48 protein-coding genes are annotated in these 47,902 nt (G+C 59.7%); 27 read left to right on the forward strand and 21 right to left on the reverse strand.

Annotation, left to right across the window (positions count from 1 at the left end; genetic code table 11):
- Positions 1 to 58 precede the first annotated feature (58 nt).
- Positions 59 to 496 carry a hypothetical protein gene (locus RTS12_RS06050; RefSeq protein ID WP_312526476.1) on the reverse strand — a complete coding sequence of 146 codons (438 nt, stop codon included), beginning with the start codon at positions 494 to 496 and terminating at the stop codon, positions 59 to 61.
- A 67-nt stretch (positions 497 to 563) separates the two neighbouring features.
- Positions 564 to 2,066 (reverse strand): alkaline phosphatase, encoded by a 1,503-nt coding sequence (locus RTS12_RS06055; protein WP_312526478.1) that lies wholly within the window; start codon positions 2,064 to 2,066, stop codon positions 564 to 566.
- Between the two features lie 534 nt (positions 2,067 to 2,600).
- On the opposite strand from RTS12_RS06055, the gene RTS12_RS06060 reads away from it, so the two are divergent.
- On the forward strand, positions 2,601 to 3,206 hold the full coding sequence (locus RTS12_RS06060) for a TerC family protein (RefSeq protein ID WP_312526480.1): 606 nt from the start codon (positions 2,601 to 2,603) through the stop codon (positions 3,204 to 3,206).
- A 29-nt stretch (positions 3,207 to 3,235) separates the two neighbouring features.
- Here the strand turns inward: RTS12_RS06060 and RTS12_RS06065 are convergent, their stop codons facing one another.
- Complete coding sequence (locus RTS12_RS06065) at positions 3,236 to 4,315, reverse strand: lysine-2,3-aminomutase-like protein (RefSeq protein WP_312526482.1); 1,080 nt, start codon at positions 4,313 to 4,315, stop codon at positions 3,236 to 3,238.
- 670 nt (positions 4,316 to 4,985) lie between these two features.
- Here RTS12_RS06065 and RTS12_RS06070 point away from each other — a divergent pair.
- The 9 genes from RTS12_RS06070 (at position 4,986) to RTS12_RS06110 (ending at position 12,538) form a co-directional block, all read left to right on the forward strand.
- Complete coding sequence (locus RTS12_RS06070) at positions 4,986 to 6,308, forward strand: serine hydrolase (RefSeq protein ID WP_312526484.1); 1,323 nt, start codon at positions 4,986 to 4,988, stop codon at positions 6,306 to 6,308.
- A gap of 96 nt (positions 6,309 to 6,404) precedes the next feature.
- Positions 6,405 to 7,199: a GntR family transcriptional regulator gene (locus RTS12_RS06075; protein WP_312526486.1), complete on the forward strand. Its 795-nt coding sequence runs from the start codon at positions 6,405 to 6,407 to the stop codon at positions 7,197 to 7,199.
- Position 7,200: 1 nt separating this feature from the next.
- Positions 7,201 to 8,043 (forward strand): 5-dehydro-4-deoxy-D-glucuronate isomerase, encoded by an 843-nt coding sequence (kduI, locus tag RTS12_RS06080; protein ID WP_312526488.1) that lies wholly within the window; start codon positions 7,201 to 7,203, stop codon positions 8,041 to 8,043.
- Positions 8,040 to 8,801, forward strand: coding sequence for a 2-dehydro-3-deoxy-D-gluconate 5-dehydrogenase KduD (kduD, locus tag RTS12_RS06085; RefSeq protein ID WP_312526490.1), 762 nt, complete (start codon positions 8,040 to 8,042; stop codon positions 8,799 to 8,801). Before kduI ends, kduD begins: the two co-directional genes overlap by 4 nt.
- A 36-nt stretch (positions 8,802 to 8,837) precedes the next feature.
- Entirely contained in the window at positions 8,838 to 9,518 is a 681-nt protein-coding gene (locus tag RTS12_RS06090) for an amino acid ABC transporter permease (RefSeq protein WP_312526492.1), read from the forward strand.
- Positions 9,519 to 10,169 (forward strand): amino acid ABC transporter permease, encoded by a 651-nt coding sequence (locus RTS12_RS06095; RefSeq protein WP_312526494.1) that lies wholly within the window; start codon positions 9,519 to 9,521, stop codon positions 10,167 to 10,169. It abuts the gene before it with no gap.
- Positions 10,153 to 10,881, forward strand: a complete 729-nt coding sequence (locus tag RTS12_RS06100) for an amino acid ABC transporter ATP-binding protein (protein WP_312526496.1) — start codon at positions 10,153 to 10,155, stop codon at positions 10,879 to 10,881. The genes RTS12_RS06095 and RTS12_RS06100 overlap by 17 nt, the downstream gene beginning before the upstream one ends.
- Positions 10,882 to 10,957: 76 nt before the next feature.
- A complete protein-coding gene (locus RTS12_RS06105; protein WP_312526498.1) occupies positions 10,958 to 11,752 on the forward strand; it encodes a transporter substrate-binding domain-containing protein in 795 nt (264 codons plus the stop codon).
- Positions 11,753 to 11,932: 180 nt separating this feature from the next.
- Entirely contained in the window at positions 11,933 to 12,538 is a 606-nt protein-coding gene (locus RTS12_RS06110; protein ID WP_312526499.1) for a hypothetical protein, read from the forward strand.
- A gap of 159 nt (positions 12,539 to 12,697) precedes the next feature.
- Here RTS12_RS06110 and RTS12_RS06115 read toward each other — a convergent pair whose 3' ends face one another.
- The 9 genes from RTS12_RS06115 to RTS12_RS06155 all read right to left on the reverse strand — a co-directional run bounded on the left by RTS12_RS06115 (position 12,698) and on the right by RTS12_RS06155 (position 21,502).
- Positions 12,698 to 13,537 carry a transporter substrate-binding domain-containing protein gene (locus tag RTS12_RS06115; RefSeq protein ID WP_312526500.1) on the reverse strand — a complete coding sequence of 280 codons (840 nt, stop codon included), beginning with the start codon at positions 13,535 to 13,537 and terminating at the stop codon, positions 12,698 to 12,700.
- A gap of 68 nt (positions 13,538 to 13,605) precedes the next feature.
- Positions 13,606 to 15,369 (reverse strand): pyrroloquinoline quinone-dependent dehydrogenase, encoded by a 1,764-nt coding sequence (locus tag RTS12_RS06120; RefSeq protein ID WP_312526502.1) that lies wholly within the window; start codon positions 15,367 to 15,369, stop codon positions 13,606 to 13,608.
- 56 nt (positions 15,370 to 15,425) lie between these two features.
- Positions 15,426 to 15,947 (reverse strand): c-type cytochrome, encoded by a 522-nt coding sequence (locus RTS12_RS06125; protein ID WP_312526505.1) that lies wholly within the window; start codon positions 15,945 to 15,947, stop codon positions 15,426 to 15,428.
- A gap of 306 nt (positions 15,948 to 16,253) precedes the next feature.
- Positions 16,254 to 17,012 (reverse strand): hypothetical protein, encoded by a 759-nt coding sequence (locus tag RTS12_RS06130; RefSeq protein WP_312526507.1) that lies wholly within the window; start codon positions 17,010 to 17,012, stop codon positions 16,254 to 16,256.
- The gene (locus tag RTS12_RS06135; protein ID WP_312526509.1) at positions 17,009 to 17,818 is read right to left on the reverse strand and encodes an ABC transporter permease; all 810 of its coding nucleotides are present in this window, start codon (positions 17,816 to 17,818) and stop codon (positions 17,009 to 17,011) included. The genes RTS12_RS06130 and RTS12_RS06135 overlap by 4 nt, the downstream gene beginning before the upstream one ends.
- A gap of 34 nt (positions 17,819 to 17,852) precedes the next feature.
- Positions 17,853 to 18,584 (reverse strand): ABC transporter ATP-binding protein, encoded by a 732-nt coding sequence (locus RTS12_RS06140; protein WP_312526511.1) that lies wholly within the window; start codon positions 18,582 to 18,584, stop codon positions 17,853 to 17,855.
- 69 nt (positions 18,585 to 18,653) lie between these two features.
- On the reverse strand, positions 18,654 to 19,685 hold the full coding sequence (locus RTS12_RS06145; RefSeq protein ID WP_312526513.1) for an ABC transporter substrate-binding protein: 1,032 nt from the start codon (positions 19,683 to 19,685) through the stop codon (positions 18,654 to 18,656).
- 30 nt (positions 19,686 to 19,715) lie between these two features.
- Complete coding sequence (locus RTS12_RS06150) at positions 19,716 to 20,462, reverse strand: ABC transporter permease (RefSeq protein ID WP_312526515.1); 747 nt, start codon at positions 20,460 to 20,462, stop codon at positions 19,716 to 19,718.
- Positions 20,459 to 21,502, reverse strand: a complete 1,044-nt coding sequence (locus tag RTS12_RS06155) for an ABC transporter ATP-binding protein (RefSeq protein WP_312526517.1) — start codon at positions 21,500 to 21,502, stop codon at positions 20,459 to 20,461. The genes RTS12_RS06150 and RTS12_RS06155 overlap by 4 nt, the downstream gene beginning before the upstream one ends.
- 207 nt (positions 21,503 to 21,709) lie before the next feature.
- On the opposite strand from RTS12_RS06155, the gene RTS12_RS06160 reads away from it, so the two are divergent.
- From RTS12_RS06160 to RTS12_RS06180, 5 genes are all read left to right on the forward strand, one after another.
- Positions 21,710 to 22,039 (forward strand): DUF1330 domain-containing protein, encoded by a 330-nt coding sequence (locus tag RTS12_RS06160; protein WP_312526519.1) that lies wholly within the window; start codon positions 21,710 to 21,712, stop codon positions 22,037 to 22,039.
- 213 nt (positions 22,040 to 22,252) lie between these two features.
- A complete protein-coding gene (locus RTS12_RS06165) occupies positions 22,253 to 23,026 on the forward strand; it encodes a DUF4123 domain-containing protein (RefSeq protein WP_312526521.1) in 774 nt (257 codons plus the stop codon).
- A complete protein-coding gene (locus tag RTS12_RS06170) occupies positions 23,023 to 23,814 on the forward strand; it encodes a hypothetical protein (protein ID WP_312526523.1) in 792 nt (263 codons plus the stop codon). The genes RTS12_RS06165 and RTS12_RS06170 overlap by 4 nt, the downstream gene beginning before the upstream one ends.
- Positions 23,807 to 25,459: a hypothetical protein gene (locus RTS12_RS06175; protein ID WP_312526525.1), complete on the forward strand. Its 1,653-nt coding sequence runs from the start codon at positions 23,807 to 23,809 to the stop codon at positions 25,457 to 25,459. The genes RTS12_RS06170 and RTS12_RS06175 overlap by 8 nt, the downstream gene beginning before the upstream one ends.
- Before the next feature lie 32 nt (positions 25,460 to 25,491).
- Positions 25,492 to 26,355: a hypothetical protein gene (locus RTS12_RS06180; RefSeq protein WP_312526527.1), complete on the forward strand. Its 864-nt coding sequence runs from the start codon at positions 25,492 to 25,494 to the stop codon at positions 26,353 to 26,355.
- Between the two features lie 38 nt (positions 26,356 to 26,393).
- On the opposite strand, the gene RTS12_RS06185 is transcribed toward RTS12_RS06180, so the two are convergent.
- Positions 26,394 to 26,717 (reverse strand): GNAT family N-acetyltransferase, encoded by a 324-nt coding sequence (locus tag RTS12_RS06185; protein ID WP_312526529.1) that lies wholly within the window; start codon positions 26,715 to 26,717, stop codon positions 26,394 to 26,396.
- Positions 26,718 to 27,060: 343 nt separating this feature from the next.
- On the opposite strand from RTS12_RS06185, the gene RTS12_RS06190 reads away from it, so the two are divergent.
- The 4 genes from RTS12_RS06190 (at position 27,061) to RTS12_RS06205 (ending at position 34,525) form a co-directional block, all read left to right on the forward strand.
- Positions 27,061 to 31,422 (forward strand): PAS domain S-box protein, encoded by a 4,362-nt coding sequence (locus tag RTS12_RS06190; protein ID WP_312526531.1) that lies wholly within the window; start codon positions 27,061 to 27,063, stop codon positions 31,420 to 31,422.
- Positions 31,423 to 32,277: 855 nt separating this feature from the next.
- On the forward strand, positions 32,278 to 33,270 hold the full coding sequence (locus RTS12_RS06195; RefSeq protein WP_312526533.1) for a tripartite tricarboxylate transporter substrate-binding protein: 993 nt from the start codon (positions 32,278 to 32,280) through the stop codon (positions 33,268 to 33,270).
- 141 nt (positions 33,271 to 33,411) lie between these two features.
- Positions 33,412 to 33,993, forward strand: coding sequence for a chromate transporter (locus RTS12_RS06200; RefSeq protein ID WP_312526535.1), 582 nt, complete (start codon positions 33,412 to 33,414; stop codon positions 33,991 to 33,993).
- Positions 33,983 to 34,525 carry a chromate transporter gene (locus RTS12_RS06205; protein ID WP_312526537.1) on the forward strand — a complete coding sequence of 181 codons (543 nt, stop codon included), beginning with the start codon at positions 33,983 to 33,985 and terminating at the stop codon, positions 34,523 to 34,525. Before RTS12_RS06200 ends, RTS12_RS06205 begins: the two co-directional genes overlap by 11 nt.
- A gap of 48 nt (positions 34,526 to 34,573) precedes the next feature.
- Here the strand turns inward: RTS12_RS06205 and RTS12_RS06210 are convergent, their stop codons facing one another.
- The 7 genes from RTS12_RS06210 to RTS12_RS06240 all read right to left on the reverse strand — a co-directional run bounded on the left by RTS12_RS06210 (position 34,574) and on the right by RTS12_RS06240 (position 40,898).
- Entirely contained in the window at positions 34,574 to 35,575 is a 1,002-nt protein-coding gene (locus RTS12_RS06210; RefSeq protein WP_312526539.1) for a tripartite tricarboxylate transporter substrate-binding protein, read from the reverse strand.
- A gap of 149 nt (positions 35,576 to 35,724) precedes the next feature.
- Positions 35,725 to 36,723 (reverse strand): Bug family tripartite tricarboxylate transporter substrate binding protein, encoded by a 999-nt coding sequence (locus RTS12_RS06215; RefSeq protein WP_312526541.1) that lies wholly within the window; start codon positions 36,721 to 36,723, stop codon positions 35,725 to 35,727.
- Between the two features lie 66 nt (positions 36,724 to 36,789).
- Positions 36,790 to 37,353 (reverse strand): tripartite tricarboxylate transporter TctB family protein, encoded by a 564-nt coding sequence (locus RTS12_RS06220; protein ID WP_312526543.1) that lies wholly within the window; start codon positions 37,351 to 37,353, stop codon positions 36,790 to 36,792.
- Between the two features lie 3 nt (positions 37,354 to 37,356).
- Complete coding sequence (locus RTS12_RS06225; RefSeq protein WP_312526568.1) at positions 37,357 to 38,397, reverse strand: tripartite tricarboxylate transporter permease; 1,041 nt, start codon at positions 38,395 to 38,397, stop codon at positions 37,357 to 37,359.
- Positions 38,279 to 38,800, reverse strand: a complete 522-nt coding sequence (locus tag RTS12_RS06230) for a tripartite tricarboxylate transporter permease (RefSeq protein ID WP_312526545.1) — start codon at positions 38,798 to 38,800, stop codon at positions 38,279 to 38,281. The genes RTS12_RS06225 and RTS12_RS06230 overlap by 119 nt, the downstream gene beginning before the upstream one ends.
- Before the next feature lie 253 nt (positions 38,801 to 39,053).
- Positions 39,054 to 39,593, reverse strand: coding sequence for a hypothetical protein (locus RTS12_RS06235; protein ID WP_312526547.1), 540 nt, complete (start codon positions 39,591 to 39,593; stop codon positions 39,054 to 39,056).
- A gap of 18 nt (positions 39,594 to 39,611) precedes the next feature.
- Positions 39,612 to 40,898 (reverse strand): Rieske 2Fe-2S domain-containing protein, encoded by a 1,287-nt coding sequence (locus RTS12_RS06240; RefSeq protein ID WP_312526549.1) that lies wholly within the window; start codon positions 40,896 to 40,898, stop codon positions 39,612 to 39,614.
- 142 nt (positions 40,899 to 41,040) lie between these two features.
- Here RTS12_RS06240 and RTS12_RS06245 point away from each other — a divergent pair, with 142 nt between their 5' ends.
- From RTS12_RS06245 to RTS12_RS06260, 4 genes are all read left to right on the forward strand, one after another.
- A complete protein-coding gene (locus RTS12_RS06245) occupies positions 41,041 to 41,355 on the forward strand; it encodes a non-heme iron oxygenase ferredoxin subunit (protein ID WP_312526551.1) in 315 nt (104 codons plus the stop codon).
- Positions 41,356 to 41,521: 166 nt separating this feature from the next.
- The gene (locus tag RTS12_RS06250; RefSeq protein WP_312526553.1) at positions 41,522 to 42,286 is read left to right on the forward strand and encodes an IclR family transcriptional regulator; all 765 of its coding nucleotides are present in this window, start codon (positions 41,522 to 41,524) and stop codon (positions 42,284 to 42,286) included.
- Positions 42,287 to 42,293: 7 nt separating this feature from the next.
- On the forward strand, positions 42,294 to 43,292 hold the full coding sequence (locus RTS12_RS06255) for a 2Fe-2S iron-sulfur cluster-binding protein (protein WP_312526555.1): 999 nt from the start codon (positions 42,294 to 42,296) through the stop codon (positions 43,290 to 43,292).
- A 105-nt stretch (positions 43,293 to 43,397) separates the two neighbouring features.
- The gene (locus RTS12_RS06260; RefSeq protein ID WP_312526556.1) at positions 43,398 to 44,258 is read left to right on the forward strand and encodes an alpha/beta hydrolase; all 861 of its coding nucleotides are present in this window, start codon (positions 43,398 to 43,400) and stop codon (positions 44,256 to 44,258) included.
- Here the strand turns inward: RTS12_RS06260 and RTS12_RS06265 are convergent, their stop codons facing one another.
- A complete protein-coding gene (locus RTS12_RS06265) occupies positions 44,259 to 44,537 on the reverse strand; it encodes a hypothetical protein (protein ID WP_312526558.1) in 279 nt (92 codons plus the stop codon).
- A gap of 116 nt (positions 44,538 to 44,653) precedes the next feature.
- Here RTS12_RS06265 and RTS12_RS06270 point away from each other — a divergent pair, with 116 nt between their 5' ends.
- The 4 genes from RTS12_RS06270 to RTS12_RS06285 form a co-directional block, all read left to right on the forward strand.
- A complete protein-coding gene (locus RTS12_RS06270; protein ID WP_312526560.1) occupies positions 44,654 to 45,763 on the forward strand; it encodes a zinc-dependent alcohol dehydrogenase in 1,110 nt (369 codons plus the stop codon).
- 3 nt (positions 45,764 to 45,766) lie between these two features.
- On the forward strand, positions 45,767 to 46,795 hold the full coding sequence (locus RTS12_RS06275; protein WP_312526562.1) for a GTP-binding protein: 1,029 nt from the start codon (positions 45,767 to 45,769) through the stop codon (positions 46,793 to 46,795).
- Between the two features lies 1 nt (position 46,796).
- Positions 46,797 to 47,504: a 4-carboxy-4-hydroxy-2-oxoadipate aldolase/oxaloacetate decarboxylase gene (locus RTS12_RS06280; RefSeq protein WP_312526564.1), complete on the forward strand. Its 708-nt coding sequence runs from the start codon at positions 46,797 to 46,799 to the stop codon at positions 47,502 to 47,504.
- A partial coding sequence (locus RTS12_RS06285) for an amidohydrolase family protein (protein WP_312526566.1) occupies positions 47,501 to 47,902 on the forward strand: 402 nt, incomplete at its 3' end. The genes RTS12_RS06280 and RTS12_RS06285, both read left to right, overlap by 4 nt.

Consider the following 47,902-nt stretch of genomic DNA (forward strand, 5'->3'; position numbering starts at 1 on the left):
ACCTGCGCCCCTGCGTCAAAACCGTGCCGAAGTTGGCGCACTTGCAGCCCTGCCATCATCACAGCTTCCGATAGCTTGTGTCGCGCAGGCGGATATAGCTGAGAAACCCCGTGTCAGGATCTGTCTGAAAGCCGGTCTCGAAGCGCCCGGTGGCGCGGATCAGATCGGTGAAACGCACGGGCGCCACCGCCGTTTCGGTCAGCGCCAATACGATATCATCGGGCCATTGTGCCTCGCTTTCGCAAAAGGGACAGGTCGACATCGGCAGCTTGGTCAAAACGAAAAATGAGATCTCGGGCTTGAGCGGAGGGGCCATATAGCCCGTCATCGTCACGATCTGGCCGTTCAAAGCCTGCGCCTGTGGGGTCAACTCGCGGCCACGCCGATAAAGATCGCGAAACTTCAATGTCACCGGCGCAGCCAGCACAGGGCGCGCCGTCAGCGGCAAAGCCAGGGCCATGGCTATCAGGCTGCGACGACGAAGAAGCAGGCTCATCTTGGTTCCCTTTCGTGTCGACAGGTCCGCCAGCACAGGCTGGCGGACCCAGTCAGGTCTGGGGCAATTACTTCGCCGCCAGCGCCGCGCGGTTGGCCAGATCGGTCGCGTGCTCCATGACATGGAACACAAGGTTCTGCTCGACCACACCATGGAAAAGATGCGCCCATGGCCCCTGAGCAAAGATCACGACATCATCGCCCGCATGGGTTTCGCTTTCACCCAACGGCACAAGCGCCTGCTGAAGATAATCGATGTCGGTTGTATCGACATCGCTCAGATCGGCGCGCGGCTCGTCCAGTTTGGCACCGGGGCCGTTTTGATAGCCCAAGGTGGTATAGGGCTTTTTGTCATCCCCCATCCCGGCAACTCCAAGAATGGGATTATTGCGCTTGGGATAGCCCGCGATCGAAAAGACATGGCTGTGATCGGCTGTCAGAATGATCAGCGTCTCATTCGGGTCAACCTTGTCATAGACTGCCTTGACGGCATCTGCGACGGCAACAGTATCGGTCAGCGCGCGCGCGGCATTGCCCGCATGATGGGCGTGATCGACGCGTCCGCCTTCAATCATCAGCACATAGCCGTCCTGATTTTGCGACAAGATGTCGAGGGCCTTTACCGACATTTCCGCCAACGATGGCTCGCCGCCTGCGTCTTTCTCGCGGTCGGCCTCGTATTGCATATGGCTGCGGTTAAACAGGCCAAGCACATGTCCGGCCTTGCTGGCATCGATGGCGTCAAAGCCTTCCTTGTTCCAGACATAGGCGCCGTCATTGTATTTCTGCTGCCATTCGGCAACCAGATCGCGCCCATCTTTGCGCGCGCCGCTTTTGCCCTCATCCTCGGGGTCGGGCTGGCTTTCCAGCATGAAATTGCCGCGACCGCCGCCAAAGACAACCTCGAAACCATTGCCGGCGGGCCAGTCGATCAGCTGGGCTGCGATGTCTTTGCACCCGTTCTTGACAGCTTCCTCGGGCAGATCCTTGTCCGCCTCCCAGTCGCGACCCGCGACTTTGGCATAGGTCGCGGCGGGCGTGGCATGGGTGATACGCGCGGTCGAGACGATGCCCGTCGACAGGCCTGCCACCTCGGCCAATTCGAACAAGGTCGTGACCTCGGCGCCTTTTTGGCTGGCGCATTCATCCGCGCGCACGGCCTGAGTGACACCGATCGTGCCATTCAGCGACTTGACCCCCGATACGATTGCCGTCGCCGTAGGGGCTGAATCCGCGACCTGAGCGTCATGGGTATAGGTCTTGGACAGCGCGGTATAGGGAAGCAATTCCTCAAAGGACAGCACGTTGGATTCGCCATCCACACCGCGCTTTTGCCCCTCATAGATCCGCGATGCGGTGATCGTCGGCACCGACAGGCCATCAACGACGAACAGGACCACATTCTTGGCACGGCCGACATTTTGCTGGCTCGCGATCTTCTTGGCCAAATCCGCCTGCGCGGCGGTATAATAGGAATCCTTGGACTGGCTTACATTTTCCTGTGCCATGGCCGCAGTGCTCAAGCCCAAAAGCGATACGCCCAGCGTCAAGGAGCGGATAAAGTCGGTCATGATAACCCTCTGATTTCGGTCACGACCATTTCTGGCCCGATACCTTGCCCTAAAGCCGCGAGGTGACGCGGAAATGACAGCTTTGCGACAGTTTCATGGCAAGACCGCAAACCCAAAACGCCACCATGCTCGGGCCAAGTCCCAACCGATCGTCTGGCCAAGCTCTGGGCCAACCTTACTGACAGGCACCCAGCCAATCTGCCCCCCGCCTGCCCCCCGTCTGCCACCGTCTGCCGCCGCTCAAGGCCCGATCTGCGTCCAGCCTTGGCCAACGGTTGACCGCCAAAAGCCTCGTCTTTTCCAGCACGGATCAGCCATGAGCCTTGCTCATACGAGCTGTGCATGCCGTGGGGTTGGTACGGGCAAGTGCTTGACCCTGCCCGATTCAAGGCGCAAATCTGGCCGCGTAACGCCCGTGTTGGCGTTGTCGGCAAGCACCCCTTCCCTGCCCGCCCGAATGCCGCGACATTCGGGAAGATTGTTACCGAAGGTCGCGGCACGCCGGAATAACATGGACTGACGCGGAGCTTTGGGATGGAAATCTTTACCGCCAGCGGCATGGCCGCCCTGCTGGAAGTTATTGGCATCGACCTTGCACTGGCAGGCGATAATGCGGTCGTGATCGGCCTGGCTGCGGCGGGACTGGCACCCGAATTGCGCAGCCGCGCGATCTTGATCGGCATCCTGGCGGCCACGGTGCTGCGCATCTTGCTGGCGCTGGTTGCCAGCTGGGTGCTTGGGTTCCCGGGGGTTTTGCTGATTGGTGGGCTGCTTTTAAGCTGGGTGTGCTGGAACATGTGGCGAGAGCTGCGCCACAACCCCAGCCAAGACGACAATGTCGCGGCCCCGGCCAAGCCCAAGACCTTTGGGCAGGCAGCGCTTCAGATCATTCTGGCGGATGTCTCGATGTCGCTTGATAACGTGCTGGCTGTGGCTGGTGCCGCGCGCGAGCATCCCAGTGTTCTGGTCATCGGGCTGGTGTTTTCGATCGCGCTGATGGGGCTGGCTGCGAATTTCATCGCGGGGCTTCTCAACCGCCACCGCTGGATCGCCTATCTGGGACTGGCGATCATTGTCTATGTCGCAGCCGATATGATCTGGCGCGGCGGGCAGGACCTGATGGTCCTGCTTAACCCCTAGCCGGCAGATTTAGGCATCCGCCAAAACCATCAATCCATATCCTGTGGGTCTTGATAGGAATGGATCTGGCCCTGCCAATCGCGGATCAGATAGCGCCCTTCGCCCTCACCAGACTGCACATAATCCGGGCCCAAGGGCACCTTGCCAAAGCCCCCCGGCAAATCCAGCACGTAGCTGGGCAGACATGCCCCCGATAGCCTGCCGCGCAGCTCGGCCATGATCGCCTGCCCCTGTGCAATCGTCGTGCGGAAATGGCTGGTGCCGCGCGCCAGATCGCAATGATGCAGGTAATAGGGTTTGACACGGTTGCGCATCAGCGCGCGAAAAAGCGTGGCAAGGGTCTTGGCATCATCATTGATCCCCCGCAACAGCACGCTTTGAGACAACAGCGGAATGCCCCCATCGGCCAATCGTGCCAAGGCAGCACAGGCATCTGGGGTCAGCTCTTGCGCGTGATTGGTGTGAAGGACGACCCAGACGGCAACGCGGGTCTGGCGCAAAGCCGCCACCATCTGGGGGGTGATCCGCTGCGGCGCGACGACAGGAACCCGGGTGTGAAAGCGCACCACATCAACATGGTCAATCGCATCAAGTCGCGCCAGCACAAGGGCAAGCCGCCGCGGTGACAATATCATCGGGTCCCCGCCTGTCAGGATCACCTCATGAATGGCGGGCGTGCGCGCGATGTAATCAAGTGCGGCGGTCAGCTGATCCTCGGGCAGGCTGCCATCCTCGCCCACGACCTCGCGGCGAAAGCAGAAGCGGCAATAGACCTCGCAGCTATGGGTGATGTGCAAAATCACCCGGTCGGGATAGCGATGGGTCAGCCCCGGCACCGGGCTATGTGCCTGATCGCCAATGGGATCATGCAACTCCTCGGGGCGAATGAACAGCTCGCGGGCATCGGGCACGAATTGGGCGGCCACCGGATCAAGGGCCTGCGGGCGGCCATCCGCCTCGCGAAGCATCGCGCCTTGCATGGCCGGGGTCATGCGGATGCGGAACTGGTCGGCCACGCGCGCAAGATCGCCGCTTGCATCTTGCGGGGCAAGGCCTGCCTCGACCAGCGCATCGACGGTGCTAAGCGGTCGGTCGGAAGGAAAGGACAAGGCGAACTCGCTTGATCTAAGAAAGGTTGGACTTATCCGCGCATCGCCCGGAAATGACAAGTCCCGCAAGAATGGCCAAGATCAGGACGGGCATGGGCCAAAGATCAGCCCTGCCGCAAGGACGCAAGGTCGCAAGGTCGCAAGGTCGCAAGGTCGCAAGGTCGCAAGGATTGGCCCGTCCACGCCGGGCAAAAGGCCAGATCGGGCTTACCCCTGCCCCAACGCCAGAGGGGTACCCAAATTGCACCGCCCGGCACCCTGCTTTGCATGCCAAAACACGCCTGCCCCAAAGATGTGGTCCCGGTTCACCGCGCCGCCGGAGATGCCCTGCTATCCTTAGCGATCGCATCAGGCTGCTTAACCCAGCAAGGGCCTCCAGCTTAGCGGGAAAGGGTGCTGGCCTGCCCCGCAGCCCGCAGGTCCCGCCCCACAGCCCGCCTCACGCCCTGCCCCGTCACGCCACAACGCAGGCACGCCACGACGCAGGCCGCGGGGCTGCCGCGATGCGAGTGCTCACCCGATCCTGCCTTGACACCCCCGCCATGCAGGCATTCCATAGAAAGTTGTGGCGGCTGCTGGTCGCTCAACGTCTAGGGATCTGCCCATCTGCACCCTGCTCGATCCAAGACGCATCGGGACGAGGTGCCCATAGCCTCTGAAAGGCGCCAAAATGTCGAAACGTCCCTCGCCTATGTGCAGCGCATTGATCGGCGCCAGCCTTGCTTTGTCGCAACTGCCGGCCGCACAGGCCGAGGTGCTGACTGCCGCGCAATCCGACCCGGTCAAGATGGGATGGATGCAGGGCTTTCCGCCCCCGCCAGATCGCCTTATCGGCCAGCCTGACAGCAATTATTTCAGCTTTCCCAAAATGCGCTGGACCGTGTGCCACTTCCGCGAACTGCTGCCGACCGTCGAGGTCAGCCGCGGCTTGGGTGCCCCGGTCGCGTTCGAGCAGGCACTTGACCCGGGCATCGACGCCATTCGCTTTACCCCGCTTGGCGCCAGCGAGGACATGAGCTGGGCCGATTCCCTGGCGGCCAATTACACCGATGGCCTCGTGATCTTGCATCATGGCAAGATCATCTATGAAACCTATTCCGGTTGCCTTGATGTGGCGGGCAAACATGGCGCGATGTCAGTTACCAAATCGCTGACCGGGCTTTTGGCCGAAATCTTGGTCGCCGAGGGCAAGCTGGATGACAATCAGATCGTGGCCGAAATTCTGCCCGAGCTGAAAGACAGCGCCTTTGGCAATGCGACGGTGCGCCAGGTCATGAACATGACCACGGGCCTTGCCTTCAGCGAAGATTACGCCGACCCCAAAGCCGAAATCTGGACCTATAATGCGGCGGCAAACCCTTTGCCAAAGCCCGCAGATTACACCGGCCCGCGCAGCTATTACGAGTTTCTGGCAACGATCAAACCCCAGGGACAGCATGGCGAGGCCTTTGGCTATAAGACCGTCAACAGCGACGCGCTTGGCTGGATCATTGCCCGAACCGCGCAAAAGTCAGTCCCTCAGCTTCTGTCCGAGCGGATCTGGCAAAAAATGGGCACCGAGCAGGATGCATATTACACCGTCGACGGGACCGGAACAGCCTTTGCGGGCGGAGGGTTCAGCGGCGGGCTGCGCGATTTGGCCCGACTGGGTCAGCTGGTTTTGAACGAGGGCGAGATCAACGGTCAGCGCCTGTTCCCGGCTCAGGCCGTGCAAAGCATCCGTCAGGGCGGCGACAAAGAGGCTTTTGCCAAGGCCGGATATACCACCCTGCCCGGAGGCAGCTATGCCGGCATGTGGTGGGTCTTGCACAATGCCGATGGGGCCTTTGCCGCGCGTGGCGTTCACGGCCAGACCATCTATATCGACCCCAAGGCCGATATGGTGATTGCGCGCTTCGCCTCGCATCCTGTGGCGGCGAATGGGACCAATGACCCCACCTCATTGCCTGCCTATCAGGCGGTCGCGGACTATCTGATCGCAAAAGACCACTGAAACCTCAGCCAAAAGCCTGATGCCGGGCTGACTAAAAAAGTTTTGCCGATTACTGAAATACTAGTACTTTAATATTCGAATCGTGAAGGCAAACTTATGTCAGGACTTTTTCATCCCGGTATCTGCTATCTTCCCAGCAGCGAAAGCGGTGCGGGGATGCGGCGGTTGCGCAGCGTCGAGGGCATGTCTGACTTGTCGCGTCAGCGCGCCAAGGCGCCGCGCACTGCCAATCTGATCCACAAGGAACTGCACGATGATATCGTCACCATGCGGCTGCGCCCTAATGACCGGCTGTCCGAAAAAGAGCTGATCGCCCGCTTTGGCGTTTCGCGCACCCCGGTCCGCGAGGCGATCCTGCGGCTGGCGGACGAAGGGCTTCTGGTGATTTTTCCGCAGGCCGGCACCTTTGTTGCGCGCATTCCGGTCCGGGTTTTATGCGAATCCATCATCATCCGCCGCGCGCTTGAGGCCGTCTTGGTGCAAACCGCCTGCCAGACCCGCACCAAAGCCGACATTGCCGCGCTGGATCACAACCTTGCCCAGATGGAGGCCCTTTGCACGCAAGATGCCGTCGAGGATTTCCACCGCAATGATCTGGAATTTCATGCGCTGATCGGCCAGATCGCCGATCTGCCGACGGTCGCTGCGACCTCGGATCACACCCGCACCCAGATTGACCGCTACCGCGTGATGACGCTGCCCCAAGAGGGGCGCTTGATCCGCGTTCTGGGCGAGCATCGCGCCGTTCGTGACGCGATCGTCGCACAAGACGGTGCTGCCGCCACCGCAGCCATGGGCCACCATCTGGGACAGATGCTCGATGAGATCGCAGCATTGGACCAGATGGACCGCGAATATTTCTATGACGACCGCGAGAGGAGCGCGTCCTAACATGAGCATGACCACCGACATCCGCCATTCCGTTCACCCCGAAATGGCGCGCCAGATGGATACGGCCGAACTACGCCGCCATTTTCTGATCGAAAACCTGTTCACCCCCGGCGAAATCCGCCTGACCTATAGCCACACCGACCGTCTGATCGTCGGAGGCATCACGCCGACTTCGAGCCCGCTCGAACTTTTGGCGCCCAAAGCCGTCGGTCAAAAACGCTTCTTTGATGCGCGCGAGGGGGGCGTGATCAATATCGGCGGGCCGGGTCGGATCACGCTGGATGGCGTGGCTCATGACCTGCATGGCGAGGCTGCGCTTTACATCGGACGCTCGACCGGGCTTGCCAGCTTTGCCAGCCTTGATCCGGCCAATCCGGCGCGGTTTTATCTGCTTTCGGCACCGGCTCATGCCGACCTGCCCAGCACATTGATCGACGCCAGCCGCGCCAACCGCCTTGAGTTGGGCGATGTCGCCACCGCCAATCGCCGCACGATCTTTCAATTCCTGCATCCTGATGTGGTTGAGACCTGCCAATTGACCATGGGCATGACCCGGCTTGATACCGGAAGCATCTGGAACACCATGCCCGCCCATACCCATGACCGCCGCTGCGAGGCCTATCTATATTTCGGCCTGCCTGCGGATCAGCGCGTCTTTCACCTGATGGGCGAGCCTCAGGAAACCCGCCATATCGTCACGGCCAATGAACAGGCGATTTTGTCTCCGAGCTGGTCGATCCACTCTGGCGCGGGCACATCGGCCTATTCCTTCATCTGGGCGATGGCGGGCGACAACAAGGACTTCACCGACATGGATCACCTGACCATGGGAGAGTTGAAGTGACGCAGGCCAGTCCTTTTGATCTGCGCGGGCGCACCGCGATTGTGACGGGTGCCAATACCGGCATCGGGCAAGGCATTGCGATTGCACTGGCACAGGCGGGCGCGAATATCGCGGGCGTCGGCCGCTCGGACATGAGCGAAACAGCCGCCGCCGTTACCCAGGCCGGGGCGCGCTTTCACGCCATTTCTGCAGATCTGTCCACGATCGAGCCAGTGGCCCGTATCCTTGATGAAACCCTGGCAGCCTTCGGCCGGCTTGATATTTTGGTCAATAACGCCGGGATCATCCGCCGCGCCGACAGCGTGGATTTCACCGAGGCCGATTGGGATGCGGTCATCGATACCAACCTGAAAACGGTGTTTTTTCTGTCTCAGGCGGCGGGGCGTCACATGATCGCTCAGGGCGGGGGCAAGATCGTGAATATCGCCTCGCTTCTGTCATTTCAGGGCGGCATCCGCATCCCGTCCTATACCGCATCAAAAAGCGGACTGGCGGGGCTGACGCGGCTGCTGGCCTGCGAATGGGCGGCCAAAGGGGTCAATGTCAACGCCATCGCCCCGGGCTATTTCGTGACCAATAACACCACGGCTTTGCGTGATGACCCGCAGCGTAGCGCCGATATTCTGGCGCGCATTCCCGCCGGTCGCTGGGGCAATCCCAGCGATATCGGGGGCGCTGCGGTCTTTCTTGCTTCGGATGCCGCCGCCTATGTTCACGGCACGGTCGTGCCCGTCGATGGTGGATGGCTGGCACGATAACTTCCCTGCCGAATACGGGAGGGGAGGCCCGTGGCAATGCGATATGAGTTCAATTTCTCGGCCTTGGCGCCCTATTGGGAGGAATTCCTTTCGGGCGCCTGGGTAACCATTCAGCTGACAGTGGCTTCGGTGATCTTTGGCATGATCATCGGCGTTCTATGTGCCATCGCCCGTCGGTCGCGCTATGCGCTGCTGCGCAATGTGACGGGCGCCTATATCGAGACCGTGCGCAATACGCCGTTCATCGTTCAGATCTTCTTCATCTTCTTTGGCCTGTCCTCGGTGGGCTTGCGCCTGCCCATTTTGGCCGCGGCGGTTTTCGCGCTGGTGATCAATATCGGCGCCTATACCGCCGAGATCGTGCGCGCCGGGATGGAGGCCGTACCCCCCGGCCAGATCGAGGCAGCAGAGGCGCTGGGGCTGTCGCGCTTTCAGATCTACCGCGACATCATCTTGATGCCCGCGATTGAAAAGGTCTATCCGGCGCTGACCAGCCAGTTCATCTTGATGATGCTGACGACCTCGATCACATCGCAGATCTCGGCCGAAGAGCTGACGGGCGTGGCCAACAACATCCAGTCAAACACCTTCCGCTCGCTCGAGACCTATATCGTGATCGGCCTTCTATATCTGGCCATCACCTTCCTGATGCGTGGTGCGTTCTGGGCAATCGGCCAATGGGCCTTTCCCCGCCGCCGCAAGCTGGGGGGGATCTAGATGTCTGGCTTCACCTGGGCGCAATTTCTTTATCTACTAAACGGTTTGGGCTGGACGCTGATCCTTTCGGCATGTGCCTTGGTGCTGGGGGCGATCGGTGGCTTTGCCATCATGCTGGGGCGGATTTCACCGCGGGCATGGGTGCGAAACCTGTCGCTGGTCTATGTCCAGATCATTCAGGGCACGCCGCTTTTGGTGCAAATGTTCCTGATCTATTTCGGGCTGGGGGTTCTGGGCGTCGAAGTGCCCGCTTTGGTCGCGGCCTCACTGGCGATGATGCTGTATTCGGCCGCTTTTCTGGGCGAGATCTGGCGCGGTTGCGTCATCTCGATTGCGAAAACCCAATTCGAGGCCGCCGAGGCAATGGGGCTGACGCGCTGGCAAGCGCTGATTGATGTGATCTTGCCTCAGGCCATGCGCATCGCCACCCCGCCGACCGTGGGTTTTCTGGTGCAGCTGATCAAGAATACCTCGCTGGCTTCGGTCGTGGGCTTTCTCGAGCTGACCCGCGCGGCACAGGTCATCAACAACTCGCTTTTTCAGCCCTTCCTCGTCTTTGGCATCGCTGCCTGCCTTTATTTCGCGGTCTGCTATCCGCTGTCGCTATGGAGCCGCTCACTGGAAAGGAAACTAAATGCCGGCCGCCGTTAAACTTGACCATGTGATCAAACGCTTCGGCGCGCTCGAAGTTCTTAAAGGCATCAGCTTTGACATTGCCCCCGGAGAGGTCGTGGCCCTGATCGGTGCCTCGGGCTCGGGGAAATCCACGGCACTTCGCTGCATCAATCGCCTTGAGCAAATTCAGGGCGGCCGCATCGAGGTCTGTGGCCGCGAGGTCAGTGCAGCCGATGTCGATCTGCGCGCCTTGCGTCAGGATGTCGGGATGGTCTTTCAATCCTACAACCTGTTCCCGCATATGACCGTGGCCGAAAACGTCATTCTGGCGCTGAAGCGCGTCAAGCGCATGCCACGCCAGGACGCTGCGGAAATTGCGCGCCGCGTGCTGGCCCAGGTCGGCCTATCCGAGAAATACGACGCCTATCCCGAACAGCTTTCGGGTGGTCAGCAACAGCGCGTGGCGATTGCGCGTTCGCTTGCGATGCAGCCCAAGGTCATGCTGTTTGACGAGGTCACATCGGCCCTTGATCCCAAGCTGACCGGCGAGGTTTTGCGCGTGATGGAGGATCTGGCCAAGGGGGGCATGACCATGGTCGTCGTCACCCATGAGATGGGCTTTGCCCGCCGCGCAGCAGATCGCGTCATCTTTATGCATCAAGGAAATATTCACGAAACCGGCGGCCCCGAGATCCTAAGCGATCCCGCAACCCCCGAGCTGCGCGATTTCCTTGAACACGATCTTTGAGCCCCTCACCGGCTCAGGGCCAAAACCGGGCAGATGCCCGGCTCAGAAACGAACGACCCAATAGGAGGAAAGACCCATGACACTGACCAAGACCCTGACCCGCCTTGCTGCCAGCGCAGCGCTGGCCCTTTGTGCCGCAGCCGCGCCCGCTTTGGCCGATTTGCAGCAGATCAAGGATGCCGGAAAAATCCGCATCGCCGTGGCGATGGGCATTCCGCAATATTCCTTTGTCGATGGCCAGATGCAGCCGACCGGCTCGGATGTGGAAACCGCCAAGATGCTGGCCGAAGATCTGGGCGTCAAATTGGAGCTGATCGAGATCACCAATGCCGCCCGCGTCCCCACGATCCAGACCGGCAAGGCCGATCTGGTGGTCTCGGCGCTTGGCATCACCGATGAGCGCAAACAGGCGATCGACTTTTCGGTGCCCTATGCCACCTTATCGATCATTGTCGCAGCACCTGCCTCGGAAGCGATCAGCAGCTATGCCGATCTGACCGGCAAGCGCATCGGCGTGACCCGCGCCACCACCAATGATCAGGACATCACTGCACAAACCAATGGCGCAGAAATCCTGCGCTTCGAGGATGATGCCACGTTGATCACGGCTGCCGTTTCCGGCCAGCTGGACATCATCTCAAGCCAATCTGCGGTTCTGGGCGGTATCAATGAAAAACGCGCCTCCAACCCGCTGGAAACGAAATTCGTGCAAAAGGAAACCAACCTTGGCATTGGCATTCCCAAGGGCAATCCCGAATTGGTGGCCTGGACGGATGAATGGGTAAAGACCAATTTCGAGAACGGGAAATTGCGCGAGGTCTTTACCAAGTTCCACAATCGCGATCTGCCCGATGATCTGACCTCGCGCTAAGGTCAGGCTTCTATCCTTGGCTCTGGCCGCATCCCGACAGGGGCGCGGCCTTTTATCTTCGCGCGGCAAGGTCTTGGCGCAAAGCAGCCATGCCCCACCCAAAACCATGCCTGCTAAAGGTGGACATGACCCGCCGATCACGGCAAACGGGGGGCGCTGCTGCCACCGGGACCGCGCGAGATGGTATTTCTATATAATCTGACCATGCCAGAAATCTTGCTGCGTATTCTCGCAGTTCTGATCTATGCCGGGTTGCAGGGCGGACTTTTGGCCGCAATTTTGACGGCTCTGGGGGATCGGCGGCCACGCGATGAAGATCGTCTAAGCTTCAACCCCTTTCGTCATGTCCTGCTGTCGGGGATCTTTCTGGGCATTGCCTTTCGCATGAGCTGGATCGAGCCGATGCCTGTCGGCCCCGCGCACAGCTGGGGCCAAAGGCTGCGCCCTGCCGTGGCAGTCTTGCTTAGCTTTGCGGTCTTGTTGGCGCTTGTGCCGGTACTGGACCTGACCCGCGCCCCGTTACATCAGGTTTTGCCGCGCACGGCCGGCTATATGACGCTGGCCAGCATCGACACATTGCAAAATGTCTTGGTCGGCTCGGTTGCACTGGGGCTTTTGCCGCTGCCGGGGCTGATGATGGGAACGGCAGTCCCGCCCATCTTTCCGCGCCTTGCCAAAAAGTACCGCAAGCTGGCGGGCATCGGAATGGCCGTGGCGGCCATTCTTGTCATCCTGGGCTGGTTTCCCGATGTCACCCCATGGGTCAAGGCATTGCGGCTGGTTTAAGGTCCGGGCGATCCCAACCGGGCCATACGATTTGGCCACACGCGATCAGGAAACAGACGGTCCGGGCATTAGGGTTAAGCGCGGGCAATCTGGCGAAAGACAGGCGGCCGGGGACGCCAGCTTGACGCCCCGGCCTGTCAAAACCCGATCACAATGGGCCTATTGCGCGTCTTTGGCGTCGCCTGCCGTACCTTCATAACCGTATTCGGCCATCAGGGCCGCAATCGTGCCATCCGCGATCAGCGCGTCGATTGCAGTATCGACTTGCGTACGCAGATAGCTGTCGCGCTGCTTCATCAAGATCCCGACACGTGTGACCGTATTGGGGACCGGTTTCAGCGAAATCACATGCAGCCCAGCCGCATCGGGATTGCCCGCGCGTTGCAGCGCGGCAAAGACCGGCTGCCAGATCACCATTCCCGCGATCGAGCCATCAGCCACGCGTTTGCTCATCAGATCCATATCGGCATAGGGCAGTCGGATAAAGCGCTGCTCTTTGGGCAATTGCTGGTTCCAGGTGATGAACACCCGCTCTCCCATGGATGAAAGCGCTGTGCCCAGCTTACGGCTGCGCTCGATATCCATCAACGATTTGTAATCATCCTTGACCACCAGCACATAGGGCAGGCTGACATAGGGTCGGCTGATCACCGACCAATCGGGATAGGGCGAGTTCTCTTGCACCGTCATGCCGACCATGATGTCGCATGTATTGGTCATGGCGATCTGCAGCTCATCAAGAAAGCCTTCGCCACTGGTCGGATAGCCACCAAATCCCTCGTGGAACTCGGGCTTGAGAAACAAAGCCTCGGCGATGGCCTGACCAACGGCCCGATCAAAATCATGCAGCTTGCCGGTGACATCGACACAGATCTGCAACTTGTCGCCGTCCATGCGGCGGGTATTGTTCAAAAGCTCGGAAGGTACGCCATAGCTTTGTGCAACGCATGAGGTTGCCGCCGCAAAGCCAAACACCCCCGCCATCAGCCATTTCATCATCTCTGAACCTTTCCTTAGCTAGCAAAAAGGGGGCCGAGGCCCCCTTTTCAAGTCATGCCGTTACGGTCTTACTTCGCGTCTTTTTTCAGTTTGTACACGAAGATCGAGTTGCCGTTGCCGTTCGGCAGCGGGGTCTCGAGGAAGGCCGACGAGATGGTCGAAGCCGAGTTCGAATAGCCGGTCGGAACGACCAGATACTGCTCGCCGTCGATCTCATAGGTCACAGGCGAACCACCGATCGGTGCGTTCAGGCGCTGTTGCCACAGCACATCACCGGTCTTGTCGTCAAAGGCTTTGATGTAACGCGCAGCGTCGCCACCAAAGACCAGACCACCAGCGGTTGCTAGAACCGACGAGGTCGGAGCTTCGCGCTGACGGTGCTGCCACAGGTGATCACCCTGGGTCGGGTTGATCGACAGTGCTTCGAACAGACCGGCTTTGTCCTGACCTTCGGGCAGAACGCGCGGACCGAACTTGACCGAGCCAACTGCGTTACCGGCAGTGAATTCGGACTGGGTCGGGGTCACGTCGTTGCACGCTTCGGTCAGCGGGACGTAGTAGGTCTGGGTCAGCGGGCTATAGGAACCAACCTGCCACAGTTTGCCACCCGAAACCGAGGTACAAACATGCACGGCCTGACCAACCGAAGTCGGGATCAGATCTTGGTTGATATGGACGGTGCCGTCTTCGTCGATCTTGGTCACGACGTTCTGGAACACGGTCTCTTTCGACCACAGGTATTTGCCGGTCTCGCGGTCAAGTGCGAAAGCGATACCGTTTTTGCCCGGAACCGAAACCAGCATCTTGTGGGTTTTGCCGTCGACTTCCTGGTCAACCAGGATACGCTCGAACGGGCTGTCCAGATCCCAGTTGTCCTGCGGCAGGTGCTGGAAGTACCACTTCAGCTTGCCGGTGTTGACGTCCAGTGCCAGCGTCGAGTTGGTGTAAAGCACATCGCCATCACCCGAACCACGGATCAGCTCTGCATAAGGGCCGGGCATGCCGACGCCCCAATAGGTGATGCCCAGTTCCGGGTCATAGGAACCGGTGGTCCACGGCGTGCCGCCCCAACGGTTTTCCGCCGGAACTTCGCCCCAGCTTTCTTGCTGCTTGGGGTTTTCCGGATCGTCGATCGTGTTGAAGCGCCACAGCTCTTCACCCGTGTTCAGGTCATGCGCCATGATATAGCAGCCGCCTGCGGTACCGGCGATCGAGCAGCCCGAGATTGCCGAGATGATCTTGTCACCCGCAATCAGAGCACCGATCGTATAGGAATAGCCCTTTTCCCAGTCGAGAACTTGCTTTTCCCATGCGATTTTGCCGGTTTTCGCGTCCAGCGCGACCAGTTTCGCATCCGGCGTGGTCAGGATGACTTTGTCACCAGCCAGCGAGATCGAGTTTTTCTGGCGGCGTGCCTGGTTGGCCTGATACGACCACGAGCTGGGCATTTCCGGCAGAACGTGGCGATAGGTCCACAGCAGGTCGCCCGATTTTGCATCAAGCGCTTCGACGATACCGTTCGAAGTCTGCAGGAACATAACGCCGTCATGGATCAGCGGAACGGTTTCCTGGATGCCGACATCAGCCATCGGCCATGCCCATGCCAGTTCCAGATCCTTGACCGTCTCTTTGTTGATCTGGTCCAGACCCGAGAAGCCGGTGTTGGCATAGTCACCGCGCCACTGCAGCCAGTCGCCTTTCGGCGGGTTGGCCAGCATTTCCGAGGTAACGGGGGTGTATTTGTCCAGAACGCTTTGTGCGAAAGCGCCCGGAACCAGCGTGATTAGTGCCGTCGAGGCGATCAGAAGCTGTTTGCGAATGTTGAGTTTCATTCTCTGTCTCTCCTGGAGGCAGTTAACCGGTCAGCCCGGCACCGCCAAAACCCGAATTAGTTTTTGAACTGCGGAAGTTCTTTGCCCCAAGTGAAAGCTTGAGGAACATTCGTATCACCGGCCTCGATGGTCGTTTCCTGGTTGGCCAGTGCCAGTTTGGCAGCGCCATCCTTGGTCTCGGCGACCAGGCTGACATTCGCCATATCAGCGGTGGTCAGGGCTTTGTCGCCAGCCTCTGCGCCGTTTTGCTGCATGATATATGCGATGATGTTCAGATAGGTTTCTTCACCAAGCTGTCCCGGCGCTGCCGGGGGCATCGCGACCGAGATGAACTCGTAAAAACCACCTGCAGTATCCCAGTTGCCCATGATGTCCTGGCCAAAAAGACCCGGAGCTTCGGGACCTTCTAGGCGGACGCCGTGGCATTGCGAGCACTGCGACATATATGCGGTCTGACCCGCCGTCGCCTGCTCGGCCGTGAAGCCTGCTGCGACGATTGTCGAAGTTGACGCGAATGTCATGGCTACGGCAGAAGTGATTGCAAGGACAGTGGAGCGTCCGAAAATTTTGGCTGGCACCTGAGCCTCCATGCTGTTTCGTCCGGCACGAGTCTCTGCTCGTTCCAGATCGGTCTGACTTACGGTTTGCACCGCGGAAAGCTGCGCAAACGCCCAAAGGACGCAATCGCGGCCCGTCTCCCGGATGGGAACGAACGTGGCAACGACTGGGTGGAAATTCGCGCATTCCGTTAACGACTTATCACGACGAAAAGTTTCGCCGTTAATAAGCCTTAACGAGGGATGCGCCCGTTTGAGGGGAAGTTCAAGAGGTGGCCGTATCCCTCGGCATACAAAATATTCGGTTTTTTTTGAAAAGACGTAGAGTTAATTAGCAGGCGCAACGATTTGTTCGCGCTGCATTTCCCGCTCTAACGCCTGACGCACCGCACGGGTCAGCGTCACGTCGCCACGCCACAACCCAAAGGCTAGTGCCGTGTTTTCACCCGCTTGCGGCGGCAGCTCGTGAATGGGTGTATCGGGCGGCAAAGGTGTCAAACTTGAGGCGATCGCCGTGCCCCCCTGCCCCAGCCAAGCCGTCAAATCCGAGGGTGCGGCAAGTGGTCGCGCCTTCCAGCCAGCCGCGCGCATCCAACTGGAAAGCCGCACACGGTCCAACCCGGCCGAGCCCATAAAGACACCCACCGTCGCGCCAGCGGGCAAATCCTTGGCACCGCCCGCCCGGATAAGACCGATTCGTCCGCCATTGGGCAAAAGCGTCAAAAACCCGCGATTGGTCTCGCTATCAGCCAGACCACCCCCCAGAATATCGCATTGACCACGCCCGATCTGCCAGTCGCGCGGATTAAACGAGCGGCCCATATTCGCGATCTCGACAACCCGAAGCTGGACCTTCAGCTGTTGGGCCACGCCCTGCATCTGGGCCAGTTCGGGGCCGGGATGGCCCGGCTCATTGGCGCGGATCAGCGCGCTGTCGCGATCTGGCACGCAAAACCGCACGAAACCCTGTTTTTGTCGGTCCGCCAGCGAGGTATCGGGCGGCAAATAGCTGAGGGCGCCCAGAAACAGTGCAATCACCGTCAGATCGATCAACGGTTTGCGCCAGCGGCGCCAGCCGCCCGTCACTTGCCAAAACTCCGCAAGGCCCACAGGAAAAAGCCAATGATGCCGGCCCCAACCAAGGCAAAGCCGATCATGGGGTCGAATTGGTTAAAGCCGATCAAGATGCCGCGCAAAGCATCGACCGCATAGGTGATGGGATTGGCGCGGATCAGCATGATCAGCCATTCGGGATAGCTTGCCACCAATTGCGTGCGCGTCAGCGAAGGGTCCAGCGGAAAGACCGAGGATGAGGCAAAATAAAGCGGCAGGATCACGGTATTTGAAAAGACGCCAAACCCTTCGAAACTGCGCACTTTGCTGGCCAGCACCACGCCAAAGCAGGTCAGTGCAAAGGACAGCGCGAACATATAGCCGATGGCCTGCAAAACCTGTGGCAAGGTCAGCGTGACATCGGCAAAGCGCGCCAGGATCAGCACCAGCGTTCCGTGCCCGGTCGCAGCCGTCGCCCCGCCCAGAACCTTGCCCAGCAAGACCGCCCATCGCGGCATGGGCGAGACAAGCACCTCGCGCAGAAAGCCGAATTCGCGATCCCAAATCACCGATACCGCGAATTGGATCGAGGTATACATGATGTTCAGCACGATCACGGCCGGGAACAGGAATTGCAGGTAGCTATAAGGCAAAACCAGCCGCACCTCGCCGAACACTTCACCACGAAAATAGGGGTTCAGACCGACGCCAAGGATCAAAAGCCAGATCAGCGGACGGCTGACGCCCCCCAGAAGCTGACCCTTGTCACGGGTGGCACGCATGATCTCGCGCAGCCAGACACCGTGTATACCGCGCAAAATGGGAAGGATCGAAGTCATCTGCCGTCCTGGGGGCTGACCGCGGCTGCTTGGGCTAGCCGCGACCGTAAAAATCGGATTGAGGATCGTTCAGGACCATTTGCCTGAGTTCTCCCCATAGGCGCTCGCGCAAGGAATTGAAATCCGCATGACTGCGCGGATCGCCGCTTTGGCGCGCAAAAGGAACGTCAATCAGTTCAGCGATGCGACCCGGCCGGGGCGACATCAGCAAGATCCGGTCCCCCAGAAGCAGCGCCTCATCCACGCTATGGGTGACAAAAACAACCGTCCGGCTTGCACCATCGCGGCCGCTACGCGACAGTTTCAGAACCTCGCCCTGCATCAATTCGCGCGATTGAGCATCCAGGCTGGCAAAGGGTTCATCCATCAGCAGGATCTGCGGCTCGGCACAAAGCGCACGCGCCAAGGCCACCCGCTGCTGCATGCCCCCCGAAAGCGAACGCGGATAGCTGGCGGCAAAACGGCTAAGCCCGACAAGGTGCAAATAGTGCTCGATGCGCGCGGCGCGCTTGGTGGCGGGCAGATCGGGCAGCACAAAGGCCAAGTTTTCCGCCACGGTTTTCCACGGCAGCAGTCGAAAGTTCTGAAAGACCGTGGCGCTGACGGCCCCCGGCCGGGGCGGGTGGCCCTGAACCAAAACCTGGCCCTTGCTGGGCGTCACCAACCCGGCAATCAGACGCAAAAGCGTGGTCTTGCCGCAGCCCGAAGGCCCCAGCACGACCAGCACCTCGCCCTTGGGGATCTGTAGCGTCAGATCCTTGATCACGGCGGCCCCCTCTGGCTGAAACGCCAGAGAGACATCGTCAAAAAGGATTTGTGCCGATTGCGCCATGACTTAGCGCGAGACCGGATCTACATCGCCATCCGCTGCGCCGATCTTGGCCAGAACCTTGTCGGCCGGGCCGAAATCGACCCAATCCTGCAACGTGACCTTGGGCAGCGTCTTGAAGTCCTCGGATTGGTAAAGCCAGTCTTGCGAATAGGTCAGCTCGTCCTTTTGCAGCCCGCCATTGACCGACCAGCTGGTCAGAAAGGCCTGACCCAAAGTATCAAGCGTCGCGGCATCCACATCGGGGCGCAGCTTGGCCATCGCTGCGGGCCATGCCGATTTATCCTTGGCCATATCGCGCGCGGCCAAGGTCAAAGCCTCGATCACGGCCTCGACCTCGGGGCCACGATTTTCCAATGTCGCCGATTTGACGGCATTGACCTTGGATACGACCGGTGCGGATTTGTAATAATCCTCGACGGTCACAAGAACGGGCAGTTTTTCATGCCCCGGCAAGGCCAGATAGCTGCCGATCGACATGGTCGTGGCGCCGACCTGACCCGCGGCCAATGCCTGCGCGCGGATATTGGGCTGACCAAGCGCGACCATTTCAAGGCCGGTCGGATCAACGCCCTTGTCGCTTAGAACCTTGGTCGACAGCGTATGATCAAGGCTTCCAACCCGGCCAATGCCAAAGCTTTGCCCCTTGAGCCCATCCAGCGTCATCCCCTCTTTGCCCGCGATCAGATAGGGCAGTGCCTTGTTGGGCGAGGTGACTGCGCGCAGATCCTTGGCACCCTGCGCCACCAGTTGCACAAGGCTTTCGGTGGCGACATTGGCCATTTCGCCTTCGCCCGATTGCAAGGCCGCCATGGCCATCGGGGTCTGCTGCACGCGGATGATTTCGACATCAACGCCCGCGCGTTCAAAATAGCCCCCCTCTTTGGCGATATCGACCACCGAATTGGGAACCAGCGGAGGCTCGAGATCGGTGATGATCAGGCGAAAGGGCTCGGCCAGGGCCGCAGTGCTGGCCAGCAGCGCCAGCATGACCGGGGCCGCAATGGTGGTGAGAAGGCAAACGGGTTTCAGCGTCATGCGAAGGGACTCCGGTTAAGATCAGATCAATCAGCGTCCGCCCGCAGACATCCAGCGGGTCAGGCGGTTTTCAGCGTAGCGCAGCATTTCGGTGACAAGCACACCAATAAGCGACAAGGTTAGCACGACGACGAAATATTCGGCCATGCGGAAGCTGGCACCATAGGTTGCCAGCAATCCGCCCAGACCCTTCACGGCCGTGTAAAGTTCGGCAACCACAGTATTGATCAGGCCGATGGTCGCGCCGATACGCAGTCCAGTGACCAAAAACGGCACCGCCCCCGGCAAGATGACATGCGCGAAAATGCGGCGCTGACTGGCGCCGGCGGCGCGCGCCATTTCAATCAGATCGCGATCAGCCGCGCGGACCCCGGCATAGGTGTTAAGGATGATCGGCATGACCGCCCCTAGAAAGACGATGAACACCTTGGCTTGCAGCCCCAGCCCCAGCAACACGATGATCAATGGCACAAAGGCCACCCGCGGGGTTGCGGCCAGCGCATAGACAAAGATGTCGATGGTACGCCCGAAAAAGGGCCAAGCCCCCATGAGCAGCCCCATGCCGATGCCGAAAAGAGCCGCAAGGCCTATGCCGCTAAGATAGACCTGCAACGAGGCAAGAACCGCCTGATAAAGCCGCCCCTCGGCCAGCATGGTCTTGGCCGCAGCCAAAGTCTGACCGGGCGAGGCAAACAATCCCTGTGGCATTTGCGCCGCGATCAGTGACCACAGCACCAACAACAGGGCCAGAACGGCAAGCCGCGCCAATGCGATCATCGCCGCCCTGCCCGTCGTCCGGCATTGCGCTGCGCATCGCGCAACCCATCGGCGCGGTCACGCAACACTCGGCCCGTCAAGCCAAGGAAAACCCCCTCGAGTGTCGGTGCTTCCAGCCGCATCTCGCGCAGGCGGTTGCCAAATCGCGCCAGAAAATTCGGGGTGAAATCATCGCCTTCGGCCGGAATGGCCAGCGTCTCGGGGCCGATCGCATGGGCGGTGGGATAGGCCTGCAGCAGCGCTGCGCGGTCTGCGGCACTTGCGGGCACCACATGAAGAAAGCTTTTGCCCAGATCGGCCTTTAGCTGCTCGGGGCTGCCCTCGGCGATGATGCGGCCCTTGTCGATGATGCAGATGCGATCCGCACTTTCGACCTCATCAATGTAATGGGTGGTGGTCAACAGCGTCAGGCCACGTTCGCGGCGCTGCTGATCAAGATAGGTCCAGATCTTGGCGCGCGTCTGCGGGTCCAGCCCCACCGTCGGCTCATCCAGAAACAAGATCTGCGGGTCATGCATCAGCGCGCGCGCAATTTCCAACCGCCGCTTCATCCCGCCAGAAAAGCTGCGCACGATCGCCTCGCGCCAGTCGGTCAGCTCGACCAGATCCAGCACCCGGTCTATGGCTGCGGCACGCGCGCGCCCAGACATGCCGTAAACCCGGCCGTGAAAGTCCAGGTTTTCCTCGGCGGAAAGGCGATCATCAAGGCTGGGGTCCTGAAAGACCATGCCGATCGACAGCCGAACCTTGCGCGAGGCGCGGCGCACATCATGGCCCGCAACCGCGACTTCGCCCTCAAAGCGCTCGCTCAGGGTGGCCAGCACCGACATCAAAGAGCTTTTCCCAGCCCCGTTGGGCCCCAGCAGCGCGAAAGAGCTGCCCCGGGCGACCTCAAGCGACACATCATCCAGCGCCAGCTGACTGCCATATCTCAGCGACAGATGCGAAACCTGCACAGCCAAGGTTTCTGCCACGGCTTCAGGGGCTTTTTGCGCCTTGGCCACGGGCTGGCTGGATGAGGTCATGGATGCATCGGGCAAAAGCGGCCCCCTGAACAGCGAATGAGTTGGGCGGTTACCCGGCCATAACCCTATGAGGCGAGCAGGGAAAGTCCGCAGATGCCATGAGCTGCGAATTCCCCGCAAACTGTCGCAACGATTGCACGCCGCCGCAGGGCGATTATGCTGCCCATGACGGATCGGCCGATCCGGGAAACACCCCTAAGCTTCACCGTAAGAGGACCAGAAATGACCGTCTATCTGATCGCCGAAGTCAAAGTCACCGATCCCGCATGGATCGCGGATTATGCCGCCAAAGTTCATGACATCGCTGCCACCTATAATGGTCGCTACCTGTCGCGCAGCGGCAATATCGAAACCCTTGAGGGCGAGAAAACCGATGAGACCTTGATCGCTCTGATCTCGTTTCCCACGCGGGCCGATGCTCTGGCATTTGCCAACGCCCCCGAATACGCCCCTTTCGCCAAAGCGCGCCAGCAAGGCTCGGTCAGCCACTTCCGTCTGATCGACGACACTGATCTGGCAGGCGCCATCCCCTATCTGGGCAAGGCGGGCTGAACGCATCGGGCATGCCGCATGGCGAAAACCGCCCTGCGGCACTGCCGATACAGGCGATATGATCATATCAGCCGCCCCCTTTGGCAAAGGCCCGGCCCAAAACGCGAGCAGCAAAAGAATTAAGCTATATGCCTAATATGACCACTGTATTCTTGCTGCCCCCCGCCACCCCTGATAAGGTTTAAATTCGTTTAGTTGTGGGCAGGGCGCGGCATGTTTGTGCCAGATTTGGAGCATGAAAAAACACTCCGGCCTTGGCCCGATATGGTCGGTTCACGCCCCGAGGGCAGGTTCAAAGTCGAACTGTCACGGATTATGGACATCACGCCCTTGGATGCGCAGCTTGGCATCTGGCCCAAGCAAACGATTCCCGATCCGCTGGCCCCTTTGGTCTTTGGACAGGATGGCGCGTTGAAGGGCCTTCACAGCTACGCATTGCTTGACGGCGCCAAGATCGACAATCTTCCAGAAGAGCTGGCAAATACAGCCCTGCCCCACCGATGCCTGTTCAAGGGCGCGGCCGAGGCGGATTGGGGCCATGTCGCACCCTGGCTGGTGGCGCTTGATCCCGATAATCGCCTGACCCGTCGCCTGTTCACCAAAGGCGCTGAAAATTTCGGACTTTGGCAATTTGGTCCTGCGCTTTTCCTGAGGTCCGCGGCAACGCTTGGCGATCTGTGGCGCCATCTGCGCAAATTCACCCGCGTTGAAGATGAGACTGGCAATTGGGTCTATTTCCGCTTCTGGGATCCGGTCTCGCAGGTGATGATGCATCGCAGCCAACACCTTGCCGGACCGCGCGCTTTTTTTCGCCCCCTGCCCCTGACCCTTGCCCCCCAGCCACATGACAACAGCTGTTATGTGCTCAAAAGCGACTATCAGCCCGCGCCCGACGAGCTGCCTCTGACCGGCCAACGCGCCGACGAGGCACAAGGCGGCGCTGGGGTCAGCGGATGGAACGACAATCCGCACGATGGTGCGTCATGAAGCTGACCGATCTTTTATCCGAAGAGGCCCGCTCGACCGGGCGTGATCTGCGGCTGCAACGCTATCTGGACGAGGCCTGCACCTTTCTGGAATTTGCCTATGAAGACGATCAGTTCCTGCAAAAAGATAGCCAGCGTCGCGAATTTGCGCAGGCCTGCTATGAGCGCTCGCATAACCTTGGCATCACGCTGATCCGCGACCATCTGGGCTATCTCTCGCTGAGCGTGCTGTGTGGCTATGCATTCGAGGCAAATCCGCTGTTGCAGACGGAACTGGACCGCGCAGGCTGGATCGATGAGCGCTGGCAGACAAGGCGCAGCCCCGATCCGGTTGCACTCACCGAATTTGCCAATCGCTGGCAACAGATGGCGCGGCTGGAATGCGCCAATCCGGTCGTGTTGCTATCGGCCTGCCAGGATGCGCTGGATCAGATCGAGGGCGAGCCGCATGGCCAAGCCCTGCCTCGTGCGCTGCATCTGAATTTGCTGCGCAACGCTTGGCCCGACCGCAGCGCAATTATGCCAGAACGCACGCTGGAATGGTTTTGTGATTTGCTGAACCGCAATATTGTGCAACAGAATATGCCCGCAGATGTCGCCATCGTCTTCTCGGTCTTGTCGCTGCATCTGGGGATCTTCTTTTTCCACGACCCTCGCTATCAAGAGCTGGCCATTGCCCATGCCCAAGGTTCCGAAGACCCTGCCGCGCGCTCGGCGCGGGTCGCAGCCGCGATGCTGCATTTCCTGACCTTGTCGCCCGTATCCGAAGGGGGGACCGCCCATGGCTGAAGCTCAGACCGCCAGCCCCTCGATCCGCGAGATGATCAGCTCGCTTCTGGGCGAGCTGGGCAGTTCGACCGGAAAAGCCGCGCGCCGCATCGGCATTCCCGTCCCCGGCGGCTCGGCCTCGGCCGATGCGGCCCAGCGCGGCCTCGCAGGCGTGCCCAATTCGACCTTGGGCAGCGATGTGGTCCGATGCCCCATTGCCATTGTCCTATCCGTGCAAAGTCACGCGGGTGACATTGCATTGCAAGGGGTGACTGTCTGGGGCAATGGCAGCCGCATCGGCACATCCGACCGCGAGGGGCGCGTCGCAGGGACCGTCACCGCCAGCGAGGGGCGTGTGCGGATCAAAGCCGTTTACGAAAACCCGGACCGACGCGTCAAACGCGAGGAATTCACCCTTGAGATCACGGACATAAACCCCACCAGCCGTCAGGCCCGAGGCGGCGAGGCGCGCAACTTTATCGCCAAGGTTCAGGATGTCTTTGGATCGGGCGAAGGTGGTTTTCCTGGCGACAAGGATTTTATCGACCGCTATGCGGGCGCGGATCTGGTGAGCATGCCCTTGGGCGGCGTGCCGACGCTTCAGGTGTCGGTCAAGATGGCAACCCTGTCGCTCTCGGTGCCCTATCGCAACCAAAACGACGCCCCCGAGACCATGGGCGGGGTCTCGTTTTCGGGTTCGGTTCTGTGTATGCCCAGCTCGGCCGAAATGCAGGCCCGCTATTGGCAGATCCCCGCCATTCTGACTGCCCGCGATGGCAGCCAAAGCCAACAGGCGATGGACCGCCGCAACGTCATGCAAAAATGCTATGACCGCGCGCCCAAAAGTTTTTCCTTGACCGGAAACAGCGCTCGCCATTGGCAGGATTGGACCAATCTGCGCGGTGCCATGGGCGAATTGGCCCAAGCTGCCACCCCGGACCGTTTCCGCATCACCACAGGTCCTGCAGGCGGAGAAGAGCAGAATATTCCAAGTGCCTATGCCGATGGGCTGGGGGCGCTGCTGACCAAGGGGTTACCGGTGGTAACCTCGACCCATGCGACGACCTTTGGTCATGTCATGGTGGTGATCGGTGCCGTCTGGCGTCATGATCAGCATTGTGAGTGGCTGATCATGAATGATCCCAATGGAACCTTGGCCAGCGCCGATTCCATCTATGGCACGTTGCGTCTGCAAGGTACGGTCGGGCTGAATGGCGCCAATGCCGCCCCAGATGTGCGCGCCGTACAAGAGGCGCTGATCCGCACCGGCCATTACCAGGGCGAGCCGGGCGCGCCCGTCACTGCCAGCGACCCGAATGATCCCACAATTGCAGCGATCCGCGCCTTTCAAGGCAAGTCTGGCGATGGGCTGATCACGCCACGCGGAACGACCGAGGCTCGGTTGAATACCCGCCTGGGCCAGGGAACCTCTCCCGGTTACAGCCGCATTGAAAACGAGACGAACCGCGCCAATGATGATCGCGGCCGCCATGTCTATTACAATGGCGAAACCATGGGGCGGCGGCAAAACACCTTTAAGCTGAAAGGACAGGCATGGACCTGTGTCATCGAGCCGATAACGCCGCTGACCAAAGCCGAGATCGCAGCCCGGCTGACACCCGGCATTCCCGCCCGGCCCGATCCGGTCGCGCCGGCGGGCGCCTAGGAGCGTGGCCGGATCAACGCCCCCTTAGGGCGTTGGCGCTTGGCATCGCCCTGTGTCTTGCGCCCTGCCTGGCCGCAGCAGAGCCTTCCGGGCAAGATTGCAAACAAAGCGAAAACCGTGATCTGCGCGCCTGTTCCGATCTGCAAGCGGCAAATATCCTGCATTCAGCGGCAACGCTGGCCTGCAACGGCGATTGCGTGATCCGGCAGGACGGGCCCGATGCAATCATCCTGAACCCCAAGGGACAAATGCGGCACCGGGTTGCGGGGGCGGTCTTTCTAGCCGGTTTGGGCCAAACCCGTTGCTTGCGGTTCCTGCCGTTTCTGACGGACGCAGATGCGGTGATCGTGCTGGATAGCCGGGACTTTTCCATCCATGCGCGCCTTAGTCTTGACGGTATCTATGACACGCCGCTTGCAGATGACGCCAATCTTCGCGATCAGCTGATTGCGACAGGGCAGCTATCCTGCGATGCCCGACGCTTTTTCATCCCGCTTCAGGACGAGGCGGGCTTTGCCTTGCTGGACCTCAACCCCGAGGCGGCACGCCCCCCTTCCCCGCCGGACCCCATGCTAGGTCGGCCTGTCTTTCCCTCGCCCAGTGGGCGCTATGGGCTTTGGCTGGACGGGGTCGAAGGGCGCTATCAGCTGCGCGATTTCGTGACCGGGACAGACTTCCCGACCACAGCACAGCCTGAACTGGACCTGCCCTTCTTTGACATCTCCGAAAGTCACCTTTTGATCCGACGCCATGTTTCATCCGGCATGAGCATCGATATCATCGACCTGCCAACCGGCCAAAAGCTGGCAACCGTGCCTTATCCGCCTGAAAGCGGGCTGGATTTTCACGTCACCCAAGGCAATCAAGGTTTCGCTTTGGTGCCACTTAGCCCGTAACTCGCGGGCGGGGCGCGGGCAAGCATTTCGGCCCTCGGCTAGATCGTGACATCCTCGCCGGGGGCAACGCTCATGACATCTTGCCACTCGGGATGGCGCTGATATTGCGCACGAACATAGGGGCAGATCGGAATGATGGTGAACCCCTCGGAACGCGCCAAAGACACCATATGCGCCACCAAGGCCGCCGCAGCCCCCGTCCCGCGCAAGCTGTCGGGCGACCCGGTATGATCGGCGCTGATCCGGTTCGGACCGCGTCGGGTATAGGTGATTTCGGCCTCGCCGTCATGGTCTGCAAGGCGCGCGGTAAAGCGGCCGTGGCGTGCGTCGCGCTCTTCTTGCGCGAAAACGAAATCTGACATGATTGCCCTCATTGCTCTTTGCGGCCTCACCCGGGCCGCTGCCGATGCCAACCTGCCTTTGGGCAAAAGGTTCCGGCCCACATTGGCGCAGGGCCACGCAATCAGGCTTTCGCGCAATTTATGCGTTGTATCCCGCCCGAGATACGTCCATGGGGTGGCCGGGAAAAATCTAATAGGCACCAAAATGGTTATAATCTGCATATAATCATCTGATCAGCCTACCAATACCACCTGAGAGCGAGTAAACCTTTGAGTGAAGTAAGCGCATTTTATCAATTAACCGCATTGTAACCGGTGTCAGCTAACTTTCGATGATGCGTCCCTGATCGCTGGCAGGAATATTATGTCTCAGACCTCTTTCGACCTGAAAAACCCGCCGACGCGCTGGGTTGAATCCATTCGCAGCCTTCAGGAAATCACCGGCGCCGATCTGGTCCGATTGTTTTGCGTTTCCAACGGCGATTTCAAGGTCTTGGCCCAGCATAGCAGCGCCAAGACCGATCCCCTTGCCGTGGAATTTTCCGTGCAGAACAACTGGGCAGGCCAGCATGATGGCTTTGTCCGCGAGGGTCAGTTCATCCTGCCGGTTTTTCATGCCGATAGCACGCATTTTGGCTTGATCGAACTGCTGGCCAAAGATCCCGCAGTCTTTTCCGAACCGAACCTGCGTCTTGCGCGGCTGATGCGTGGCGCGATCGAGGATCAACTGGCGCTGCAAAGCATGGCTACGGCCGACGTCAGCGGTAAACTGGACGAGTTGCGCCGCGCCCAAGAGGGGCGACGGCTGGCCGAGCAACGCTTTCACCTGCTCGTTGAAAACTCGCTTGATGCCTTTTACATGCATGACGACAAGGGCCGCCTCTTGGACGTCAATGACCGCGCCTGTGAATCTTTGGGTTACACCCGCGCCGAATTGATGCAGATGAAGGCAGATGATCTGTCTCTTGACCTGACCCAACAGGAAAAAGAGGACATCTATGACATCACACCGCCCGGCGCTTCGGTCCAGATTTTTGACACACATACCCGCAAGGATGGCACGACCTTTCCGGTCGAGGTCAAGATTTCCTGCCACCTACTTGCGGGCGAAAAGATCTTTCTGGGCATTGCCCGCGACCTGAGCGAGCAGATCGAAGCGCGCAAAACGCTGCAGGATCTGAATGACGAGCTGGAGAAGCGCGTTCTCAATCGTACGCTCGAGCTGAAGGAAAGCTCGGATCGACTGATGGCGATCATGGATACGGCCACCGATGCCATTTCCTTGACCGATAGCGAGGGACGCTTTCTTCAGCTGAATGCGGCCGCAGGGCGCCTGCTGGGTTGCGATCCCAATGAACTGCTGGGACGGTCACTGGATCAGGACGCCAATGCCGCGACAATGCCTGACTTTTTCAAGCATAGCCCAGATGCGATGCTAAGCGGGACGACCACCGTCGAAGAACGGTTGATGCATTTCGGCACAGAGCGATTTTTCCTGACCACCCGCACGGCGCGTAAAGATGCCGAAGGGCGTGTCACCGGGCTGGTCACACTTTCGCACGATATTACCGAGCGTAAACGGGCCGAAAACGAGCTGCGCCTAGAACAGGAACGCATGATCCTGGCCGCCGAAGTGGGCGGACTGGGCATCATGGATTACCACTTTGATGACCGAAGCCTGATCGCCAATGACGAATTGTGCCGGATCTTCGGGCTGACAGAGCAGGACATCTGCCTCGAGACCCTGCTGGATTGCGTCCACCCCGAGGATCGCGCGCTGCTGCAATCCGAGGTTCTGGAAAATGCCTCCGAGGTCAATCGCGACGCGATCCCAATTCGCCTGATCTGCAAGGACGATGGGCTGCGCTGGGTCATGGCCGCCGGACGTCTGGTCCCGGCCGTGGGCTTTGCCCAGGCGCGGGTGATTTGCGTCATTCGCGACGTTACCGAAACCTATTTGGCCGAGCGTCAGCTGCAGCAAAGCTATTTCTCGCTGCAGCAGGCCGAGCGCCTTGCCCGCATCGGATCATGGACGCTTGACCCAAGGACCAGCGTTTTCACCTCCTCGGATATGATGCTTGAGATGAATGGCATCGAACCCGGCAAGGAAATCACAATCGCATCTTTGCAACAAATGATGCCCCCGGCCGATTTCGCGCGTGTGGGCGCGGCAATCGAAAATTGCATCAAGACCGGCGAGGCCTACGGCGTCGATGTTACCCACTTTTCCCCGACCGGGGGCAGCTTTGCCGCGGAAATTCGCGGTCAGGCATTGCGCGACGATGATGGTCAGGTCATCGCGGTATCGGGGACAGTGCAAAATGTCAGCGAACGCGAGGCGACGCGCGCGCAAATGGCGGCCATTGCCGATAGCCTGCCCAATGGTGCGCTTTACCGAATTGATTACCTTTCCCCCGAGATTGGCCTGAATGGCGCCCCGATCTCAAGCGACGAGATGCATCTGTCTTACGTCAGCGCCGGGATCGAGCGCCTGATCGGTGTCACAGCCGAGGCGTTGATCGCTGATCCGTCCCTTCTTTTGCAGGCCATCCACGAAGATGACCGTGCCCATTACCTTGAGACGTCGCAAAAGGCGACGATTGCGCAAAGCAACTTCGAATGTGACTTCAGGATTGTCACATCCGATGGTTCAATCCGCTGGCTGCAGATCCGTTCAGCACCTCGGCCCCAGGACGAGGGACGCATCTGGGATGGCATCATCCTTGACGTCACGCGCGCCTATGAAACCGCCGAAGCGCTGCGCCACGCCAAAGAAACGGCCGAGGCCGCAGAGCGCGCCAAAGGTCAGTTCCTTGCCACAATGAGCCACGAAATCCGCACACCGATGAATGCGGTGATCGGCATGACGCGGCTGGCGATGCAGACCGACCTATCCCCGCGCCAGCAGAACTATCTCGACAAGATCGACACGTCCGCCCGCATCCTTTTGGGCATTATCAACGATATTCTTGACTTCTCTCGGATCGAGGCAGGTGGCCTGGAACTTGAGGTCGCCGATTTCACCATGGAATCCATTCTGGAAACCCTGTCGAACGCGACCTCGCTCAAGGCAGAGGAGAAGGGACTGGAGATCGTTTATTCCGTCTCGCCCGCTGTCCCCAAGCAGCTACGGGGTGACCCTTTGCGATTGGGGCAAGTCCTGATCAACCTGGTCGGCAATGCGGTGAAATTCACCGAAAAGGGCGAAATCGTTGTCTCGGTTGATTTGCAGCCAAATGAGATTGAATCGGCCCCGCCTCTTCTCAGGTTTTCGGTTCGCGATACGGGCATTGGGCTTGATGACGATCAGATGTCGGCGCTTTTCCGGCCCTTTGCCCAAGCCGATACCCGTACTGCAAGACGCTTTGGCGGCACTGGCCTGGGGCTTTCGATCAGCAAGCAGCTAGTCGAGCTGATGGGCGGCAAAATCAGCGTCGACAGTCAGCCCGGCAGCGGAAGCACGTTCTCATTCACGACCTCGCTTCAGACCCCGCTAGAAATCACCAGCGCAACTTCACAGATGTTCAAGAACAAACGCGCGCTGATCGTTGATGATGTCGCCTCCTCGCGCGAGACGCTTTCGTCGATGATGGCGCAATTTGGGGTTCTCGCCAAATGCGCCCCATCTGGTGCCGAGGCCATTACAATGCTGCACGAGGCGGCCGCCCAGAACCGTCCTTTCGACGTGGTTTTGATGGATTGGCGCATGCCCGGCATGGATGGGATCGAGACGGCGCGGAAAATCCGCAATGATGCTTTCTTGCGCACAACCCCAGCGGTTCTGATGGTTACTGCCCATGCGGGCGATGAAATCATGCGCAACGTCGACGCGCTGGAACTGCAAGGGCTTTTGATCAAGCCGGTTACCGAATCCATGCTGTTCAACGCCATTCAGCTGATCTTTGACGTTCGCGGACCATCGCACAGCGCGGGCGGCAAGGAGGTAGCGACTAGCACGCCTGCGATCCTGCGCGGCAGCCGGGTGTTGGTCGTTGACGACAATCTTTTCAACCTTGAGGTCGCCAAGGACTTTCTTGAACTTGCGGGCGTCCAAGTGACGACGGCGGAATCCGGGTTTGAGGCTCTGGACCGGCTTGAGGCCAGCCGCTTTGACGTCGTCTTGATGGACATGCAGATGCCGGAAATGGACGGGTTGGAAACCACCCGCCGCATTCGCAACAATCCCGCATTGCATGATTTGCCTGTCATCGCACTGACGGCTCAGGCCGGTGTCGAAGACCGAGAGGCCACGCTGCTGGTCGGAATGTCCGCCCATTTGACCAAACCGATCGATGAAAAGCTGATGTATTCCACCATCGTCACCGTTCTCGAAGAGCAGCGCCGTGCAACCGAAAGCGCGCGCCAGCTTTCGCCGGCCATCGATCTGTCGCAGACGCTTATGCGGGTGCGCGGGGATCACGCCCGGATGGAGCGGATGATCGAGCTGTTCATTCGCGACTTTTCTGACTGCCCTCGCCAATTGCGTGTGGCCTTGGAAACTTCAGATTTCAAAGCCCTTAGCGCAGTCGCCCACCGCATCCGTGGTGTCGCCGGTTATTTTGCCGCCGATCGCTTGTATAAGAACGCAGAGCTTGTCGAGCTGAAGATCTATGACAACGAGACTGATGACGTCCCACCGCTAACGATCCAGCTTATCGCCAACCTTGAAGAAGCGCTCGATGCCTGCAACATCGAACTGGCGCGCTTTCAGCATCAGGAAAGGTGACCCCGCTCAAAGTCTTCACCCTGAGAGGCGTCGTGGGTTTGAAACATAGGCCTGCTATTGTTCAGGTCAGCTTGGGCCACCGCCATAAAACTAGCGGCGGGGTCAGCTGAGAGGCAACGCGACATCGGTCCAAGCCCTACGAACGACGGCATGGCTCGTCGCCCGATCCGACAGCGCCCCGACAGCGACAACCTTGCGGGCATGGGTGTAATTGACAAAGGGTTTGCGGGCCTGCCCGCCACCCGTCCGAATGTGCGCCCAAACGCGGGAAAGCCGCTTAGGGTCAGGACATAGGCAAGGGCGCTTGCCTGGCGTGGTTCGGCTCTCCAGCTCCTAAACCCTCAGCCGTCGCTCTTAGCGATGTGGCGATGTGGCGATGGCCATAGGACTTTCCCCCCCTCAGCCAATCAACGCCTGTCTGCCGTGCCCTTTGGCGCGACATTGATAAAAAGCGGCCATTTCAGGATTTTCACTTGGCGCAAATGCTGATCGTTCAGGTTCTGGGACGGAGATGGCCGCAGCGCGGCACATGTAATCCTGCGCTTTGGATAGCGGTCATGACCACACTGCACACCAAGCTCGTGACAAAAGCACTCCCCCATCACAGGGCTCTTGTCCCCTGCTTTCAAAGGCTGCCTTGCAGCGATCAGATCACCGGCGACTGACCTCTCCCATCAACGTCAAATTGAGGTCGCAGCGGATGACAAGCATCTTGCCCTGCAAATGCATCCCTCCTAACATAAGAACATCGTTCCGCATTAAGGAACTGTAAATCCCACTTTGACTTCCACTTTCGCGGTGCCGTCCCGCCTGGTGATGCGGGTTAATGGCGCGCAAATGCGACAGGAAAACCAAATGAAAACAAAAGACTTTCTTTTCTCTTTGTGTCTGATGGCCACCTTTAGCGCGCCGGCATTTGCCGATGATGGTTCCGCGTTCTTCAAAGGCAAGGTCGTCGATTATATCGTCGCAACCTCTCCGGGTGGGGTCTATGACACCAACGGACGCTTGGTCGCCGAATATATGCAAAAGCACCTGCCCGGCTCGACCTTTGTCGTGCGCAACATGGCCGGCGCGGGCGGGATGATCGGGGCCAATTACATCTATGCATCCGAGCCCGATGGCCTGACGCTTGGCAGTTTCAACACCGGCCTGATCTATGCCCAACTTTCCGAAAATCCGGCGCTGAAATTCGATCTTGAGACGATGGGCTGGGTGGGAAAGCTGACCAGCGATCCAAGGGTGATCGTCGTAAGCAAAGATTCCGGCATCACATCCTTTGAAGATCTGGCCAAAGCCGAAAAGCGGGTGAAATTCGCAACCTGCGGCGTTGGCTGCAGCTCGATGGTGGAATCGACACTTTTGGTGTCGAGCTTTGATCTGCCGGTACAGGTGATCTCGGGCTATAATGGCAACGAGGGTCAGCTTGCGATGATGCGCGGCGAGGTCGTGGGTACGCTTGGTTCGCGCTCAGAATTCGAGAAATTCGTAGCCGAAGGCCATGGCCGGTTCATTGCCCAGATCGGTGGCACTCAGACCGATGTGCCGCAACTCGCCGATTTCACCGCGGATGACGATGCCCGCGCGGCGGTCGAGCTGATTGCAGCCCTTGGGCAGCTTGGCCGCTGGACCGCGATTGCGCCGGGGGTTCCTGCCGATCGGCTTTCTGCGCTGCAAGATGCCTATGTGATGGCTGTCAGCGATCCCGAATTCATCGAAAAGGCCAAAAGGATCGACCTGCCTGTCGATCCGATGCCGGGCGATCGGGTCGGCGCATTGGTGGAAGCTGCCCTTAACCAAACGCCCGAAGTGGTGCAGCTGCTGAAAACCGCGACCGAAACACACTAGTTTGCGCGTGACGGGACGCTGATGCGCAAGGGGGCAGCCAAAAGCCTTTGCCCCCGGCAAAGACACGGGCATCAGCCAGGCTCGCTCGCCCAAGCCCTGCGCAGGCTGCCGCCCAAGGTTGTGTTTTCGAAATGAGGCAAGATGACGATCCTTGAACAAAGCACGTCCCCGCCCGCCATCGCCCTGAAAGACATATTCTGGGCGTTTTTCAAACTTGGCTCGGTCTCGTTCGGCGGAGGTTCACTTGGCTGGATTACCCGCGAGGTTGTCGAACGGCGCAAATGGATCGCAGAGGACGAGTTTATGAACCTGCTGACCGTTGCGCTTACCATGCCGGGCGCCAATCCGGTCAACCTTGCGGTATCGACCGGCATGTATTTGCGCGGCTATCGTGGTGCAGCAATCGCGGCGGCGGGCATGATCCTGCCGCCGTTTGTGATGATCCTCGTTCTTGGCAGCCTCTACACTTCGATCCGCGACATTCCCCATGTCCATGCTGTGCTGGCCGGGCTGACAAGCGTGGGTTTGGCGGCGATGTTGACGACCGGGCTTAAGAGCGCACGGCGGCTGGGACGCAATCCGGTCCCGATTCTGACTGCGGCCGCTGTGTTCGTAAGCGTTGGAATTCTTCGGTGGCCGATGGTCTGGGTGGTCTGCATCGCCATACCCGCCAGCATCGCCGCGCATATTCTTATGGCCAAGGTGCGTCCGTATGGAAACTGATGACATTCTGACCTTCGTGTTGATCTGCATCCCACTGTCGCTGCTGTCATTTGGTGGTGGGCAGACGATCCACGCCGGGCTTCAGCAACAGACCGTCGAGGTCCAACACTGGCTGACCGCGCGGGAATTCACCGACCTGTTTGCAATCTCGAAATCCGCACCGGGCCCGGGCACTTTGATTGCCGCGCTGATTGGCTGGAAAATCGGCGGGTTGGCCGGTGCGATTGCCGGAAGCCTTGCGATCTTCGTGCCATCGTCGCTGCTGATATGCGCCGTCGGGCGGCTATGGCAAAGACATCGCCAGACGCCCTTGGTCCGCGCCATCGAAAAGGGGCTGGTCCCGGTCGCGGTCGGGCTGATCTTGGCAGGGGCCGTATCAATTGTCCGGCTGTTTGCGCCCAGCCTAGTTGATGTGATCGCCATCATAGGTGCGATGGCGTTCCTTAACCTGACCAAACGCGGTCCCTACACGCTGCTTTTGGTAATGGCGTGCCTTTATCTGGCATTCGATATGGCCGGGATCCCGACGTAAAAAGAGGCCGGAATACTCCGGCCTCTTTGATGGTGCAGCGCCTAAGGCTTATTTCGATTTCGACTTCAGTGTGGCCTTCAGATAATCGACCATTTCTGGCGATTGGTTCAGCGCCTCACTGACGCTTTTGGCCACATCCGCACCAAAGGCGGGGTCAACTGGCAGACCCTGCATCTTGGCCTCTTCAAGAAACTCTGGATCGGTTACTGCTGCCTCATAGGCGGTGCGCAACGTTGCCAAGCGCTCCTCGGACAGGCCGGGAGGGGCTGCCGTCAGACGCGAAATATTGCCCTGCGAGGCGATCAGCGCAATCGCCTGTGCGGCTGCCGGATTGCCCTCGGCTGTCAGCTGCGGGGTATCAGTGGTGGCACCACCGATTTGTGCCAGAAAAACGCCATGCCCCTCGTTCACAAAAGGCTCGAAGGACGACAGCGCGCCAAGCGAGCCCTGGGTTTCGCCGCGACGGATCGCCAAAAGCCCATCTTCGCCATTATAGCCGGTGATGATCTTGACCGGCAGGTCCAGAGCCTTGATCAGCAATTCGGTCTCGGTGGTCGAGGCACTGCCTACACCGGCGGCCGAAAACTTGACCGGCTCTTTCAGCTGTTTCAGCTCATCGACGGTCTTGATGCCCAGTTTTTTATCCATCATCAGAACACGCGGATCCGAGGCCAGCTTGCCGACCCAGGACATTTTCGACAGGTCGAACTTCGCCCCGCGATCTTCGGTCAGCTGTGCATAGATCAGGCCGGTGTTGAACGTCCCCAGCGTCAGCCCGTCCGGGGCGGCGCTATAGACGTAGTTCGCACCGATCATATGGCCCGCACCCGGCATGTTGCGCACGACGAAGGTCGAGCCAGGCAGATGCTTTTGCATATATTTTGCGACCAGACGACCATTGGTGTCATAGCCCCCGCCAGGTTCGGTCGCGACGATATAGTTCACCGTCTTGCCGCGATAGAACTCGGCCCCGTCCTGCGCCTGAGCGGGCAAGACGCCCGCCATGGTCACGATCGCCGCAGCCATCAGACCCTTCGCTTTGTTAAACATTCTCTCCTCCCTTGAGATGAATGAATTCCTGGTGTCACTCTTTTTATTGAGCGCCCGGCCCGGTCAGACCGAACACTGAGGAGGCTGTCTAAGCCCCATCTTCCCCCGGTTCGCGCAGTCGCGCGGCAGGTTGGGCTGGAGGGCAGGAATTACTTCTGCGCCATCGCCTCTTTGAGGAAGGTCACAGTCTCGGGCGATTGCCCAAGTGCGCTTTCGATCGCCGACGCAACCTCAGCCCCGACCAATGGCTGGACTGGCAGCTTCAGGCTTGCGGCCTTGTCCAGAAAGCCAGGATCGGTGACGGCCGCCTGATAGGCATCGCGCAACTCCTGAAGGCGATCGGCAGGAATATCGGCCGGACCGGCAGTAAGGCGCGAAATGGTTGCTTGAGCGCGGACAAGATTGATCGCCTCTTTTGCGGCATCATTGTCGGCAACAGTATCAAGCTGCGGCACATCGGGATCATCCCCACCGATCTGCGCGATGAATTTGCCATGCCCCTCGGCCACGAACTTCTCGAACGAGGATCGCGAGCCGAACATGCCCTGAACCTCGCCGCGCATCATCGCAAGCTGATCGTCATTGCCGTTATACCCGGTGACAAGATCGACGGGCAGATCCAGAGACTTGATGAGCATCGTCGATTCCAGCATCGAGGCGCAGCCGATACCGCAGGTCGCGAACTTGATCCGGCCCTCGTGCTTGCGCAGACCATCCAGCGTCGCGATCCCCGACTGCTTGGAGACCACAATCACCCGCGGATCAGCGGCAACCTTGCCGATCCACGACATCTTCGACAGATCGAACTTGACCCCTGCATCTTCGATCAGCTGGCTATAGATCAGCCCGGTGTTGAAGGTGCCGATGGTCAGCCCATCCGGGGGGGATGCCGAAATATAGTTGGTGCCGATCAACTGCCCCGCGCCGGGCATGTTCCGCACCACGAAGGTCGAGCCCGGCAGGTGTTTTTGCATATATTCGGCGACAAGGCGGCCGTTGGTGTCATAGCCCCCACCGGCATCGGTCGCGACGATATAGTTGACCGTCTTGCCCTTGTAGAAAGCGGCGCCCTCCTCGGCCAGGGCGGGCACTACGGCGATCATCGCGGTCAGGACCGAAGTGGCGATAAGCGTCTTCAGCTGAAACATATTGTCTCTCTCTGTTGGGTGGATCTTCGTCCTGCCGCCCCTTGGACAGGGGCGGCGCCTTATCTTTTACAGCCCCGCCGCACGAAGGATCTGGCCGCCGATATATCCCTGGTAAAGCTCGAACCGCAGCACGCTTTCAAACAGCACATGCAGCAGCGTGACGCAGGCCAGACCGGCGAGCAGCGCAAAGATGAACCGCACCTTTGCCTCACGCCACAGATAGACCGTGACGAGTACCGGGATGGAGGGCAGGAAACCAAAGAGGATCACCCCGCTGATGTAGAGCAGAAAATAGGCCCAGATCCTGACCTCGTCGCGCACGGTTTCGGGGCCCCATTCGGGCTCTTCGGCCTGTGCTTCCAGCTCTTGCGCCGCCCCGGGGATTTCCGCGACGATTTCCGCGCTTTGCTCTTCACCCGCACGCGGTGCCGAGTGGAAATGCTCGGTGATCTTGGCGTGGTGGGCATTCAGCCAGTCCAGCACCAGCTGAAAGACGCAAAGAAGGATCCCCGGAATGCCCACCACCAGCGGCATCATCCTCGCGCCCGGCGGATAGCCGGTCGCAATGATCACCATCACCGAGAAAAGGACGAGCATCAGTACGGTCAGCCATGTCGTGAACGTGTTCATGGCTTAATCTCCGAATTGGACGGCCGTGCGGCGCGAGCCGGTGTTGCGATAGATCGCATAGCCTAGCAGCGAGACGATCATGGTCAGCAACACCAGCGACAGCGGCCGCAGGAAGAATGAATAGCCCCAAAGCTGCAACGCCTGGTTCAGTGACGCTTCGGCATTGCCACCCAAGATAAGGCCGATGACGAAAGGCGATCGCGGCCAGCCGGCGCGCATAAAGCCGTATCCGATAAAGCCAAAGACCGTCAGAACGATCAGGTTTTCCCAGTGAAAGTCGCTCAGGAAACAACCAAGCGAGATGAAGACAAGCACGAAGGGAACCAGCAGGCGACCATTCACAAAGGTCAGGACCGCGACCCAGCGGCAAAGGAACAGCAAAATCCCCACCGCCATCAGGTTGCCGACCACCAATGCCCAGATCAGACTCCAGACGACATCAAGATGTTCGGTCATCATTGTTGCGCCGGGTTGGATCCCCAAAATGATGAACGCGCCCAGCAAAACTGCCATGCCCGAACTGCCGGGAATACCAAAGAACAGCGTCGGGAGAAGTGATCCGCCCTCTTTCGCATTGCTGGCCGTCTCGGGGGCGATGACGCCCTCGATCGCACCCTTGCCAAAGCGCTCGGGATGTTTCGAGGTCTGCACCGCATGGCCATAGCAAAACCACGCCGCAGCCGAGCCACCCAGGCCGGGAACAATGCCGATTACGGCGCCGATGACAGAGGTGCGAATGACCAGCCACCAATGCCGCGGCACGTCAAGCACGCCGTTGAAAAGCTGGCGGTAAGAGAAAGAGGCATTGTCGCGTGGCACGTCGGCGATCGAAGTTCCGCGCGCGCCAAGGCTTAACATTTCGGGCACGGCAAACATTGCCAGGATTGCGGTTACAAGGTTAACGCCATCCCAAAGCAGCAGCACATCACCCGCAAAGCGCGGCGTTCCAGTCTGTGGATCCATGCCGATCGTCGACAGCATCAGGCCCCAAAAGCCTACAATCAGCCCTTTGACTATTTTGTGGCCGCTGGCGAGAAAGGCGATGAAACTGATCCAGAAGGGCAATCAGAAAGAACTCGGCCGGGCTGAAGCTTAGAACGACGGGTTCCAGCACCGGAATGAGCAAGGCGAAAACGCAGGCCCCAATGATGCCACCGGCACCCGACGCCGTGATGCTGGCCCCCAGCGCCCGAGCCGCCTGCCCTTTTTTCGCCAAAGGATGACCGTCGAGCGTGGTCGCGGCATCGTCCCCGTCGCCTGGGATCCCGAACATGATGCTCGAAATCTGGCCGCTGGTGCCGTTGACCGCATGCATGGTCAGCAAAAAGACTGCACCAGCGATCATGTCCATGCCGTAGACGAATGGAATGGCCATTGCGATGGACAGTTTTCCGCCGATGCCCGGCAGGATCCCGACCAAGATTCCACAGACGACGCCGATCAGCATCAAGCCCATTATATGGGGCGAACTGATCAGACCGTACAGGGATCCGAATATTGTCGCTAACATCCTAGAACCCACTCCTCCCTATTTGCGCGTTCTTTTTCATATTCTTCAGGATGACCCTCGCGCTTGTGGGCGAGAGCACCGAGCGCCCGCTTAAGCGAAAATCCTCCAAATTCTGGCTGGCGTCGCGAGGTACCGGCAGCTGCCGCAATCCCGCTTTTTTCATTGGTGGCCGCCCTCCCCGGCGGCGCATTTAGGCGCGCAATGCGCTTAACATATCAATGAGATAGTCACTTCCCCCCTCAGAGATGACAAGCACAGCCGAGGCCGGGCGCAGGGCCGCGGCCAAAGGTTCGACGTCGTTTCGCAACTGCTGCGCAGCGACGATCAGCGCCACTGTGGTGACGCCATGAGCGCGCGCCATCTGGCCGATCCTTTCCGCTTGCCCCGCTGCCGTGCCGTTGGTGGAGACCATGACAACGACATCTGAATTGGGAAGCAGGGCGCTGAACCGCAGCTGCTTGTTCCCGCTGCCAAGCAGTGGATCATTGTCCGGGCTCATATCTGCCAGCGGCGCGACGAGGCTATAGAAGGTTGCCCCCTGCCAGCCGACCGCTGCCGCTTCGGCCACCAGTGCCGCGGCGGCGCCGTCCAATGCAATCACCTGCGTCACGCGTGGGCGCGAGTTCGGATATGAGATCCGAAACTGCGCCTCGGCGGCGGTCGCGGCCAAGGCGCAAGAGCTAAGCAGGGTCGGCCGCTCGAAAGTCGGCTCTCCCATCGGATATGTCATCTCGCCATCATGCATGGCCTATACCGAGGTCTGGCGAATGCCTTCGCGGACCGTCAGATCTGCTTGGCAGGCATCGACAAAGGCATCATCCTTGGGCAGGACCGCTGCGACCGATCGTACACGCTGATGCACAGGATCGCGTCCGGGCGGAACCGCGCCCGTCTTCATCATCGCATTCACCGCCCGACGCAGGCGATGTCGGGCCATGATGATGCCGTTATCGGTCGAGACGAGGTTTTCCTTGGTCCGGTCGACGATCGGTCCCATGCTTTCCTGAAGGCTGGCATCCTGCATCGCAATGCCCCAAATGCCGGAATAGCTTTCGCCGCGCTTTTGCGCCTCGCGGTCCATAAGATAGTCATTGTCCTTGTTTTGCAGCGGGCGGAAAGTGCCGGGCACATATTGGTTATGCACGCCCCAGCCCGCCTCCATCGCCTCGCGCTCTTCTTGCGTCAATGCGCGAGTTGGGTGGTAGTCGAAGCTCCAGGCCCAGGTGTTGTGATCGTCGATCGGGATCCAGAAATGGCCATGGACAGGATGGTCTCCACGCGGCGGCACCATGGTAAAACTTGGCATGACCCAAGGGGTAATCCGCCAGTAATACTGATCGTTTTCGGCATTTCGGCGCGCACCGATAAAAAGACCGCCGGGGGCATCAACCACTTCAAAGACCGGCTTGCGATCCTTTTGGTTATATTGGTTGCCCTTCGCGCCGCGAAACAGCGGATCGGCAGCAAGCGAACCCGAGTGCAAGAAGGACACATGACTGGAATCGATGCCCCCTTCCATTGCCTGTAGCCAGTTGCATTCCTGCCAGCGCTTAGAGGTGTAGGTCTGCGCATCCGGGACGTTGCAGAATTCCCATTCCGGCATTGGCGGGCGGTCGTCTTTGTCGCCCATATGGGTCCAAAGAATGTCGCCGATCTTGACCAGCGGATAGGCCTTCAGCTTGATCTTCTCGCAAAAGCCGCTCTCTTCGGCTTCCGATGGCACGTCGACGCATTGGCCTGTGACGTCGTATTTCCAGCCATGATAGGGGCAGCGCAGCCCCCCTTCTTCGTTACGTCCGAACCAAAGCGACACGCCGCGATGGGCGCAGAATTGATCCATCAGACCGTAACGGCCCTTGGAATCGCGAAAGGCAATCAGACGCTCGCCCAGAAGCTTGACCCGGACCGGCGCGCTGTCGTTCTCGGGCAGCTCGCGCGCCAACAACGCCGGGATCCAATATTTGCGGAACATTTGCCCCATCGGTGCCTCGGCCCCGGTCTGCGTGAGCAGGTCATTCACTTCTTTTGTCAGCATCTTCTCTCCTCCCCAATCGGGTAATGGCCAGGCTGCCTGTCCCAATTGTAGTATTTTAGTTCTTTCATGCGGAACCGTGTTCGTTTATATAGAATTACACGACGAGAATTGGCCGTCAATAAAAACGCGCTGAGGTGATGGAATGAAAACAACTCAACTGATCGACCTGATTGGAATCGACCAGCTCGACACGGAAATGCCAGCCAAGGTTGAACAGGACGGAAAAGAGTTCGCCGTCTTCCGGGTCAATGACGAAATCTATGTCACCGACGATCGATGCACCCATGGTCCGGGCTCGCTTTCCGAAGGCTGCCTAACGGGTTACGAGATCGAATGTGACTTTCATCAGGGCTGCTTTGACATCCGTACGGGTGCCGTCACCGAGGCACCCTGCACTATCCCACTTCAGGTTTATCCCGTCATTTTGCGCGACGGCCGTGTGTTCATTGAGGCCTGATTTCCGCGCATCCCCGAAAAGAAATAACGGACAAAGGGTGTCGTAGCGTTCCCTCGTTCTGTATAACGGAACAAGGTAATTCAACGATAGAGAGGTCAAGATGAACGAGGAAAAGCCGCAGAGCCCGAATCGCAATCCCAGACGGGAATCGCAGCGACTTTCATCCGTGACGACCGCAGTCCATTTGCTCAAGACCTTCAGCGAGGAAGAGCCGGAACTGGGGATCAGTGAACTCGCTAAACGTCTGCAGGTCGCCAAGAGCACCGTTCATAGACTTGCAAGCGCCCTTCTTGACGAAGGCCTACTTGAACAAAACCCCGACAATGGCAGGTATGCTCTGGGTTTCGGGCTCTTTTCTCTGGGCTCACAGGTCCGAAGCCGACTGAATGTGGCCTCGGTTTCCAAGACCTATCTGCATGCCCTGCGCGATCAGGCGGGCGAAAACGTCCGTCTTGCGATTTTGTCGGGCAAGTCTGTGGTCTTTGTACACGACTTCGAAAGCCCCGAATCGGTCCGCCTTCGCCCGATCACCGGTCAGTATCGCCCCAGCTATGCGACCGCCGAAGGGATCTGCCTGCTGTCCGGCCTGCGCCTGGCAGTGCTTGAAGATTATCTTGCCGGACCTCTGGAAGCACTGACCCCGAACACTGTGGTCGAAAAGGACGCCATTCTTGAAAAGATCCGCAGGGTGCGCCGCGCGGGCTATGCAATCGAGGATGAGGAGTTCGAGACCGGCAGCCGGACCATTGCTGCCCCGATTTACCAAGCCGAAGGCCGCGTTATCGCCGCCATCAGCCTTGCCGGTCCGCGTGACCGGATCCGCAAACGCGCCTTTCCCGAACTGGCCGAGCTCGTAACCCATACTGCGGTGCAGATCTCCGAGCGTCTTGGCTATCGGGCGGGGCAATACGCCAATTCGACCACAATCTGAGGACGAAATGCCCAAAATCAGTCTTTCCGACGGCTCTGCCAGCTTCGACTGTTCTGCCGATGATACTGTCCTGCGCGCCGCTTTGCGTGCAGGAATCGGAATGTCTTATTCCTGCAATGTCGGCTCTTGCGGCAACTGCCGCTTCGAGCTGCTGGAAGGGGACGTGACCCACCGTCGGAAAGACGCACCTGCCTATAGCGAGAAAGATCGCGCCCGTGGCCGTTGGCTTGGCTGTCAGGCCGTGCCGAGTGGAGATTGCCAAATCAAGTTCCGCCCCGATCCGTCGGCCGTGCCGATCTATCCGCCGCACAAGCGCCGGGCCGAGTTGATTGGCAAGCAGGCGATGAGCCACGACATGGCCGAATTCACCTTTCGTATCGAGGGACCAACCGACTTCCTGCCCGGGCAATACGCGCTTTTGTCGGTTCCCGGCGTCGAGGGCGAGCGGGTCTATTCCATGGCTGGCCTGCCCGGATCACCGCTGTGGTCCTTTCAGATCAAGCGCGTCCCCGAAGGTGCGGCGACGGGCGTTCTTTTCGACCAGCTTGAAGTCGGCGCCTGCGTGATGATCGACGGCCCCTATGGAAACGCCCATCTGCGCGATGAAAGCCCGCGCGACATCGTTTTGCTGGCGGGTGGCTCGGGGCTCAGCCCGATGGTCTCCATCGCCCGTGGCGCCCTTGTCTCGGACCGCCATCCGACGCGGCGGGTTCGCCTGTTCTTTGGCGGCCGCGCGCCCCGCGATCTTGAGGCAATATCGTTTCTGCGCGAGATCACCGATCCACGCTTCGAGCTGACCGAAGCGGTTTCCGATCTTGCCAGCGCCGAGGGCTGGACGGGTGCCACCGGCTTTGTCCATCAGATCGCCGAGGCTCAGCTTGGCGATCGCCTGCAGGAAAGCGAGATCTATTTCGCTGGTCCCCCCGCCATGGCGCAAGCGATCTCCCTGGCCTTTCATGCCCGCGCCATCCCCCCGGACCAAATCCATTTCGACGAGTTTTACTAAGCCCTGACGGCTTTGCCACATCCGCTGATGAGCGGGTGACGTTCTGACCGGGCCCCGTTTTGCGCGGGCGCCTGCTTGTGTTCCCATGAGATGGAGGAGTTTCTCATGCCAACCGCAGTGATCGACGGAATCGAGACCCATTACGAAGTGATCGGTGAGGGCGAACCCCTGCTGATGTATGCGCCAGGCGGCTTTGACGCCAATTGGGGGAAATGGTCCGAACTGGGCGTCTATGCCCGCATCAAACTGCTGAATCATCTGCCGAAACATTTCAAATGCATCGTCTTTGACCGCCGCGAGACCGGCCAGTCCGGAGGCAGGGTCGAGCGTATCACCTGGGCGGGTTATGTGGCGCAGGGCGCCGGGCTTTTGGATCATCTTGGCATCGACAAGGCCCATATCATGGGCGGCTGCATGGGCTGTTGCCCGGTTGCGGCCTTTGCCACCACCCACCCCCAACGCGTGCTGTCGATGGTCCAATACTGGCCAGTCGGCGGCGCCGGGTTCCGGTTGAACGGACATCGCCGTTTCGCGGTTCATCTGGGTCAATTTGAGCAAGGCGGGCTTCAGGGTATTGTCGATCTGGCGCTTTCGACATCCGAGGGCTTTGGCAAAGACCCCAGACCCGGCCCTTGGGCGCCAGTCCTGCGCCGCGATGCGGCCTTCCGCGAAAGCTTTCTGGCGCAGGATCCCGACCATTACCGCCTGATCATTCAAAGCCTGCCGCGCACCTTGATCGACCGTGATTCGATGCCGGGATTCGAGCCCGAGGATCTGATGCGCCTCGACATTCCGACGCTGATCATTCCGGGCCGCGACAATGCCCATTCCCTATCGGCAGCACGCTTCATCGAGGAATGCTCTCGCAACGCCGAATTCTGGGATGTCACCCCGGATGAGCAGACCGAGGAGACCGCCCCGGCCCGCATCCTCGATTTCCTGAAGCGCCAGCAGGGCCGCGGCTGATCAACAGCAGCCCTCGGCCTCATCCAAGAGGCCGGGGAGCAGCCATTTAGGTGGCAAATCTTCGGGTTCGACCTCGGCCATCGGTTTGAAGAATCGCAGCCGATAACGCTCGGGGCCACCCTTCCAGAACAGAATGCAGGTTTCCAGAGGCGGGCAACCGGGCGTCGGGCAAGTCAGCTCGTTCACCATGACCGCGTCGGTTTCGGCCAGCGCAAAATGCGCTTTGACCAGGGACGCTAGGGCGAGGGCCGGTTTTGCGCCCTCTCTGGGCCTGCGCATGAATGCCACGTCTGATCCGTTCTAAAATTTCTGCAATTCGTTCCTCTAAATGGAACCATGTTCTTGATGACGGATCAAGAGGTTGCTAGCATCGCACAAACACAGAGAGGTAAACCATGTCCGAAAAGGTCGTCGCCGCGGTCCGCACTGGCCCTTCGCAGCTTGAATTTCGTGAATTTCCGATGCCTGAGATCCCGGATGACGGGGCGCTTTTGAAAGTCGAGGTCGCAGGCATCTGTGGCACCGACGTCAAGTTTTATGCCAAGCCGCCGATCCCGGATCCGGTCATCATGGGGCATGAGAATATCGGCATCATCGCCAAGGCGGGAAAGACCTTTCTTGCCCGCAAGGGGCTGAAGGAAGGCGATCGGGTCTTTGTCGAACACTATCTGCCCTGCTTTGCCTGCGAATGGTGCCACAAGGGGGAATATCGGCTGTGCCATGCGACGGACTGGCGCAAGAACCCAGACGGGCTGCGCTATGGCTATACTTCGCTTGCCAAGCCCCCGCATCTTTGGGGTGGGTTTGCGCAATATATGTACCTGCCGTGGAATGCCGTGCTGCACAAGGTTCCCGACAATGTCTCGCCCGAGCTGGCGGGAATCGTCACGCCTATGTCCAACGGGATCCAATGGGCGCTGTTCGACTGCGGCGTTGGCTACAACACCACCGTGCTGATCCAGGGTCCGGGCCAGCAGGGTCTGTCGCAGGTCGTGGCCTGTCGTCAGGCGGGCGCTGCGCTGATCATCGTGACGGGAACGGGCAAGGACAAGGCGCGGCTCGCGGCGGCCAAGACGCTTGGGGCGGATTACGTCATCGACGTCTCGGTCGAGGATCCGTTGGCGCGCATCATGGAAATCACCGCCAATCAGGGCGTGGATGTCGCGCTTGACTGCACGGCAGGTGCGGGCACCATCCCGATCCTTTTGGGCATCGAGGCGCTTAAGCGAAAGGGTGGCACCTTGCTTATTCAGGGCGAGATGACCGATTTCCCGAACTTCCCGATTGCCAAGATCGCCAATAAATACATCACGATCAAAGCTGCGCGCGGGCATAACTATTTGTCTTGCGAGCTGGCGATGGAGCAGCTTGCCTCGACCCGTTTCCCGCTCGACATCATCACCACCCATCGCTTTGGGCTCAAGGATGCCGATCTGGCGATCCGCTCGGTCGGGGGACAGGGGCTTGAGGATGTCATCCACGTTTCGCTTCTGCCCTGGGAGTAGGCAATGACCGACAAGCCGATTCCCGTCAGTGTCATCACCGGCTTTCTTGGCGCAGGTAAGACGTCACTTCTGAACCACCTGCTGCATGCCGATCACGGCATGCGGCTTGCGGTCATCGTCAATGAATTCGGCGAGCAGGGAATTGATGGGCATCTGCTTGCCAGCGGCGACGAAGAGATCTTCGAGATGAACAACGGCTGCGTCTGCTGCTCGGTCCGGGGTGATCTTGTGCGCACGCTGCACGGGCTGTTGCCAAGGCTTGCCGAGTTTGACGGCATTGTCCTTGAGACGACCGGGCTCGCCAAGCCCGGGCCTATCGCACAGACCTTTCTGATCGACGATATCTTGCGCGAACGGATCACGCTCGACAGCGTGATCTGTGTCGCCGATGCCGTTCATCTCGAGGACGGCCTCGGCCGCGAAGAAGAGGTTGCAGCCCAGATCGCATTTGCTGATCTGATTGTGCTGAACAAGACCGACCTCGTCAGCAAGGACCGTGCTGCAGAGCTGCGCCAGCACCTGCATGCGATCAACCCCGAGGCCGAGATTCTTCAATCAATCCGGGGCGTGGTTCCGGTCGATAAGCTTCTGTCCCGCAAAGCCTTTCTGCTAGAGCAAGTGGCCGACGAACTGCAACGCCAGACGGCGCCGCAATGCGGACCCGATTGCGGGCATGATCACCATCATCATCACGACCACGGCCACGGCCACGACCTTGGCCACGACCAGCACCACCAGGGCATCACTTCGGTATCGCTGCGCCTAAGCGGGGCCTTTGACGCGGGCAAGGTCAGTGACTGGCTGGGAAGCTATCTTGGCGAGAACGGCATCGACACCTTGCGCGTCAAGGGTATCCTTCACGCCAAGGGCGAGGACCGCCCGCTGGTCTTTCAGGCCGTCCATATGCTGCTTGAGGGGGATTTCCTTGAGCCCTGGCCAGAAGGCGACCCGCGGCTTAGCCGGATCGTCTTTATCGGTCGCAATCTTGATCAACCCAAACTGCAGGCGGATTTCGAGGCCTGCCGCGCCTGACTTGCGCGCCCATTCCCTTTTCGGAGCACGACATGTCCGTTGTCATCCAATCCATCACCCGCACCGCCCCCCCCACCCCACCCTAGAAGGGCTTGGCGGCATCGGTGTCGCGACCATTCATGAGGCGCAGGGACGCAAGGGGCTTCTGGCCCCGCAGATGCGGCCAATCCAGACCGGGCGACGCATCGCGGGCCCGGCGGTCACGGTCTCGCTGCCGCCCTGCGACAACTGGATGATCCATGTCGCAGTCGAGCAATGCCAGCCCGGCGACATCATGGTGGTCAGCCCGACCTCGGTCTCGCAGGCGGGCTATTTCGGGGATCTGCTTGCCACGCTGTTTCAGGCCCGCGGCATCGCCGGTCTGATCATGGATGCCGGCGTGCGCGACGTGGCCGAACTGCGCGAGATGGGCTTTCCGGTCTGGTCGACCTGCATCTCGGCACAGGGCACGGTCAAGGAAACCTTGGGTTCAGTCAATATACCGATCACCTGCGCCGGCCAGATGATCCATCCCGGCGATGCGATTATCGCCGATGACGATGGCGTCGTCGTCGTCGCGCAAGCAGAGGCCGCCGAGGTGCTTGCCGCCTCGCGCGCCCGCGAAATCCGCGAGGCAGGGATCCGCGAACGCTATCTTCGCGGCGAGCTTGGCCTTGACATGAACAACATGCGCCCGGCCCTTGCCGCCAAGGGGCTGATCTACAAATGAGTGACCAGATGATCATCGACTGCCATGGCCATTACACCACCGCTCCGTCACAGCTGCAGCAATTTCGTGACACCCAACTTGATCTTTTCTCGCGAGGGATCTCGACCCCGCCCGCGCTTGCCGCGATCAGCGACGACGAGATCCGCGAAAGCATCGAGCTGAACCAGCTACGCGCTTTGCGCGAACGCGGTGCGGATATGACGATCTTTTCGCCCAAAGCAAGCGCGATGGCCCATCATCAGGGCGACGAAAGCGTCTCGAAGATTTGGACACGGATCAACAATGACCTGATCCACCGCGTCACCACGCTTTTCCCCCAGCAATTCGCAGGGGTTTGCCAGCTGCCGCAGTCTCAGGGCGTCCCGATTGCGCAATCCATCGAAGAGCTGACGCGCTGT

The sequence above is a fragment of the Paracoccus sp. (in: a-proteobacteria) genome (assembly GCF_032007265.1).
Taxonomy (GTDB): domain Bacteria; phylum Pseudomonadota; class Alphaproteobacteria; order Rhodobacterales; family Rhodobacteraceae; genus Paracoccus.

Excerpts from the sequence above, each read along its gene's own strand:
- RTS12_RS06110 (WP_312526499.1), top strand. The coding sequence starts at position 11,933 with ATGGTATTTCTATATAATCTGACCATGCCAGAAATCTTGCTGCGTATT.
- RTS12_RS06245 (WP_312526551.1), top strand. The coding sequence starts at position 41,041 with ATGAAAACAACTCAACTGATCGACCTGATTGGAATCGACCAGCTCGAC.
- RTS12_RS06070 (WP_312526484.1), top strand. The coding sequence starts at position 4,986 with ATGTCGAAACGTCCCTCGCCTATGTGCAGCGCATTGATCGGCGCCAGC.
- RTS12_RS06170 (WP_312526523.1), top strand. The coding sequence starts at position 23,023 with ATGAAGCTGACCGATCTTTTATCCGAAGAGGCCCGCTCGACCGGGCGT.
- RTS12_RS06165 (WP_312526521.1), top strand. The coding sequence starts at position 22,253 with ATGTTTGTGCCAGATTTGGAGCATGAAAAAACACTCCGGCCTTGGCCC.
- RTS12_RS06220 (WP_312526543.1), bottom strand. The coding sequence starts at position 37,353 with ATGAACACGTTCACGACATGGCTGACCGTACTGATGCTCGTCCTTTTC.
- RTS12_RS06215 (WP_312526541.1), bottom strand. The coding sequence starts at position 36,723 with ATGTTTCAGCTGAAGACGCTTATCGCCACTTCGGTCCTGACCGCGATG.
- RTS12_RS06255 (WP_312526555.1), top strand. The coding sequence starts at position 42,294 with ATGCCCAAAATCAGTCTTTCCGACGGCTCTGCCAGCTTCGACTGTTCT.
- RTS12_RS06265 (WP_312526558.1), bottom strand. The coding sequence starts at position 44,537 with ATGCGCAGGCCCAGAGAGGGCGCAAAACCGGCCCTCGCCCTAGCGTCC.
- RTS12_RS06275 (WP_312526562.1), top strand. The coding sequence starts at position 45,767 with ATGACCGACAAGCCGATTCCCGTCAGTGTCATCACCGGCTTTCTTGGC.
- RTS12_RS06205 (WP_312526537.1), top strand. The coding sequence starts at position 33,983 with ATGGAAACTGATGACATTCTGACCTTCGTGTTGATCTGCATCCCACTG.
- kduI (WP_312526488.1), top strand. The coding sequence starts at position 7,201 with ATGAGCATGACCACCGACATCCGCCATTCCGTTCACCCCGAAATGGCG.
- RTS12_RS06145 (WP_312526513.1), bottom strand. The coding sequence starts at position 19,685 with ATGACGCTGAAACCCGTTTGCCTTCTCACCACCATTGCGGCCCCGGTC.
- RTS12_RS06270 (WP_312526560.1), top strand. The coding sequence starts at position 44,654 with ATGTCCGAAAAGGTCGTCGCCGCGGTCCGCACTGGCCCTTCGCAGCTT.
- RTS12_RS06120 (WP_312526502.1), bottom strand. The coding sequence starts at position 15,369 with ATGAAACTCAACATTCGCAAACAGCTTCTGATCGCCTCGACGGCACTA.
- RTS12_RS06195 (WP_312526533.1), top strand. The coding sequence starts at position 32,278 with ATGAAAACAAAAGACTTTCTTTTCTCTTTGTGTCTGATGGCCACCTTT.
- RTS12_RS06210 (WP_312526539.1), bottom strand. The coding sequence starts at position 35,575 with ATGTTTAACAAAGCGAAGGGTCTGATGGCTGCGGCGATCGTGACCATG.
- RTS12_RS06115 (WP_312526500.1), bottom strand. The coding sequence starts at position 13,537 with ATGATGAAATGGCTGATGGCGGGGGTGTTTGGCTTTGCGGCGGCAACC.
- RTS12_RS06090 (WP_312526492.1), top strand. The coding sequence starts at position 8,838 with ATGCGATATGAGTTCAATTTCTCGGCCTTGGCGCCCTATTGGGAGGAA.
- RTS12_RS06055 (WP_312526478.1), bottom strand. The coding sequence starts at position 2,066 with ATGACCGACTTTATCCGCTCCTTGACGCTGGGCGTATCGCTTTTGGGC.
- RTS12_RS06095 (WP_312526494.1), top strand. The coding sequence starts at position 9,519 with ATGTCTGGCTTCACCTGGGCGCAATTTCTTTATCTACTAAACGGTTTG.
- RTS12_RS06160 (WP_312526519.1), top strand. The coding sequence starts at position 21,710 with ATGACCGTCTATCTGATCGCCGAAGTCAAAGTCACCGATCCCGCATGG.
- RTS12_RS06060 (WP_312526480.1), top strand. The coding sequence starts at position 2,601 with ATGGAAATCTTTACCGCCAGCGGCATGGCCGCCCTGCTGGAAGTTATT.
- RTS12_RS06240 (WP_312526549.1), bottom strand. The coding sequence starts at position 40,898 with ATGCTGACAAAAGAAGTGAATGACCTGCTCACGCAGACCGGGGCCGAG.
- RTS12_RS06175 (WP_312526525.1), top strand. The coding sequence starts at position 23,807 with ATGGCTGAAGCTCAGACCGCCAGCCCCTCGATCCGCGAGATGATCAGC.
- RTS12_RS06260 (WP_312526556.1), top strand. The coding sequence starts at position 43,398 with ATGCCAACCGCAGTGATCGACGGAATCGAGACCCATTACGAAGTGATC.
- RTS12_RS06075 (WP_312526486.1), top strand. The coding sequence starts at position 6,405 with ATGTCAGGACTTTTTCATCCCGGTATCTGCTATCTTCCCAGCAGCGAA.
- RTS12_RS06230 (WP_312526545.1), bottom strand. The coding sequence starts at position 38,800 with ATGCTGATCGGCGTCGTCTGTGGAATCTTGGTCGGGATCCTGCCGGGC.
- RTS12_RS06185 (WP_312526529.1), bottom strand. The coding sequence starts at position 26,717 with ATGTCAGATTTCGTTTTCGCGCAAGAAGAGCGCGACGCACGCCACGGC.
- RTS12_RS06135 (WP_312526509.1), bottom strand. The coding sequence starts at position 17,818 with ATGACTTCGATCCTTCCCATTTTGCGCGGTATACACGGTGTCTGGCTG.
- RTS12_RS06200 (WP_312526535.1), top strand. The coding sequence starts at position 33,412 with ATGACGATCCTTGAACAAAGCACGTCCCCGCCCGCCATCGCCCTGAAA.
- RTS12_RS06105 (WP_312526498.1), top strand. The coding sequence starts at position 10,958 with ATGACACTGACCAAGACCCTGACCCGCCTTGCTGCCAGCGCAGCGCTG.
- RTS12_RS06100 (WP_312526496.1), top strand. The coding sequence starts at position 10,153 with ATGCCGGCCGCCGTTAAACTTGACCATGTGATCAAACGCTTCGGCGCG.
- RTS12_RS06150 (WP_312526515.1), bottom strand. The coding sequence starts at position 20,462 with ATGATCGCATTGGCGCGGCTTGCCGTTCTGGCCCTGTTGTTGGTGCTG.
- RTS12_RS06190 (WP_312526531.1), top strand. The coding sequence starts at position 27,061 with ATGTCTCAGACCTCTTTCGACCTGAAAAACCCGCCGACGCGCTGGGTT.
- RTS12_RS06235 (WP_312526547.1), bottom strand. The coding sequence starts at position 39,593 with ATGACATATCCGATGGGAGAGCCGACTTTCGAGCGGCCGACCCTGCTT.
- RTS12_RS06050 (WP_312526476.1), bottom strand. The coding sequence starts at position 496 with ATGAGCCTGCTTCTTCGTCGTCGCAGCCTGATAGCCATGGCCCTGGCT.